This window comes from Sporosarcina quadrami (assembly GCF_014836615.1).
Taxonomy (GTDB): Bacteria; Bacillota; Bacilli; order Bacillales_A; family Planococcaceae; genus Sporosarcina; species Sporosarcina quadrami.
Genome location: NZ_JACSQN010000001.1, coordinates 1 through 57,671, shown reverse-complemented (window position 1 = coordinate 57,671; position 57,671 = coordinate 1). Strand labels below are relative to the sequence as shown.

At 40.5% G+C, this 57,671-nt stretch carries 54 protein-coding genes, 1 tRNA gene, 1 pseudogene and 1 other annotated feature; of the genes and pseudogenes, 8 read left to right on the top strand and 48 right to left on the bottom strand.

The features are described from left to right. Positions 1-27: 27 nt before the first annotated feature. The 4 genes from H9649_RS00280 to H9649_RS00265 are packed head-to-tail and all read right to left on the bottom strand — an operon-like array spanning position 28 to position 3,768. Positions 28-762, bottom strand: coding sequence for an urease accessory protein UreH domain-containing protein (locus H9649_RS00280; protein ID WP_191692646.1), 735 nt, complete (start codon positions 760-762; stop codon positions 28-30). A gap of 22 nt (positions 763-784) precedes the next feature. Beyond that, positions 785-1,705: a F510_1955 family glycosylhydrolase gene (locus H9649_RS00275; protein ID WP_225229589.1), complete on the bottom strand. Its 921-nt coding sequence runs from the start codon at positions 1,703-1,705 to the stop codon at positions 785-787. 13 nt (positions 1,706-1,718) lie between these two features. After that, entirely contained in the window at positions 1,719-2,396 is a 678-nt protein-coding gene (locus H9649_RS00270) for a response regulator transcription factor (protein ID WP_191692645.1), read from the bottom strand. 16 nt (positions 2,397-2,412) lie between these two features. Next, positions 2,413-3,768: a HAMP domain-containing sensor histidine kinase gene (locus H9649_RS00265; protein WP_191692644.1), complete on the bottom strand. Its 1,356-nt coding sequence runs from the start codon at positions 3,766-3,768 to the stop codon at positions 2,413-2,415. 194 nt (positions 3,769-3,962) lie between these two features. On the opposite strand from H9649_RS00265, the gene resA reads away from it, so the two are divergent. After that, entirely contained in the window at positions 3,963-4,499 is a 537-nt protein-coding gene (gene resA / locus H9649_RS00260) for a thiol-disulfide oxidoreductase ResA (RefSeq protein WP_191692643.1), read from the top strand. Positions 4,500-4,738: 239 nt separating this feature from the next. Here the strand turns inward: resA and H9649_RS00255 are convergent, their stop codons facing one another. From H9649_RS00255 to H9649_RS00230, 6 genes are read right to left on the bottom strand one after another with little or no spacing between them, the layout of a single operon-like run. Beyond that, positions 4,739-4,945: a hypothetical protein gene (locus tag H9649_RS00255; RefSeq protein WP_191692642.1), complete on the bottom strand. Its 207-nt coding sequence runs from the start codon at positions 4,943-4,945 to the stop codon at positions 4,739-4,741. Between the two features lie 2 nt (positions 4,946-4,947). Beyond that, positions 4,948-6,420 carry an NCS1 family transporter gene (locus H9649_RS00250; protein WP_191692641.1) on the bottom strand — a complete coding sequence of 491 codons (1,473 nt, stop codon included), beginning with the start codon at positions 6,418-6,420 and terminating at the stop codon, positions 4,948-4,950. 53 nt (positions 6,421-6,473) lie between these two features. Next, on the bottom strand, positions 6,474-7,736 hold the full coding sequence (gene preA, locus H9649_RS00245) for an NAD-dependent dihydropyrimidine dehydrogenase subunit PreA (protein WP_191692640.1): 1,263 nt from the start codon (positions 7,734-7,736) through the stop codon (positions 6,474-6,476). Between the two features lie 15 nt (positions 7,737-7,751). Beyond that, on the bottom strand, positions 7,752-9,095 hold the full coding sequence (locus H9649_RS00240) for an NAD(P)-dependent oxidoreductase (protein ID WP_191692639.1): 1,344 nt from the start codon (positions 9,093-9,095) through the stop codon (positions 7,752-7,754). Positions 9,096-9,123: 28 nt separating this feature from the next. Continuing rightward, positions 9,124-10,533, bottom strand: coding sequence for a dihydropyrimidinase (gene hydA, locus H9649_RS00235; RefSeq protein WP_191692638.1), 1,410 nt, complete (start codon positions 10,531-10,533; stop codon positions 9,124-9,126). 56 nt (positions 10,534-10,589) lie between these two features. Continuing rightward, a complete protein-coding gene (locus H9649_RS00230; RefSeq protein WP_191692637.1) occupies positions 10,590-11,828 on the bottom strand; it encodes a Zn-dependent hydrolase in 1,239 nt (412 codons plus the stop codon). A gap of 152 nt (positions 11,829-11,980) precedes the next feature. Between H9649_RS00230 and H9649_RS00225 the strand changes: the two genes are divergently transcribed. The 4 genes from H9649_RS00225 to H9649_RS00210 all read left to right on the top strand — a co-directional run bounded on the left by H9649_RS00225 (position 11,981) and on the right by H9649_RS00210 (position 17,751). Then, positions 11,981-13,150 (top strand): PucR family transcriptional regulator, encoded by a 1,170-nt coding sequence (locus H9649_RS00225; protein ID WP_191692636.1) that lies wholly within the window; start codon positions 11,981-11,983, stop codon positions 13,148-13,150. A gap of 24 nt (positions 13,151-13,174) precedes the next feature. Further along, the gene (locus H9649_RS00220; protein WP_191692635.1) at positions 13,175-14,722 is read left to right on the top strand and encodes a PucR family transcriptional regulator; all 1,548 of its coding nucleotides are present in this window, start codon (positions 13,175-13,177) and stop codon (positions 14,720-14,722) included. 127 nt (positions 14,723-14,849) lie between these two features. After that, positions 14,850-16,211: an aspartate aminotransferase family protein gene (locus tag H9649_RS00215; RefSeq protein WP_191692634.1), complete on the top strand. Its 1,362-nt coding sequence runs from the start codon at positions 14,850-14,852 to the stop codon at positions 16,209-16,211. A 19-nt stretch (positions 16,212-16,230) separates the two neighbouring features. Further along, a complete protein-coding gene (locus tag H9649_RS00210) occupies positions 16,231-17,751 on the top strand; it encodes a CoA-acylating methylmalonate-semialdehyde dehydrogenase (RefSeq protein ID WP_191692633.1) in 1,521 nt (506 codons plus the stop codon). A gap of 18 nt (positions 17,752-17,769) precedes the next feature. On the opposite strand, the gene H9649_RS00205 is transcribed toward H9649_RS00210, so the two are convergent. From H9649_RS00205 to H9649_RS00095, 23 genes and pseudogenes are all read right to left on the bottom strand, one after another. Continuing rightward, positions 17,770-18,198 carry a hypothetical protein gene (locus H9649_RS00205; protein ID WP_191692632.1) on the bottom strand — a complete coding sequence of 143 codons (429 nt, stop codon included), beginning with the start codon at positions 18,196-18,198 and terminating at the stop codon, positions 17,770-17,772. A 98-nt stretch (positions 18,199-18,296) separates the two neighbouring features. Continuing rightward, complete coding sequence (locus tag H9649_RS00200; protein WP_191692631.1) at positions 18,297-19,382, bottom strand: AAA family ATPase; 1,086 nt, start codon at positions 19,380-19,382, stop codon at positions 18,297-18,299. Beyond that, on the bottom strand, positions 19,379-20,149 hold the full coding sequence (locus tag H9649_RS00195) for a DUF6414 family protein (protein ID WP_191692630.1): 771 nt from the start codon (positions 20,147-20,149) through the stop codon (positions 19,379-19,381). The genes H9649_RS00200 and H9649_RS00195 overlap by 4 nt, the downstream gene beginning before the upstream one ends. Positions 20,150-20,308: 159 nt before the next feature. Then, positions 20,309-20,904, bottom strand: a pseudogene (locus tag H9649_RS00190) (DUF3885 domain-containing protein). Positions 20,905-21,135: 231 nt separating this feature from the next. After that, entirely contained in the window at positions 21,136-21,459 is a 324-nt protein-coding gene (locus H9649_RS00185; protein WP_191692629.1) for a helix-turn-helix domain-containing protein, read from the bottom strand. A gap of 1 nt (position 21,460) precedes the next feature. Then, entirely contained in the window at positions 21,461-21,946 is a 486-nt protein-coding gene (locus H9649_RS00180) for a hypothetical protein (RefSeq protein ID WP_191692628.1), read from the bottom strand. A gap of 131 nt (positions 21,947-22,077) precedes the next feature. Further along, on the bottom strand, positions 22,078-22,392 hold the full coding sequence (locus H9649_RS00175; RefSeq protein WP_191692627.1) for a vWA domain-containing protein: 315 nt from the start codon (positions 22,390-22,392) through the stop codon (positions 22,078-22,080). Positions 22,393-22,449: 57 nt separating this feature from the next. Then, on the bottom strand, positions 22,450-22,860 hold the full coding sequence (locus H9649_RS00170) for a hypothetical protein (protein ID WP_191692626.1): 411 nt from the start codon (positions 22,858-22,860) through the stop codon (positions 22,450-22,452). Between the two features lie 327 nt (positions 22,861-23,187). Next, complete coding sequence (locus H9649_RS00165) at positions 23,188-25,671, bottom strand: SIR2 family protein (protein WP_191692625.1); 2,484 nt, start codon at positions 25,669-25,671, stop codon at positions 23,188-23,190. A gap of 194 nt (positions 25,672-25,865) precedes the next feature. Next, positions 25,866-26,990: an IS4 family transposase gene (locus tag H9649_RS00160; protein ID WP_191692624.1), complete on the bottom strand. Its 1,125-nt coding sequence runs from the start codon at positions 26,988-26,990 to the stop codon at positions 25,866-25,868. A gap of 806 nt (positions 26,991-27,796) precedes the next feature. Beyond that, positions 27,797-28,111 (bottom strand): hypothetical protein, encoded by a 315-nt coding sequence (locus H9649_RS00155; RefSeq protein WP_191692623.1) that lies wholly within the window; start codon positions 28,109-28,111, stop codon positions 27,797-27,799. Positions 28,112-28,507: 396 nt separating this feature from the next. After that, positions 28,508-28,954: a hypothetical protein gene (locus tag H9649_RS00150; RefSeq protein WP_191692622.1), complete on the bottom strand. Its 447-nt coding sequence runs from the start codon at positions 28,952-28,954 to the stop codon at positions 28,508-28,510. A 495-nt stretch (positions 28,955-29,449) separates the two neighbouring features. Continuing rightward, positions 29,450-29,523, bottom strand: a tRNA-Arg gene (locus H9649_RS00145). A gap of 72 nt (positions 29,524-29,595) precedes the next feature. Beyond that, positions 29,596-30,096 carry a metallophosphoesterase gene (locus H9649_RS00140; protein ID WP_191692621.1) on the bottom strand — a complete coding sequence of 167 codons (501 nt, stop codon included), beginning with the start codon at positions 30,094-30,096 and terminating at the stop codon, positions 29,596-29,598. Beyond that, the gene (locus tag H9649_RS00135) at positions 30,093-30,707 is read right to left on the bottom strand and encodes an XTP/dITP diphosphatase (RefSeq protein ID WP_191692620.1); all 615 of its coding nucleotides are present in this window, start codon (positions 30,705-30,707) and stop codon (positions 30,093-30,095) included. The genes H9649_RS00140 and H9649_RS00135 overlap by 4 nt, the downstream gene beginning before the upstream one ends. After that, positions 30,704-31,462 (bottom strand): ribonuclease PH, encoded by a 759-nt coding sequence (gene rph / locus H9649_RS00130; RefSeq protein WP_191692619.1) that lies wholly within the window; start codon positions 31,460-31,462, stop codon positions 30,704-30,706. The genes H9649_RS00135 and rph overlap by 4 nt, the downstream gene beginning before the upstream one ends. Before the next feature lie 75 nt (positions 31,463-31,537). Continuing rightward, positions 31,538-32,362 (bottom strand): glutamate racemase, encoded by an 825-nt coding sequence (racE, locus tag H9649_RS00125; RefSeq protein WP_191692618.1) that lies wholly within the window; start codon positions 32,360-32,362, stop codon positions 31,538-31,540. Further along, positions 32,359-32,766 (bottom strand): MarR family winged helix-turn-helix transcriptional regulator, encoded by a 408-nt coding sequence (locus H9649_RS00120; protein WP_191692961.1) that lies wholly within the window; start codon positions 32,764-32,766, stop codon positions 32,359-32,361. The genes racE and H9649_RS00120 overlap by 4 nt, the downstream gene beginning before the upstream one ends. A 219-nt stretch (positions 32,767-32,985) precedes the next feature. Further along, entirely contained in the window at positions 32,986-33,198 is a 213-nt protein-coding gene (locus H9649_RS00115; protein WP_191692960.1) for a helix-turn-helix domain-containing protein, read from the bottom strand. Between the two features lie 87 nt (positions 33,199-33,285). After that, on the bottom strand, positions 33,286-33,729 hold the full coding sequence (locus H9649_RS00110) for an acyl-CoA thioesterase (RefSeq protein WP_191692617.1): 444 nt from the start codon (positions 33,727-33,729) through the stop codon (positions 33,286-33,288). Between the two features lie 141 nt (positions 33,730-33,870). Next, positions 33,871-34,668, bottom strand: coding sequence for a succinate dehydrogenase iron-sulfur subunit (gene sdhB, locus H9649_RS00105; RefSeq protein WP_191692616.1), 798 nt, complete (start codon positions 34,666-34,668; stop codon positions 33,871-33,873). Between the two features lie 5 nt (positions 34,669-34,673). Next, positions 34,674-36,425 (bottom strand): succinate dehydrogenase flavoprotein subunit, encoded by a 1,752-nt coding sequence (sdhA, locus tag H9649_RS00100; RefSeq protein WP_191692615.1) that lies wholly within the window; start codon positions 36,423-36,425, stop codon positions 34,674-34,676. A gap of 54 nt (positions 36,426-36,479) precedes the next feature. Further along, positions 36,480-37,088, bottom strand: coding sequence for a succinate dehydrogenase cytochrome b558 subunit (locus tag H9649_RS00095; protein WP_191692614.1), 609 nt, complete (start codon positions 37,086-37,088; stop codon positions 36,480-36,482). Positions 37,089-37,308: 220 nt separating this feature from the next. Between H9649_RS00095 and H9649_RS00090 the strand changes: the two genes are divergently transcribed. Continuing rightward, on the top strand, positions 37,309-37,728 hold the full coding sequence (locus H9649_RS00090; protein WP_318241630.1) for a DUF2507 domain-containing protein: 420 nt from the start codon (positions 37,309-37,311) through the stop codon (positions 37,726-37,728). Between the two features lie 42 nt (positions 37,729-37,770). On the opposite strand, the gene uvrC is transcribed toward H9649_RS00090, so the two are convergent. From uvrC to zapA, 12 genes are all read right to left on the bottom strand, one after another. After that, entirely contained in the window at positions 37,771-39,576 is a 1,806-nt protein-coding gene (gene uvrC, locus H9649_RS00085; protein ID WP_191692612.1) for an excinuclease ABC subunit UvrC, read from the bottom strand. 58 nt (positions 39,577-39,634) lie between these two features. Further along, a complete protein-coding gene (gene trxA, locus H9649_RS00080) occupies positions 39,635-39,949 on the bottom strand; it encodes a thioredoxin (protein WP_191692611.1) in 315 nt (104 codons plus the stop codon). Between the two features lie 609 nt (positions 39,950-40,558). Continuing rightward, positions 40,559-41,533 (bottom strand): electron transfer flavoprotein subunit alpha/FixB family protein, encoded by a 975-nt coding sequence (locus tag H9649_RS00075; RefSeq protein ID WP_191692610.1) that lies wholly within the window; start codon positions 41,531-41,533, stop codon positions 40,559-40,561. A gap of 33 nt (positions 41,534-41,566) precedes the next feature. Further along, entirely contained in the window at positions 41,567-42,340 is a 774-nt protein-coding gene (locus tag H9649_RS00070; protein ID WP_191692609.1) for an electron transfer flavoprotein subunit beta/FixA family protein, read from the bottom strand. A gap of 22 nt (positions 42,341-42,362) precedes the next feature. Beyond that, entirely contained in the window at positions 42,363-43,136 is a 774-nt protein-coding gene (locus H9649_RS00065) for an enoyl-CoA hydratase (RefSeq protein WP_191692608.1), read from the bottom strand. A gap of 76 nt (positions 43,137-43,212) precedes the next feature. Then, the gene (locus H9649_RS00060; RefSeq protein ID WP_191692607.1) at positions 43,213-43,794 is read right to left on the bottom strand and encodes a TetR/AcrR family transcriptional regulator; all 582 of its coding nucleotides are present in this window, start codon (positions 43,792-43,794) and stop codon (positions 43,213-43,215) included. Positions 43,795-43,881: 87 nt separating this feature from the next. Continuing rightward, positions 43,882-45,579, bottom strand: a complete 1,698-nt coding sequence (locus H9649_RS00055; protein ID WP_191692606.1) for a long-chain-fatty-acid--CoA ligase — start codon at positions 45,577-45,579, stop codon at positions 43,882-43,884. A gap of 227 nt (positions 45,580-45,806) precedes the next feature. Then, positions 45,807-46,220: a DUF350 domain-containing protein gene (locus H9649_RS00050; protein WP_191692605.1), complete on the bottom strand. Its 414-nt coding sequence runs from the start codon at positions 46,218-46,220 to the stop codon at positions 45,807-45,809. A gap of 76 nt (positions 46,221-46,296) precedes the next feature. Beyond that, positions 46,297-48,651: an endonuclease MutS2 gene (locus tag H9649_RS00045; protein ID WP_191692604.1), complete on the bottom strand. Its 2,355-nt coding sequence runs from the start codon at positions 48,649-48,651 to the stop codon at positions 46,297-46,299. Positions 48,652-48,667: 16 nt separating this feature from the next. Continuing rightward, complete coding sequence (gene polX, locus H9649_RS00040; protein ID WP_191692603.1) at positions 48,668-50,374, bottom strand: DNA polymerase/3'-5' exonuclease PolX; 1,707 nt, start codon at positions 50,372-50,374, stop codon at positions 48,668-48,670. Between the two features lie 90 nt (positions 50,375-50,464). After that, on the bottom strand, positions 50,465-51,004 hold the full coding sequence (locus H9649_RS00035; protein WP_191692602.1) for a CvpA family protein: 540 nt from the start codon (positions 51,002-51,004) through the stop codon (positions 50,465-50,467). 9 nt (positions 51,005-51,013) lie between these two features. Then, entirely contained in the window at positions 51,014-51,274 is a 261-nt protein-coding gene (gene zapA / locus H9649_RS00030; protein WP_191692601.1) for a cell division protein ZapA, read from the bottom strand. Positions 51,275-51,446: 172 nt separating this feature from the next. Here zapA and rnhC point away from each other — a divergent pair, with 172 nt between their 5' ends. Continuing rightward, a complete protein-coding gene (rnhC, locus tag H9649_RS00025; protein ID WP_191692600.1) occupies positions 51,447-52,388 on the top strand; it encodes a ribonuclease HIII in 942 nt (313 codons plus the stop codon). Between the two features lie 57 nt (positions 52,389-52,445). Here the strand turns inward: rnhC and pheT are convergent, their stop codons facing one another. From pheT to H9649_RS00010, 3 genes are all read right to left on the bottom strand, one after another. After that, positions 52,446-54,854 (bottom strand): phenylalanine--tRNA ligase subunit beta, encoded by a 2,409-nt coding sequence (gene pheT / locus H9649_RS00020; protein WP_191692599.1) that lies wholly within the window; start codon positions 54,852-54,854, stop codon positions 52,446-52,448. Positions 54,855-54,866: 12 nt separating this feature from the next. Further along, positions 54,867-55,904 (bottom strand): phenylalanine--tRNA ligase subunit alpha, encoded by a 1,038-nt coding sequence (pheS, locus tag H9649_RS00015; protein ID WP_191692598.1) that lies wholly within the window; start codon positions 55,902-55,904, stop codon positions 54,867-54,869. Between the two features lie 40 nt (positions 55,905-55,944). After that, positions 55,945-56,176, bottom strand: a binding site (T-box leader). A gap of 56 nt (positions 56,177-56,232) precedes the next feature. Beyond that, entirely contained in the window at positions 56,233-56,997 is a 765-nt protein-coding gene (locus H9649_RS00010) for a TrmH family RNA methyltransferase (protein ID WP_191692597.1), read from the bottom strand. Positions 56,998-57,090: 93 nt separating this feature from the next. On the opposite strand from H9649_RS00010, the gene sspI reads away from it, so the two are divergent. Further along, positions 57,091-57,300, top strand: coding sequence for a small acid-soluble spore protein SspI (gene sspI / locus H9649_RS00005; protein WP_191692596.1), 210 nt, complete (start codon positions 57,091-57,093; stop codon positions 57,298-57,300). The last annotated feature ends 371 nt before the right edge of the window (positions 57,301-57,671 follow it).

Sequence of the window (57,671 nt, the reverse complement as noted above, 5' to 3'; positions counted from 1 at the left end):
TTAATGAACTTCTAATCCTCCAAAACACTATATACCCCAAAAAGCTATTGTATCTGCAATACCTATAATGATAAGTACTACGCCAGCCACACGTTGCACGATCCTACCGACTTTCATACTTGTTTTCATAATGATCCTTTTAGCATCAAATAGCCAAATGAAAGCAAACAGAGTAATGAGCGGCAACGAGGTCACAATCCCGAAAACTGCCGGCAAAACAAAACCATATGAAGTGGAAACTACCAGTGGCATCAGCCATAAAAAAAACAGGACAAACATCGTTGGGCAGAAGGCTATAGAAAAACTAGCCCCCAACATGAAAGAACCTGATTTTCCATTCCTAAGTTTCAAAGGAATGTAATCGGTGAGCTTTGTTAGAAAGTGCAACTTAGCAATACCTAGCATTACAAGTCCGGTTATAATAATAAGGGGGCCAATCATTTGTCGGAAAATCGGGAAAAAACTTGTCATAGCTAACTCGAATGAATCACCTACTATCCAAACAAGGAACCCAATTAAACTAAATACAAACACTTTGCCGAAAATGAAGGCAAAGATTTCGCTCATATTATTTTTCATTTGAATTGCTCGATTTCCATACAGCGTAATTGCACTTATATTCCCTGTAAGCTGGCATGGGGCTACTGCACCGATTAAACCTAAGAGCATTGCAACAATAAGCGGATATTGTTGAAACGAATTGATTAGAATGGTCACTGGTTCAGTTATTAATTGGCTGACCTTAGACATCCACCCATACATGTACAATGCACCTTCCGTTTCACTATTTTTTTAACGTTCCTTTTTCAGCTAACATACTCCAATTTGCGCCTTCATCTTTCGTCAAATAAATATCATTGGTATGCGTTGCAATAACAATCTCTTTTTCATTATCAGGATTGACTGCTATAAAACTAATAGGACTCATTTGCTTATGTGGTAGTCGTATTTCCTTTTCTTGGCCGTCATCAAAATTAAAAGATTTTAGTTCAACATTTTCATTGGCATAACTTGAATACATTCCTCCGTTTTCAGTCATGAATACATATAGAACTGCTTTCGAATCATTCAAGAGTTCAAAGTTTTCACCCGAATCATTCGAAAGGAATATTCCATCTTTACTACCTATAGCAAGCATCTCTTTTTTAGATGGGTGAGCAGATAAATTAGATACAAAATCAGAATTAAAGCCATTCATCGGTACAGTATTCCAACTAATTCCTTCATCTAATGTATAATGTAGACCTCCCGATAACTCGTTAGTCGGTGTCTCATTTAATACATAAATTACGTTCGACTCATACCCCGCTGCCAAGTAGTGAAAATCAATTTCACCGTAGAATGCTAATTTTTCAAAACTTCCTCCACGGTCAGTACTCATTATTAGTCCAAGTGGATTTTTTAAATCCGATCCTTCTTCAGGATGTCCGCTTGAATAAAAACCTTTACGGACCGCTTGAAATCCCATGTAATCATGCTTTTCACTATTTGCTTCTTTCCATTGATCATTCCCATATTCGTATAAACCATCATGAGTTGACAAAGCAATCTTTGGCCCACCATTTATGTAGCCTAAACCATGTATATGTTCAAATTTGTTGTTCTTTACAGCTTCAAAAGAATACGATGTGCTTTCTTTACTGCAAGCTACCATCAATGCAACAATTGAAATGAGTCCAGCTACTATCTTAAATTTCTTCATCATTATAAACCTCCATTCAGTTCCATTTATATCCAATTCCCCAAACTGTCTTAATGAATTCTTCTGTAGGAAATTGCGCTGTTTTCAGTTTATCTCTTAAGTTTCGTATGTGAGAATCTATAGTTCGCATATCCGTGTAGGTGTCATAATCCCATGCAGCTTCTAGCAATTCTTCTCTAGTAAAAGTCTTTTTAGGACGGGTCATCAACGCCTCAATTATATAGAATTCCTTTAACGTAAGCTGCGCCAACTCCTCTTTAAATTGTAATGAATAGGTTTCTCTATCCAGCGTGAAATCACCTTGCACTATCACACTCAATTCTTTCTCCACATTCGGTAATCGTCGCAAAACTGCATTAATCCTTGCAACTAGCTCACGCTCGTCAAAAGGTTTGGTTAAATAATCGTCAGCTCCTATTTCTAACCCCTTTACCAAATCAAATTTATCGGATCTAGCTGTCAACATAATGACTGGAACTTCAGAGAACTTTCGTAGTTTCTCACAAACTTCCCACCCATCCATACCGGGCATCATGATGTCTAATAGAACCAGATCTACTTGTTCCTTAGTCAAGATTTCCAGTGCCTTTATCCCACTCTTCGCTTTTATACATTTAAATTCTTGAGGAATTAAAAACAATTCAATAAGATTGAGCATTCTTTCCTCGTCATCGACTAGTAAAATCGTACGCATTAAAACTCCACCCTCGCTATATCTTCACAATAAATGTACTTCCTTTTCCTACGTCACTAAGTACTTCGATACTTCCGCCGTGCGCATCAATTAATTCCTTTACGACAGCGAGACCAATTCCCGACCCTCCATATGCGCGTGATCGGGATTTCTCTACTCGGTATAGCTTTTCAAAGATCAACTCAATATCCTCCTTTGATATGCCAATACCTTCATCTGTAATCTTAATAACTGTTGTTTCTTCTTTCTTAAATGCTTCCAAAGTGACAGTTGAATGTTCATTTGAATATTTTAATGCATTATCTAATAGATTCAATATCACTTGTTCTAAGCGTAATGAATCGGCGTAGATTTGTAATTCACTATCATAGGTAAAGTCTAGTCGAATATTTTTTAAATTGAACGAAGGCTTTACGAGTTGGAAAATATTCTCTAAAAATGGACGCGCAGAATAGTTCTCTTTAGTTACCGTGTACGTATTTTCATCCAATTTGGCTAAGTCTAATAAATTTTTCACAAGTTCTTTCATTCGATTGGACTCTTCTATTATTATTTCAAGATAATGTGTACGTTCCTGTTCATTAAGACCTTGTCGCATCGCAACTTTTGAATAGCCAATTAGATATGTTAGTGGCGTACTCAACTCATGAGCAATAGATGCTAAAAATTCATTTCGTTCTGCTTTCAGTCTTTCCAAATCATCTGCAAGCTTCTGAATGGAACCGGATAATTCGCCAAGCTCATCCTTCCCAATGAACGGAAGACTTACATCGAAATCTCCTTTACTCAATTTTTCAGTAGCTTCTTTCATCCGAATTAAAGGCCGTGTAAGGAACTTTGAAAGTATTGCGTAGATGAGAAATATAACAACAACACTTGTAATACCAGCCATACCAAAATGCATGTTCAATTTTGCAACCAATTGTTCAACTGCTTTTGTGCTTTGAAACATAATTACATAGCCTGCTTGTTGTGCATTAACTTTATATGGGTGAATACTGATGATATAAGGGGAATCCTTCCAATCAGAAACAACTATTTCATCCTTTAAAGTCTTTTCTATTCTTGGTACGTATTTTGTTAGCTCATTAATATTCTCGACAGAACTTTCGATAATGTCACCTTGGGGATCAGTTATAAGTACTTCTCGTTCCCCGTCCGTCTCCATTAAAACGATATGCTTCATTGTTGTATCAGAATAATATTCGGTTAAAACATCCCGATGATTAGATCCGGTCGCTATCAACCTCGAGAATTCTTCGTCAATTCTAGAGTGAATAATATTTTGGTGAAGATATAGCATCAATGTAGTTTCCATAATTAATACAGAAATAAAAAAATAGGACGTTAACTTAGTGGAAATTCTGTTCACAATACTTTGTCCTCCCTTACGTTTTTAGTATAAAGAAAAGATGTGAAAAAATTATGCACAACAGTGTCTTACCGTTATCCAATGATGACAGCTTTGTGAATGCATAATTTTTTGATATTCATTTAGTATAGTTGAGCTTCATAAGCATGTCCTAAATATTTTAACAATAAAGCAATGGGAGGTAAGGATAAAAATTGAACAACAAAAAAAGGAAGCGATTAATTATCAGGTCAATTGTGTTACTCGCGTTAGCAGGTGCTATTGTTTTTACAATATATAGCGGATTGACAAGAGAGACACAAAACATCCTGAAAGTAGGTGATGATGCACCAGATTTCAAGTTAACCGATTTAAATGGAAATAGTCATCAACTTTCTGATTATAAGGGGCAAGGTGTATTTTTAAACTTTTGGGGGACATGGTGTGCTCCATGTAAAAAAGAGATGCCGGCAATGGGAAGACAATATGAGGTTTATAAAAATCAAGGAGTTCAAATCTTAGCTGTCAACATTTCCGAGTCCGATTTAAAAGTTCGAAGCTTCGCTGACCAATACGGAATGGTTTTTCCTACGTTAATTGATAAAACGAAAAGTGTCATGCAAGCTTATAATGTGAAACCACTGCCTACCACTTTACTCATTGATCCTGAAGGGAAAATCGCGAAAATCATTACGGGTGAAATGAGTGAAAAAGACATTCAAGAATATATGGAAAGCATTAAACCGAATTAATTTGAACCAAATCGGCACTTTAATGGGTGCAGAAATACTTTTTGCCACTATACACTATACAAATTCAAACTAATTGAAGTCGGGAGTTATACCATAACATTATTATTACAAAACAAATTAGTCCGACGCATAGACGGTTTCTTTATAGTACGTGATTACCAAACAAAAAAGCGAAAACTCTATTCTAATAAGAAACAGAATAGAGTTTTCCTATCTTCCTATTAAATTGATGTATCTTCCTAAAACATCGATTGTTCGAGAAGCTTTGCTGCAAAATATTTGCGAGCTTCGGCTGTTAAAATCTGCAAACTAACTACTTCTTCAAGCCGTTTAAATTCGACAAACATCCCACTTAGATTCTCATTCACAGAATGGACTTGAAAACCTTTGTCTAAATAGGCATCCACTTGTTTCATTTCGTCCAGACTCAATAGATACTCAGACATAGTCAAACCCCACTTTCCAATATACCCCTTTTTACTTCAATCTCCTGTTCAACGATATCGTCCCAATCATGACCTACAGTTATACCTAAATACTCGGCATCACTTGGATTCACAAGCTCGGCTTGCGGGTACTTTTTAAACCACCAATATTTCGCCAAACCATAATAAACAATGGCTCCCGCGAAAAATCCGACTAATGCAGAATATGTCGGGAACATATTTGCTAAAGCTCCACCAATTATCCAAGCGATTAGCCCAGCTAAGTTAAAGCCGTTCATATACTTATATTGACCGTCTAGCTCGTAGAGATCTTTTACATTCACCCTACGCTTACGAATTAAGTAATAATCCGCAAAGAGGATTCCAACAATTGCCGTTAAAATGCCTCCTATAATTAGTAGCGCACTCACTAAGACACCGAACAAACTCCACGGTTGCGCTAGTATCCCGATAATTCCCGCAATAATAACAGCTGCCCAGAACGGCACTTTCGGCCCGCCGATGTTCGAGAAAATCGTTGCTGCAGGAACTACGTTCGCAGATGTGTTTGTTGACCATTGCGCCAACACAATCATAAGCAATAAAATTCCTAGCACAATTCCACTGGCACTTTCTTGCAATGCATTGATCGGATCAGCAGAAGCGACCGCCATATATGCAACTGCACCGATTGTTACGATAAATGTATTTGTAATCGGCATGACGATTAACGAGCCGACTAACTGTGTTTTATTGCGCTTGAACCAATTGCGTTCGTTTTTTGGCGCTTTAAAAAATCGGGATAGTGTCGGCATATCAGCAGCTAACGTTGCCCAGAAACCCATATTCGCCATCATGACGACCATGAATGCTGTAAAAGCTGCGATACCTGTCGTCGGAGACTCTACCCACGTCCAAACATCTTTCCCTTGAGAAGTCGCATTTCCAGCAAGTGCAATGTACATCCAAATCGCTATTAAAATAATAACAGGCGCTGCAAAATCCGCAAAACGCTCAATGGATTTAATGCCAAGAGATGTATTAAATAACTGTAATGCTGCAAAAATGATGAAACAAATAAACCAATTATTAAAGCCGAATAATAAATTCAAAATCCCATTAATGGCCATTGCACCAAAATAAGTGTTAAGTCCAAACCAACAAGCTGCTGTCACTCCTCGCACGAGCGATGGTATATGCGTGCCGAATGTTCCAAAAGGTGCACGCATATAAACCGGGAAGGATAGACCGTGCTCGACACCGATATCGCCTATCAACGTCATAAGTATACCGATTAAAATGGAGCCTAGTAATGTAGCTAAAATGACCATCGGCAATGATAAACTCATAATAGCTGCGCCGCCAATTGCAAAGGCGGCTAAGACGATCGCCATACCAATCCAAATTACCGCAAAACCAAATGTTCCAACGCTTCTTTTTTGATGTGTAACTGGAAGTAAATCTGGTGACTTTAAATAATTCCCACCATTCGCCATACATGTCTCTCCCCTATTGTAGATTTCCAGTGTATGCACATACATTTACCTTGTTAACGTGAAAAATTGCTAATAAGTGATTGTCTTTCGTTCCATGTCATTGGTGGAATCGTCGACCTTCTTTCAACCATTGAAATCGCACCGTCTACTGGACACACGATTGCGCATAAATTACAGCCAACGCAATCCACTTCACGCACTTTCAGCATCGGTCGACCACTCTCTGTGTACATGTCAATACATTGATGTGACGTATCTTCACACGCAATATGGCACTTATTACAGTTAATACAAACATCGTTATTAATCTCAGCAACAATGTTATAGTTTAAATCCAAGTCACCCCAGTTAGAGTAACGTTGAACTGATTGACCGACTAAATCCATGACAGAAGCAATCCCTTTGTCATCCAAATAATTATTAAGACCATCAATCATGTCTTCGACAATGCTAAATCCGTGATGCATTGCCGCTGTACAAACTTGCACACCTGTCGCACCCATGAGCATGAACTCCGCAGCGTCTTGCCAATTTGAAATGCCACCGATTCCTGAAATCGGTACATTTACGAAACGATTTCGTGCACATTCAGCGACCATGTTTAGCGCAATCGGTTTGACCGCCGGACCACAATAGCCACCATGCGCCCCTTTTCCACCAACATGAGGCACAGTGTTCCAAGAGTCCAGATCGACACCTGCTAAACTATTAATCGTATTGATCATACTGATCGCATCTGCCCCGCCACGTACTGCCGCTTCCGCTGTCATCGTTATATCCGTAATGTTCGGTGTAAGCTTGACGATGACTGGTGTACGTGCAACTTCTTTCACCCAGTGCGTTTGTCGTTCCACCAATTCAGGCACTTGACCGGAGGCAGACCCCATTCCTCGTTCCGCCATTCCGTGCGGACAACCAAAATTCAGCTCTAGCCCATCCACTCCGACAGCTTCAACTTTTTTCACAATCTCGTGCCACTTTTCCTGCTTTGGCTCTACCATTAAAGAAGCGATAATTGCATGATTAGGAAACCGTTTCTTCGTTTCAAGAATTTCTTGTAAATTAACTTCTAATGGTCGATCCGTAATGAGCTCAATATTATTAAAGCCCGCTACTCGCTGGCCGTTAAAACTAACAGCGGCAAAGCGCGAAGAAACATTCAAAATCGGTTCGCCCAGCGTCTTCCAAACAGCCCCGCCCCATCCTGCTTCAAAGGCGCGTTGCACTTGATAGCCTGAATTAGTCGGTGGTGCTGACGCTAACCAAAATGGATTCGGTGATTTGATCCCCGCTAAATCAATTCGTAAGTCTGCCATTTTACATCCCCCTTCCTATGCAATCTCGCTCGGTTTTCTTAAACGTTCATGAATCATGTATGCAGCATCTTTCCCTTGCTGTGCAGCAGTTACTACCATCGCTTCGCCCTGTCCATTGCCGAACACAACATCCCCACAGGCAAACACTTTATCATTCGATGTTTGCATTGTCGTTTCGTCAATGTCCACAACTCCGTCTGTATGCTGTAAGCCAAATGCTTCAACGAGCGAGACAAAGCGCGTTTGACCAATTGCTTTAATAACTGCATCTACTTCCAGTACGAACTCAGATCCTTCGATAACTTCAGGTCGTTGTCTTCCATCCGCACCTGCCTCTCCAAGTCTCATCTTGACGCATTCTAGTCCGATCACTTTTCCAAACTCATTACCAATAATCTGTTTTGGTGCTGTTAACCACTTGAATCCTACGCCATCTTGCTTGGCAAATTCATATTCATATTGGTAAGCAGTCATTTCTTTTTCGGTTCTTCTGTACAGAATATCAACTTCCGATGCACCTAGACGGACAGCACATGTTGCTCCATCAATCGCTGTATTACCAGCTCCAATAACCGCAACACGCTTACCAATTAACTCTTCTGTCAACACACCCATTTTTGTATCTTTTACGAACTTGATTGCATCATGAACGCCATCTAATTCTTCCCCAATAATACCAAGATTAGGTACTGCTCCCATACCGACCGCTAAAATAACGCTGTCATATTGCGCTAAAATTTCATCTGCAGAAATATCCACACCTACTCTTGTGTTCGTTTTAATCTCCACTCCGAGTTTTACAACTTGATCGACTTCCCATTCCACTACATCATTCGGTAATCTGAACGACACAATGCCGTAAGCGTTCAAACCACCCGCTTTTGCTTCAGCTTCAAAAATCGTAACGCTATAGCCTAAGCGACTCAGTTCACGCGCTGCTGAAAGACCCGCTGGACCCGAACCAACAATCGCCACCTTTTGCCCATTTGCTTCACCTTGTTTGAATAGCTGAACGCCCGAGTCGATCGCCCAATCTGTCGCATATCGTTGTAATTGCCCTATTTTAATAGGTTTCGTCGATGCATTTAACACACATGCTCCTTCACACAACACTTCCGTCGGGCAGACGCGCGCACAGCTCGCACCTATCGGATTGGCTTCCATAATCGTCATAGCGGAACCTTTCATATTATTGGAAGCAATTTTCTTAATGAAATTCGGAACTTGGATACTTGTTGGACACGCCGTAATACAAGGTGCGTCATAACAATACAAACAGCGATTCGCTTCATCCATTGCTTCATTTTTCGTCATCCTAGCTGTCATTTCTACGAAATTACGTTCGAGTTGCGAACTCATTAGACATTCCCCCTCATCAATTGATTACTTAAGCGTTTATCGTTTCTGCAGTTTTCGGCTTCACCTTTAAAGCTCGCTTAATGTATTTGCCACTGCCTACTACTCCAACAAATTGTTTGTTTTTTATGACGTATTCGCCGCGCACAAGCACACTAATCGGCTCACCTGTCACTTCCCAGCCTTCATAGGCGTTGTAGTCGACATTCATGTGGTGGGTTTCGGCTGAGATCTCACGTTTTACTGTCGGATCAAAAATAACGATATCCGCATCTGAACCAACTGCAATCGTTCCTTTTTGTGGATATAAACCAAAAATTTTAGCGGCACTCGTCGAAATCATATCGACGAAGTCATGTATGGAAATTCGCCCTTTTGCAACTCCTTCAGAGTATAAAATGCTGAAACGATCTTCGATAAACGGTCCTCCATTCGGAATCTTAGAGAAGTCATGTAACCCTAATTGCTTTTTCCCGTTAAAACTAAATGAACATTGGTCAGAACCAATCGTTTGAAGTTGTTTTGCTTTTAACGCATTCCATAAATGCTCTTGATGATATTTCGGACGCAGTGGTGGCGACCAAACATATTTCGCTCCTTCAAAGCCCGGTTGCGCTAACGCTGACTGATCAAGCGTCAAGTAAGGTGGGCACGTTTCCCCGTAAACGTCATAGCCTTTTTCACGCGCTGAAATAATTTCATCGAGCGCTTCTTTGCACGTCACATGCACTACATACAGCTTGGCACCTGCGATATGTGCCAGTTCAATGGCCCGTTTCGTCGCTTCGCCTTCTAATTCCGCTGGACGTGTCAATGCATGGTATATCGGCGCAGTTTGACCGGCTTGCTTCGCCTCTTCCACTAACTCATCGATGACTGAGCCGTTCTCGCAGTGCACCATAACTACTGCGTTCATGTCTTTTGCAATTTTAAAGGCTTTAAACAGCGTACGATCCGTCGCTTGAAATTCTTTTGCATAAGCCATGAACACTTTGACAGATGTAATTCCTTCCCGTTCTAGCAATAGCGGCAACTCGGTTTCTGTTTCAGGCGTCAAATCGCTGATCATCAAATGAAAACCATAATCGATTGCCGATTTGCCTTTTGCTTTTTCATGCCACTTGTCAACTGCGGTCGTTAGCTTTTCTTCTCCTGCAGATAAACAAAAATCTAAAATAGTTGTCGTTCCACCAAAAGCAGCCGCAATTGTACCTGATTCCCAATCGTCGTCTGTCACTGTATTGTTAAACGGCATATCCAAATGCGTATGCGGGTCAATTCCTCCAGGCATGACGTATTGACCAGTTGCATCTACAATTTCCGCTCCATCAGCTGCTAAGTTTTTTCCGATTTGTACAATTTTACCGTTTTCAATTAAAATATCCGCCTCATACATGTCTGTCGCTGTCGTTATTAGTCCACCAGTAATTAGTTTTTTCATACGATCCTCACCTTTCCAGTAGTGAATATAAGCTTTACGTACAGTAGGCTTATTTGTCAGTGCACATTTTCTGCAAGACTTAGCTTCTTTTGAAGTGACAACACCGATGCGACTAACACGTCAGACCCTTTCGCACAATCTTCATATGTCGTTTCTTCCTCTTCGCAATGACTTTTCCCGTTAATACTCGGAACAAAAATCATTGCTGATGGGATGAAACCCGCGATAAACTGCGCATCGTGCCCAGCACCGCTGTACATCCGATTAGACGTATACCCTAAGTTCTGGCATGATTTCTCCACTTCATCACAAATAGCTGCATCAAAAACTACAGTATCCCTGCCCCATAGCTTAACCGGTCGAATATGACACCCGTTTTCCTCAGAAGGTAAGCCCGTCAATAGCTTTTCCACTTCACGCATAATCGTTGGATTTTGATGACGTGAATCGATTGTGAACACCACTTTGTTCGGAATGACGGTATGAATATTAGGAGCAACGTTCATACGACCAAATGTAAAAACAAGTTCATCGTCAATTTCACCTAATTGCTCGTGTAATGAAGAAATGATACGAGATGCCACTATCATAGGATCTTTTCGCATCTTCATCGGCGTTGTGCCGGCGTGATTCGACTCACCAGTCACTGTTATTTCATAGCACACCATGCCTAATACACCTTCAACGACTCCTATATCACGTTGAGTAGCTTCTAACACAGGTCCTTGTTCGATATGAAGTTCAATATATGCAAGCGCTTCCATTAATCGATTTGCTTGCTGCCCTTCATATCCACTTGCCTGTAATGCTTCTTGGAAAGTAATGCCATTCTTATCTGTAGATTGTAGCATTTTTTCCTTTGTAAATTTTGAAGCGAGAACACCAGAACTCATCATCGCAGGATCGAAGCGTGCACCTTCTTCATTTGTAAAATTAACAAGCATTAATGGAATTTCAAGCTCAATTTCGTTTTCTTGCAGCGTTCGAATTGCCTCGATTGCAGTTAAAATCCCTAAGACTCCGTCAAACCTACCTCCCTTTTCAACTGAATCAAGATGAGAGCCTATAACAATCGGGGGACACTCTTTTTTTCCTGGTAGAGTCGCATAAATATTGGCCATGTCATCGACCTGAATAGTCATACCTAGCTCTTTGCATACTTCACAAAAATAGTCTCTCGCTAATACATCCTCGTCTGAAAGTGATAAACGAGTTACACCTCCATTTGCTGTTGCACCAAATTGACTAAACCGTTCAATTAACTCCTGTAATCGACTTCGATTACTTTTCAACATATGCAAGTCCTCTCTTCCATAGTTATTAAGAAGTGTGTGTTTATGAGAATTATAAAATATATATTATTCAGAAGATATAGATATAAAACTAAAAACTTATGTGCAAGTGCACAAGTTTATGGTACGGTGTTCATATACAAGGAGGGCATGTTATGGGAACGATAGGAAAAATTGTTGAAAGCGCTCTTTTCCCGATGTTGACATTAGTCGCCGGAAAAAGCGGTATGTACCGAAAAGTGACAGGTATTAACATAGTAGAATCTAGTGATTTAACGATGTTTTGTCGCGCTAATGAATTAGTCGTTACGACAGGCATTAATTTCCAGCACCAAAACACACGTTTAGAAGAACTTGTTAAACAAGCTTATACTAGAAAAATTGCCGGGTTTATTGTGAATACCGGGCCGTATATTCCTGCTATTCCTCAATCCGTTATCTCATTTGCCGAGGAGCATGAATTCCCTATTTTTCAAATGGATTGGGATCGCCGTATAGCGGATCTCTTAAAAACGACATTTCAATTCATTGCGACTTACGAGCAAGAACAAGCGACAGAAGACCAAGTCCTTTACAACTTACTGTTTCACTACGACAAACATGTCGATTCCACGAGATTGAATTTAACGCAACTAGGATTTCCACAAGGCACAGAGTTGGCCATCATTACTTGTACCACTACAGATGCACAAAGTAGCATTGATCAGTACGAGGTCCTCATTCAATTCGCACTTCAAAATAGATATAAACAAATTTTAAGATTGAAGCATAAAAATCATCTCATCTATTTAATTAGCCGATCACAAATTACAACTGTAAATAGCCCTTTCTCAAAAACAGTTGAAGACATTTACGATAAAATCATACAGAAAAACGGCAGTCTAAATATCATCATTGGTAAAGGAAGTTTTTATGAAGACTATGAAAACATCCATAAAAGCTATAAAGAATCCCTAACTGTCATTCAGCTGGCCCAGTTGCACAATAACCGATTCTTGTACAAATACAAAGAAATAGGCGCGTATAAGATTATTATGGGCGTGCAAAACCGGACACTTATCGAATCCTATAGTCAAGATATCCTCGGACAACTTTACCGTTATGATGATTTGCATAATACCGATTATGTCGCTTTTTTACGGATTTTTCTCGAAGAAAATGGCAGTACGAGTAAAATTAGTGAAAGATTATACATTCATCGCAACACTGTGTTATATAAAATTAAAAAAATAGAACAACTATTAGATATGGACATGAATAACCTGTTCACAAAGACCAATTTATATATGGCCTTTCTAATAGAAGATGTGTTGGTTCATCAATAATGATGCGTAGTAGGAGGAAGCAGTATGAATGAGTTTTCACTCACTGTAGCCGATGTACTCACGAAAAAATTATTCAGTAGCGCGAAGCTTCATGCGGGAGCAAAAGGGCAAGATAATGTCATTAAATGGGTGCATATTGTTGAGAATATGGATGCTGCCAAACTATTAAAAGGTAATGAATTGATTCTAACGACAGGTATTCATTTAAAAAATAGGCTAGAAGACTTTCATTACTTTATTCATCAATTAATCGACTCAAAATCAGCCGGTCTTTGTATTGAACTTGGTACTTCTATTCAAAAAATTCCTGATTGCATACAAAAGCTGGCGACAGATAACCAGTTCCCTCTCATTGTCTTTGAAGAAGAGGTAGCGTTCGTCGAAATCACACAAGAAATACACAGCATCCTCATTAATCAGCAATATGGTTTAGTAAAAAACTTAGAAAACTATGCACAGCAAATTAATAAATACACATTAACCGCCAACAATTATGAGCAAATTTTAATGCATCTTTACAAACATCTTGGCTTACAAGTCATTTTTACATTCAACAGTCAAAAGCCGGTATTTATACCTAATATTCATCAGGATAAGTTTACAAAACTGCAACACGATGCAAGTCCTGAGTATGTTGAAAAGCATGTACTTCGTTGTGAAGTGAACATTTTTAATCAGTATTATGGCGACGTTTGTTTGTTTTCTCCGAAGCGGGTCGTTGATGAATATGATGCACTAATTTTAGACCGTACCGTTATTGCACTTTCACAATTTTTGTTGAGAGTTTTGTATATTGAGGAAAAGCAAGCGATGGAAGATCGTGAGTTTTTAGAGCAATGGTTGAATGGTCAGACAAATGAGGAAGAATTGACGTACTTCCTAGAAGATCATCATGCAAATAGTTCGACGAGTAATTGGTTGGTTATGATCCATCAATTCCACAGAAGTACTGACAGTGATTTAACGTACTATAAACTTTTTGCGCGCAATGTATTAGAGAAGCTGGAATTTTATCCGTTAATTATCGAAAAGCACCAGCAACTCATTTTTATTGTTGCGGATGTAAGTACGCACGAAACATATAAGCAACGAATCGAACAAGCTATCAAACAAATGCAGCAAGATCAGCAAAAACACAAAAATGATGGCAAAGTTTTAGTCGCTGTCGGCAAATATGTCACTCATTTTCAAGCTGTCAATACGAGCTTTCTAACAGCCAAAGACACTTTACACCTTCGATGGAAAGCCCCACAGCTATCGTACTTCTATGAAGATTTACATCTTCACCACATCATTTTGCAGTTACAAAAGAACCCCACAATTATCGACATGATGACTGAGTATATACAACCAGTTTTAGACTACGACCGCAAACATAGCAGTCAGTTAGTCGAAACGTTAAAAGTATATTTACAAGCCAATGGACAAAAAAAAGAGACCGCTGACAAGTTGTTCATCGTTAGACAAACACTGTACCATCGGTTGGACAAAATTGAACAATTACTCGGTAAGGAATTCATGCAAACCGAAAAGCGACTAGCACTTGAGTTAATGCTGTTCACTTACAAATAACCATTCTCTCACTCACCTTATGTGAAGAGCGATACTCAATCCATTTGTCATTGTGTATATTGCTATTTTTCATTATACACAGAATAATATAATTATAGATGGATGACATAAGGAGTGATGATGGTAGATGACGAATGTAACGAGTGAAAATTGGCAAGTAAAAGATGAACAATATGTATGGCATTCGATGAAGCCCTACAACCCGAACGCCACGTCAATTATTCAGAAGTCCAAAGGGGCATGGATCACAGATATTGACGGGAAACGTTATTTAGATGCTATGTCTGGTTTATGGTGTGTGAATGTCGGTTACGGGAGAGAGGAAATCGCCAAAGTCGCGTATGAGCAATTACTGGAAAACGCCTATACACCTCTCTCTGTCGGGCACATTCCTGCCATTCAACTTAGTGAAAAGATCAGCGAATTATTAGGTGACGATTATGTTGTCTTTTATTCGAATAGCGGTTCAGAGGCGAACGAAGCTGCGTTTAAAATCGCCCGTCAGTATCACCAGCAAAAAGGAGATACGACTCGCACGAAATTCATTGCCCGTTATCGTGCCTACCACGGCAGTACGATGGGTGCATTAGCGGCAACAGGGCAAGCACAGCGCAAATATAAATACGAACCGTTAGCACCTGGCTTCCTGCATGTTGCCCCACCTGATGCATATCGTGCAAACGAAGATCATATTACGGACCCTACTTCCCTCCCGTCTGTTCAGGCGATTGACAATGTCATGACGTGGGAAATGTCCGAGACGATTGCTGGCGTTATACTCGAGCCCATTATTACAGGTGGCGGTGTCATTATGCCACATGAAGACTATTTACGCGGAGTGAAAGAGATTTGTGAAAAGCATGGTGCCTTACTCATTGTGGATGAAGTAATTTGTGGCTTCGGACGAACAGGAAAAGCGTTCGGTTTCCAAAACTATGGCATACAGCCGGATATTGTCACAATGGCAAAAGGGTTAACAAGCGCTTATATGCCGCTCTCCGCTACAGCTGTGCGTCGAGAGATTTATGAGGCCTTTACAGGAAGCGAAGAGTATGACTTTTTCCGCCACGTTAATACATTCGGCGGTTCACCAGCAGCATGTGCAGTTGCACTCAAAAACATTGAGATTATGGAAAAAGAGAACTTATTTGATCGTTCTGAAGAAATGGGCGCAATTATCCATGCGGAACTCAAAGAGCGCTTAAAGGACCATCCATATGTCGGCAACATTAGAGGAAAAGGCTTACTCGTCGGCATTGAACTTGTGAGCGATAAACAAAGCAAAGTGCCACTTGAAGTGACTGCCGTCAATAAAGTGATTGCATTATGCAAAGAACAAGGGTTAATTATCGGCAAAAACGGTGTTACAGTCGCAGGTTGCAACAATGTGCTCACACTCGCTCCACCACTTATTATTTCGTTAGCAGAAAAAGACTTCATTGTTGAGAAACTGACACACGCTTTATATGAACTATTACCTAAAGCGTAATACGAGGAGGGATAATTGAATGGTAACGAATACAGACGTAAAAGAGCTAGGACACTTTATAAAAGGTGAAATCGTTGCAGGCTCGAGCGGGAAATTTTCGGATGTTTTTAATCCAAGTTCAGGAGCAGTCATCGCACGTGTTCCTATCGCAACAAAAGAAGAAGTACAAAATGCTATTGAAACTGCAAAAGCAGCCTTCCCAGCATGGCGTGACTTGTCTGTTGGCAAACGCGCAGAAATCGTCATGAAGTTTAGGCAATTAATGACTGCACGTATTGATGAACTTATAGACATCATTTGTTTGGAAAGCGGCAAAACAGTCGACGATGCCAAAGGTGAAATTACTCGAGGTCTAGAATCCGTCGATTTAGCGATTAATGCCCCTCATCTATTAAAAGGTGAGTACTCTGTCAATGTGGGTGGGAATATTAATGCGTATTCCGCAAAAGTGCCACTCGGCGTTGTTGCAGCGATTTCCCCATTCAACTTTCCAGTGATGGTGCCACTTGCCATGACAAGTATGGCAGTCGCAGTCGGCAACTCCGTCATTTTAAAGCCGTCCGAACGTGTACCTTGCTCCGCATTATTTTTCTCGGAACTGTGGAAAGAAGCGGGCTTGCCAGATGGTGTGTGGACAGTCATTAACGGCGACAAGGATGCGGTCAATGAACTATTAGAAAACCCTACTGTTGAAGCAATTTCCTTTGTCGGATCCACACCTGTTGCCGATTATATATTTGCAACCGGCTCAAAATACGGCAAGCGAGTCACGGCACTAGGTGGCGGTAAAAACAATATGATCGTCATGCCGGATGCAGATCTGGAGCAAGTCGCAAACGCATTTCTAGGCGCTGCATATGGTGCCGCTTCCCAGCGTTGCATGGCCATTTCCACAGTCATTCCCGTCGGAGAAGAAACAGCGAACAACCTTGTTAAAGTTCTAGCTGATAAAATCTCGAAACTAAAAGTCGGACCCTACACAGATCCAGACGTTGACTTTGGACCCGTTATTACAAAGCAATCAAAGGATGCAATCATCGGCTTCATCGACCGCAGCCTAGAAGAAGGCGCGACACTCGTATGCGATGGTCGCAACCCTGATGTCGCTAAAATTTCTAATGGCTTCTATTTAGGACCTACACTATTAGACAATGTCAAACCTGGTATGGAGGTTTATGAGCAAGAAGTATTCGGCCCTGCTCGTAACGTCGTCCGAGTAGACACGTTAGAGGAAGCAATCGAATTGGTCAACGCACATGAGCTCGGCAATGGTGTCACGATTTTCACGAATAACGGGGCCGCCGCCCGCAAGTTTACAACGGAAATTGACGTTGGCATGGTCGGCGTCAACGTGCCCATTCCAATACCTGTCGGTTATCATAACTTCGCTGGCTGGAAACGCTCCAGGTTTGGTGAGGGGCATATGTTTGGTCCTGATCATGTCCGATTCTTTACTAAGACGAAAACTGTTTCTGAGAAGTGGTTTGAGGAGAATAGTGAGTCGGTGTCGACGTTTGCTTTTCCTAGTAATGAGGATTGATGGTGGATGTGGAATATACTATTGAAGATAAATTGATAACTGATTCACTTGAAATTGAAAAGCACTACAAACGTTATATACACAACGTTTGTAGTGCTTTTTTATTTCTATACGATTACGTCCCAGGAGGATGTTTGTAAGAGCGTTTTCCCCCTTATATAGCAAGGTTCTTACTATTTTACGCATATAATATGAGTATAAGTTAAATATCCAATTATATGTAAAATTGATAGTAACACTGTGCCTGTTAACTATCTTTTTTATCCACTCTTTCAACCACTCAATCTCCTCTAAAGATAAGCTCTGCTCTTCTTCGATTTCCTTTTCAATTACATGATGCCAATTCGCTTCTTCCCATTCCAAGTGAGCTTCCCACTCATTTACAACTTTCGCTGCCTTTTCTATTTCCAACTGCCGCCTTGTTTTAAAAGTTATAATTTTTGTCATAGCTACCACCCCATTGCTTAAGTGTGTATCACAGTAAATTTATTCCATCAATATACACTTTTCAATTTTACGTCATTAGCTCCTATCTTCATTAAAATCTAGAGTTTATTGATAAGAGGATACGACATCGTTTGTATCATAATCTTCCTAATTTCCCTCGCATTATTCAATGATTTAATTTTATTTTTGAGTTTGATTTTTAGCTCAAGCTTTTCAATTTCTCTTTGATCATCTTTATTGAATTTAGCAATTTCCTCTTCATAAACACTATCTATAATTGCTTCTTTAGCATCAGTAGAGAGCTCTTCAAATTTAATAAAATTATCAAAACGCGAGTAAATAGGTGCACCCAGATTTTCCTTTATCTCTTTTTCACTTTGATAATTTGAAGTACAAAAAATAATTGTGTTTTCTAAATTCAACTCATAGAACTTATCCGTATACACTCCCTCATCAAATAATTGATAAAATGCACTATAAAACATTGGGTGAGCTTTATCAAACTCATCTAACAAAATGATATTGCTTTCTCTATCTAATAAATCTTTGGCAAAGGAATTACTTTTATCACCAAAGATATAATTCATAAAGTTTTCATTATGAAACATTGATAGCTGTTTTCGAAACAATTTTTTCTTTGAATTAACGACTTTACTTACAAATTTGGCAGTCTCTGTTTTCCCCACACTGGTAGGGCCGTATAGCATAACTACTGTTGGTTTGTGTACACCTTTGTTTGTCACACTATATAACGAAGCTAAAAGTTCATTTTTAACATTAGATTGTCCGTAAATAATATTATCGAAATCCTTTTTTATAGCTCTTAAATGCCCCAAATTTAATTTAGGGTACTTATAGTCGACTACGGAAATTTCTAGTTCAGTCTGTGAAGCTTGAAGTTGGTGCAAGATTTTCGCTGGTGGGTTATGTAGCAATACCTCTTCATACCCAAATTTTTTAGCGAATAATAAACTATAGATTAAAAAACCTTCAATGAAAAAGTCTGCGACACCTGAATACTCGTCCGAATATATAGCTAATGTGTAACAATCCTTATAAGTATCTGGAAGTAAAGTATCTTTTGGGTCTAGTGATCTCACTAAATTCGAAAGTGTTATAACATTTTCAGTAGGGATCCTTTTATCAAATTCTCTTTTAGGACCATTAATTATTTTAAATTTCAATTACTCTTCACCTCCACGCCAGCAAGAATTACATCATATACTTTTAAGTAGCTGCTATCTTGACCAGGGCCATCATCATTTCCCAATACTTCACTCGCTGAAAGACGAGCAGTTTGCCCATCAACGTCCATTTCACTTTCAACACTTAGATCTATCTCTTTTGCTTCCCCTACTTCTATCCCATAATAATGAAGCTTCATTTTAGGCAAATCCATCAAGCTATATGCATTCTTAAATGTATTAATATTAAACCTTAAAATGACTTTAATATCTCCTTTATATGCCAATAGTTCATAATACCCTTTGGCGTTTTCTAATATCTCATCGAAGTTATGAATATCGAAGTCTTGCATTTCTACCATAAGAGGAGAATCTTCTTTGATGATTTTCATATATGGAGTGATCATTTTTATAAATGCAAATGAATTTTTAATAGGACGAATATGAAAATCCTCAAATATATGTAGTTTTTGTTCTTCTTTTAATTTTCTACTCAGTTTATGGAAATCAGCTAGAATAGTATTTGAAATAGTTTTAGTGACGAGTGAATCACTAGTGCTTGCGGTATCTACGCTTGATTTCACACTAAAAGCTGCCTTAATTGCCGTAAAGAAATTAGTACCCGCTCCTACTTCCGCTGAAGCTTCTATTTTACCTCCAAAATGAATCGTTCCGTGTTTTTCATCAACTGAAATGAGCTCGCCTCCATATTCTATTTGTAAAATATCTGTAGCAGATCCCTCATCAAAATAAATCACCTTTTGCACATCTATTCCCCCTGCCATTTCTACCATATTAAGGATGATAATCTTAAATTGTTCTAATTCCCAACTTGGTTACTGGATCTAATCAAAATAAGAAATAACTATATTGACACTAGCTAGGCTTAAAGCCACCACCCCGTAACTTTTAAGTAGCAAGTTAACTCAACCAAAGTCAAAAGACCCTATGATTTTCTTTCGATCATAATCCAAAATCCACTCATTATACACTTCATACAAAAACCGTATACTTTCCTTGTCCGAAGCTAGGATGTCACACCCACAATCATCATACAAATGATAAATAAGTCCTTTTGTTAGATTAAGAAAATAAATCTCGTAACCACTTTGTTGGTCATTTTTCAAAATCCTCGAAGGATGTATATAGTCTTCGTGGCAAATTGCACGCAACAAAGCTTGGTACCGAATATCTCGCTTTTGACAACGTAGTGAAAACCGATGCATACTCATATGTTCCTCTTCGTCAAAAGCATCCGGAATCATTCCATGTTGAAGCGTATATAACAGCTCTTTCTGCTTCACATACTTCCGATATACGTTCAATGGTTTCTGTTGTAGATACCCGTTATTGGGTGGACTAGTCACTTCTGTAACCAACAGAATTTCATCCTCCGTGTCGAATACTTCGTCAAATAATCAATCGACCGGTGAAATGCCTGCTTCAAATCATCTGGATGTCCATAAGGTATGACTGGATTTGCAATTTCAAATCGGATACCATTTTCGCTGGCATAGAACAATGCAGGAGCCAAAGTTATTCCCTTAAAATGATGGGCTAAAAAAGATTCTGTACTTGTTATGTGATTCCCCCCTTCCCTTGGTTTGAAGCTTATGATCCTTGTCCATTGCTACCACCATCTTGCTTAGTACATTCTATTTTAGAGGTTTCAAATAGAATAATCAAAAAAACGCCCCAGAAGTTGGTATTAGCTTCTGAGGCGACATGTTTTAATTCACTTATATGTCCTTGATCAAATCGTTACGGCTTGCTCGTCAATACCAAGCTGAATCATGGCCTCTGCAACATCTCTCACGCTAAGGCTAAGTGCATGAAAAATTTTATTGTATGTTTCTGTTGATAAATTATCAAAACCACCTTCTGCCCGGGATATAGTTTTTTGTCCAACTTTCGCTAAATCAGCAAGTTCTCTTTGCGAGAAACCAAGTGTAATCCGACGTGAGAAGATAATTTTTGCGTAAACCGGTGATAGGCCATCTAAATTTCGCTTCAAGTCGGAATGACCTTCTTTTAACATCGAGGTAGTCATAGCTAAAAGGTCTTTTGTCCGTTTCATTTCAATCCGTCCCTTCCAAATAAAATTCAGGATTAAGTTGTACTCTTTTATACATTTGATAGGTTAGATCTCTCATTTCATTCGTTTCATCAACAGTTGGGTTCCATGTTTTTTTGAAATACTTCACAAAGATATAATTGGATTCTCCTTTATACTGGAATGGAAAAAATAAAAATCGTAAATGCTCATTTTGATTCATCGCGTAGCGAAGTTCATAAATTGGTATGACTTTTAAAGGTTTTACCAACTCGTATCTTTTTGTTCTCGAATGACCATTGAGTATAATCGTAATTTCCGTCATCGTATTAATGAGATTTTCTAAAGGTTGCACACTCAACAAATTAAACGCACTATGTAAAAACATTAAGTGAAGCTTTGCTTCCTCAGTGTACTGAGATTCTTTGGATAATTGAGAAAGGAACTCCCCTACTACATCTTGATTATTCTCATCTAACAACGTGATAATGTTATGTTTATCTATTTTCATAATATGCTCATTATATCACATATGACACCAATTTTCTAATAAATGACGTCATATATAACTCCTCCTTGCCTACTCAGATTTCAAAAGCAGTAAAAAATACCTTCATCATCAAAGTCTTTAACTTGGACAACCTAATCGGAAAACTGTTTCACCGTATCCGTTCTACTACCAATTACAAGGGATAGCACATTAAACTGTTTCTTTTTTTTCTTCTGATTAAAAGCTTCTAAAATAGAATCCTTTAACCTGTCTTCACCGTCCGTAACAAACACGACATCAGCTTGTTTAAAACGACTTTCGTTTATGACTTTCATTGCCTTATCCAGGGGAAGTGCAAAGTTCGTACCGCCACCTAAGAATGTTTGTGCGAACCTAACCATATCGGCCCCTTTAATTTTGCCTTTTTCATATTGAAAGATCTGTGTACGTGTAGAAAACAAGATCAAACAAAAATCCCTTCTCTGTCTTCTCGCAATCGACATCAGGGCTAACGTAAAGCCTTTTTATTGTGTATCAAGTTTGCTCATGCTGCCTGACTGGTCCAGACAAAGTACAATTGGACCTTTCCCTAATACTTCTTGCCCTTTTTGCTCATATTGCATCGTTTGTCCTTCAATATACCGAAGTAGGAAGTCGTTCTTGGTTGTTGCATGCGTGTATAATCCTAGTTCCATCGGCAATAACCGTTCAATTTCGTTGCCTAGGGTGACTCCGCTTCTTTCCATAGCCTCATTATGTTTGGACTTCTGCTTTTTACGGGCAATCTGTTTGAAGCTGCCTGCCCACTCAGCAATTACTTTCATCTTCTTATCAGACACAATTTTCTCTGCCAATGCAATCTGGTCTCGAAGGGGCACCTTCTTTAGTTCTTTATCCCCATTACCAGCACCTGTGCCACCAAGCAACGATTTCATATAATTTCAAATACCAGGTTCTAAAACAATTCAGAATTGAATTAGAACCTGGTACCCTTCACTATTTACAAGTTTATCAGCTCATGATGCATGAGCATCTGCTTTAATAGCTGAAGCTACGATGATTTGGAGATGTGCTTTGCTTAGTAAAGAGGGAAAAGCTGCCGAGAAGTCGAACTTCTGAGGCAGCTCAGTTTAATTCCCTATTTTTCTTTGACTTCATTGGCACAGATTTCTTATTCAAAAAAAAATATATAGTTTAATACTATACAACATGTAATCATTTTTTCACATCTAATGAACACCTAAAAACTTATTTAACCTATTTTATCTTTTTAATAATGCACCATGATAAAATATTTTATTTTTTAATTCTTTTAAAGCATTAACTCTTCTTTTAGTAATATTTACTGGTTCTTTAACGATTTTATTTTCATTTATATATGTTTCTGTTATTTCAATAAAATATTCAATAGATTTTATCATTTTATTTTTATTATCATTTGAAATGTTATCTTTATGTCGCTCATAATAATCGTTATATTTTGAAACTCTTTTAAAGACTAAATGTGGTTGACATTTATCATTCATAATAACTTTTACTAATAACTCATGTGCTTTCTCAAATCTTTTATAACTGTCTTGTTCATCTTCTAAATCCGTTTCAAGTAAATACCTTGCGAATTGAGTATCTATTTGGAAAGTATCAAATGTATATTTTTTTTCTCGCCCAATTTTATACGCTTGGTTTAAATTAGCATGCGCTCTCTCAAAATCTTGAGCTTCCAAGCAAGCTATTCCATATTGTAACCAGAAAAACTCGTTTTTCTTGTAAAAAGATACATTTCTTATATTGTAATAAAATTCAACAATCTCGTTAAAATCTATGATTCCCTTATCTCTATTTATAAGTAAATTTAAATTAGAAAAGGAAACTATAGCTTCTCTCACCGCTCTAATTTTAGATTGATCAGGTAAATCGTTTATATTTTCGTTAATAATATTTAATAAGTCTAATAAGTTTTCTTGACCAAAATTATTAACTATATATTTCGCTAAAACCGTTGATTGCATATGAATTTCATTATTAGCGGGTCTGATAAATTGATTTAATGATTCATCATTGTAAAATGAAATCGGTAAGGATTTAGATTTTAAAAGTGTTTGGAAATCATTCAATGACAAATCAATAGCAAACACTTTAAAAATACAAGCTATCAATACCAAGTCTTCCATCAATCTCGATTTTGATATATCCTGATAAATATCTCTTATCTCTTTTTCAATTACTGGAGATTTTATTAATTCTAATAATATATCACTAAATTGTGAATTCCATTTTTTTTGGATGATATTCCTTTTATCTCTCATCGAAGAATTGCTAAAATCCAGGAAATAGTCCGATGACTCCAGCAGATTTATCACTTTATCTATATCATCCTTATTTATGAAATCAACATAAAACTCCTTGACATCATGCTCCGATAAACCAGCAATTCTAATCAAACTATCTCTTCTTGTATCATGTATAAACGATCTAGCTGTAACAATTAAATGAACATTATCAGATAGTAAAATGCTTTTCAATTTTGATAAAATGTCAAGATATTGATTATAATTTTCTAAAATGATATAGACAGGACCTTTTTTTAATCCAATTTCTTTTATTTCTTTATGTAAATTTCTATTTGTAGATTTATACAAATAAACATTACCAATTTCAGTGAGTTTATTACTTAAAGATGTTATCAAAGAGGTTTTCCCACTGGACATACCTGAAATTACACATATACATTTAGTTTTATTTTTTAATTCTTCTAAGATATTATCTGCTTCTTTTCTATTAATTAAATAACTATTATTATTTCGATTAAAATAGGCTATTTTTTCATTAATAAAACCCATTTTTAATAAGTCGCGAATATCATTAGAATTCAATTCTATATAATTTCCTTCTTTTACTTCTTTAAAACAAGAAAAATTTACAGATTTATTTTTTCTGGTATGTGTTAATGATATTTTTGCTATTTCTTCAGCAAAAGCATCTATACCAATATTATATACCTCTCCAAATTTTTCTTTGTAATAATTAAACGTAATATCATTAAAATCATGGTCTGAAGGTAAAACATTATCAATAAAAATTATCTTATCTTTAAAATTCTCACTATTATATATTACTTCTTGTAAATCAATATCATATTCAAAAGATACACCTACAAATATAACTGTTGATGCGGCATCCAAATCAGATTTAAATATATCAAACCAACCTGTCTTGCAATCTTTAAAACTTTCAACTAAATAGCTAGTTTTAGATAGTTTAAACTCACTCATTAAGGTTTTGGGAGTTAATTCATTAATAAATCCATTAATATGCAATATCACATCTTTACCCGAATATTCTTTAGCTGTTTTACTTAAAGTTATAGGTATTCTCTTTCTCCCTTTCATAGAAGAAGCTTTCTCGAATACATCATCATAATTAGTTGTATAAACCCTTTGCCATGGTACTTTAGCAATCATCGCTTGACTAGCTTCTCCAGATACATTTTTACAAATATATAGTTGTTCTAATTTGTCTATTAAACTTTCTTTTCCTAGCTTATCAATATACAAGTTAGATATTAGACCTAAATCTTTTGAAGGTTTAACTATGTTTAATTCTTTAGATAAATAATCTTCACTTAATGTACCCGCAAATGGGATGTCCGTATTTGAAACATTTTTCATTCCAGAGGAAAATCCTGCACCAGTAAATATTATAGCGTCACCATCTAAAGCATGTTTTATTGCCTTTTCTAAATCCATTCCCTCACCTCTTTTTCTACATTATACCATTATTTATTTATATTTCATCACTATCGTCGCATAAATAAATTCGAAACATTCAGTTTACATTTTTCTGTCCGCAAGGAAAAAAACGAAGACAGCTGAACAGAGACAGTCAACATCCATTTTTTTACTATACCTATTGCTACTGTGACAGAAAGGGGTTGCTATCGTTACGGCGCATTTTTATCTTCAATCTTTCGAATCCAAACATGTGCAGACTTCCATAAAGAAGCCTTTAGAAAGCGGCTGATCTGCAAGTAGGTTCGCTTACTTTTTGTCCGTAACTGTGCCAACACATTCAAGCAGTAGACGATCATCGCCAGATACACCTGATTGTTCACGCCTTGCTGACTCTGTGCGTAGAATTTCTTGATGTTCAAATGTTGTTTCATCCATTTGAAAAACAGTTCAATGGCCCAGCGAGACTTGTACAGTTCTGCGATTTCATCTGCAGATAAATCGAAACGGTTCGTGACCAGATTCAGTTGGTTGCCTTTAGAATCAAGCACTTTCAAAAGCTGAAATACATTCTCCGAACGGTTTTGTGTGGTGCCGATGACGACCATTTCATCCGACAATACGACGGTGTCTTCCGGCAGGTTGAAGTGTTCAAGTTTCCGTACGACTGCGTTTTTCCGCAGACGAGAGACGAAGAAATAGCCCTCATCCGTCATGCGGTCGAACCGTTCGTAATCTAAATAGCCGCGGTCGAACACATACAAGCATTCCTTGTCATCGACCAGTATTTCTAGCTGCCCACGATCGTGCTCCTTGGCGTTTGTCAAAACTGCCTGGTCAGGATAAGAACAACCATTTTCCAAGAACACAAGCCGCAGATGAAGCTTAATGCCAGACTTCGTTTTTCGGAATTCTGCCCAGCGGTGATTATTCAAATTTAAGGGCAATGTGCTAGAATCAATGATTTTCAGCGGAGTCGTCTGTTTGCGTCGCGTTTTAAAATCCGTCGCTTCATGGATCTGAGACACCAGATCGAGAAAAATGGCTTGAAAGAATTCGGTCGGCACTTGTCGAAGACGCCTGCCCAGCTGTGAGAAGCTGATGGAATCCAAGTTCGTGGCTTCCTGAAGTTCTTCGGAAAATACACTATCACTGACGGCGCGTAAACTTTCCGTTTCATGAAGCTGCGCGTACAAGAGTAAGTTCATAAACGAAGCCATATGCAGCTTCTTTGTATAGTGATCGAGACAATGAAGCTGAACCTGTTCCGCGAATAATTCATTGGAAATGGGTTCTGCCCATTGCTCAAATGCTGTTTTTCGTGTAATCTTATCCATGAGATTGTCCTTTATTTTGGATTTGGATGGATTACTGCCTCCAACCCATTGTAAAGGATTTTTTTATGGAAAAGAGTAATTAAAGAGTATTCAGAATCTATTACTCTGCATCAATATTTTATTGCGACACTAGTGATATTTCATTGAAAAAATCTTTAAATCTAAATAAGATTACAATCGGGAACAAAGGGTCATCCGTTGTTCCCCAAAAACAACTCACCTACCTTTTCTTGAAACTGTCCAACCTAATATATAAATCGTACAACCTCTACTCTTAACTCCTCAAACAAACATTTTAACCGTTTAATATACGGGTTTGGTTTTTCATTAATTAAAGATTAACAAATGATTTCACTAGTCTTATCTCATTATAGAGTCTGTATCCAACCGTGCCCGATATTTATTAATTGCCTCCCCCATTATGCCAACTCTCATTAGAGTGCTGTACATAGGAGTTTAGAGCGTATAGTTATAATTTCGAGTACCATATTCTAAAACAATTCAGATTTTAATTAGAACCCTTCACTAGCATCGCCTGAAAGATCATTTTGTGTACAGAATCTGAGAAGTGCTGCATCGTCATCCCGTTTCTGAAATGAGGTAATTCTCCTTCAGCATCGTACCGTGTACAGCTTTTTGAGCGAGATAACGCTTCCCCAAAAAAAAAATTTGGTAAAGGGATCTAGCGCTAGCGGAAGATGTGTTCTTTTATTCTTTACGTTCTTATAGTTCTTAGTAGTTGTTACTTGATTGTTAAGCGTATGTTGATGAAAGTGCAGCTGCTTTGTTAGGGAGTTGCCGTTTTGCTAGTAGAAGTCCCATTTGACAATGGTTATGAGACGGTTTTGCCTTGTTGACTTATTTGTTAGGTAACCGAACTTTTCGAACCGTTTGATGGCCGTCCGGATATTTTGCACACTGACTTTTTTGCCGCATAATATTTCGAGTGACGCGAGAGACGTGATGAATTGTCTTGGTTTTGAGATATACATCTTTCCTTCCCACTCCCATTCCTTCTCTTCGAAGTTCGCCAGCAGCAATAACGTAATGAGCACCACTTTCTGTTCTGGTGTCGAGTCCGTCCACACTGGTTTGCTACGTAACGCCCGATGTAATTTCATCCAACCTGTATCCTTACCAATTCCCTGCTTTCTTTTTTTGTAATGAACAGCCTTGTAATACTCTATATAGAAGGGGATTTGCAGAAAGTGTACACATGATAAAAATAAATTTCGTCCAATTTTTTTAGGCAGACGGAAAAAACCCAACCTATTTGCAGGTTGGATTTTTCATTTGCGTAGCTTATTCAGACGTCGCTTCGTAAAATCAATCTCAACCGATGATTAAAACAGGCACCTATTCAGTAAACCCAATACAATTGCATAATTTTTTTAGCGGGACATGCCGTACTCCATTTGGATAGAGCATATTGTATTCAAGTTAGTTGAATTATCTTGAATTTTCCTTGCACAGGTTCCGACAATTTTAGCGATTAGTGTCGAAAGGTCTATATACCATTATTGGCTCGCATATAAATTTGCACCTTTAATCTTGTAATCTCGAACTTTGTTTATATACTCTTTATCAATATATCCTTCAAAAACATAGTCTCCATAAGGAGTCAGTCCAAACGAGGGAATACTCATTAATTCTCTTAAAATTTCATTGTTATTGTCATCATATAAATACAGGTAGAAATAGCCTCCAATATATTTGTCCCCACTATTAGAAATTGTTAGCTTATATTTATCTTCGTTTTCTTTTATTCTTGGCTTACCAAACTCCACGCTTCTAATAGCAAGTTCCATCGCTTCTGCACTCTCTATCTTCAGCCGTTCTGCTACTACTTTTTCTATTTCCTTTTCGTGCTTGTAAGATTGGTATTCAGTAAAAAGTAAATTCCCTAAAAAGACAGCTATAGCGCCAATAATTACTATACCAACATATTTTAACGAATTCTTCATTTACTTTTATCTCCTTTAGTAAGTATGATTCCAATCCAAAGTTGTTAATTTCACTAATCGATGAATTTTATTTTCTTTCAATAAAATACATCTCTTGTAATGAAGTGTTATTGGAAATGGTTTGCTTATTAGTTTCACTAAGTCCATTGTATCATAAACTTAAGAATCATTTTTTATATCTTTATGGTGTTCTTGTAGTTTATCACTGCACTAAATCCATGCTGATAAGAAAGGTTAATAGAGTGTGTTGACAACAGATCCAATGGCTCGTTAAATCTTTGCTTGTAAATGTGAAGTCCACATCAAATAATCCCATCTTTTTCTTCATAATAAAAAATCCTCCATTCAGTTGAATTGGAAGATAATTTCGTGTCTTATTATACGTAAATTGTTAGGGTACAAAAAAGGGATTCTGCACCAGTGACCGAAGCCCTGACCGAATCCTTAGTTTCTCACAAGTCCAATCGTATCAATGGTTTGTGACTGATTTAATTACGTCCCAGGAGGGATTCGAACCCCCGACCGATGCCTTAGAAGGGCATTGCTCTATCCAGCTGAGCTACTGAGACATGTTCGATTTGCAATTTAGTTATCGCAAACGACAAATCTTATTATAGGCACGGGACGGAAATAAGTCAACACTATTTTTGAAAGTTTTTTAGTTCAATTTCGTCGATCGTTTCAAACGCAAGATTTTTGAATGTAATTCGGATCGTTTCATCCCATTCTATTTCTGCAAATGTTGCTTCGTTCCCTCCGCGTGGCAATAATGTGCTGCCCGGATTGAGGAATAGGATGCCGTCTTTCATTTCCGCTCCGTATAGATGCGAATGGCCGAACAGGACGATGTCTGCTTGCTGTTCTTGGGCTGCATAATATAACGGCATTAATGTCCTTTTGCAATCGTGTTCGTGGCCGTGGACAACGAGGACGCGCTTATTACCGACTTCTACGACGAGCGAGCGCGGAAATCGCTGATCCATATCACAATTCCCTCTTACGATATGCATACCCTTTAAAAGTGGATCATCGACAGTTAGTTCACTATCGCCACAATGGAAAATTGCATCCGCATGTAACGCAGAAACGGTTTTCACCGTTTCCTTATTACGATGCGAGTCACTCATGACAATGATTTTCATTTCGGCTCACCAAATGATTCCATCAGTTGTGGAAGATGCTCTTTCAGTTGCGCTAAAGCTGCCCCCCGATGAGAGATTTCCCCTTTTTCATCCGCGGATAGTTCTGCCATCGCGCAGCCTTTTGCGGGTGTGTAGAAAATAGGGTCATATCCGAACCCATTCGTTCCTTTTCTTTCATGAAGGATCGAACCTTCACAGCTTCCAGAGAACGTTACTGTTTCCATATCAGGACCTGCAACAGCAAGTACACATCGAAAACGCGCAGTACGATTCTCTTCAGAAACGTCTGTAAGCCCATTGAGCACTTTGTCTATATTGGCTTCATCATTCTTCTCCAAGCCCGCATAACGAGCGGAATAGACGCCAGGAGCGCCATCCAACGCATCGACTTCAAGTCCACTATCATCTGCGATGACCATTACGCCTAGAAGCTTCGCTACTTCTTCCGCCTTCAGTATGGCGTTTTCTTCAAATGTAGTACCTGTCTCTTCTACATCGATCGTTTCTTCCAAGTCGTTCAATGTCATTACACTGACGCCCAGAGGATTGAATAGCGCTTCAAAATCTTTCGCTTTTCCTTTATTATTCGTTGCGATTAATAGTTGCTTCATAATAGATCGCCTTCCTGTACATCAATTTGTGAAGTGATTGGTCCTAATACATCTTTTTGGATGTCAATCAAACGATGAATTCCAACTTCAGCTAATTCAACCAGGTCATTCATTTCCTGTCTAGTGAATGTCGCTTCTTCTCCAGTACCTTGTAATTCGACAAATTCTCCTGCCCCCGTCATGACGACGTTCATGTCTACTGCCGCACTGGAGTCTTCTGGATAATCAAGATCCAAAATCAAAATGCCTTCTTCTGTCTTACCAACACTAATCGCTGCCAAATAATCTTTAATCGGAAATTTTTTCAGTCCCTTTTCTTCCGTCACTTTGGCAACAGCGATACACATTGCGACGAATGCTCCTGTAATGGACGCTGTGCGCGTTCCGCCGTCCGCCTGGATGACGTCGCAGTCAATCCATACCGTCCGCTCACCAAGTGCTCCAAGGTCTATAACAGCACGCAGAGCGCGTCCAATTAGACGTTGAATTTCCATTGTTCTACCACCGACTTTACCTTTAGACGACTCACGTTGTGTACGTTGGCCAGTCGCACGCGGTAGCATAGAGTATTCAGCTGTGACCCACCCTTGTCCACTTCCGCGTAAAAATGGTGGGACACGTTCTTCTATCGATGCTGTACAGATTACTTTCGTGTTTCCAACAGAAATAAGTACGGAACCTTCCGGGTGAATCAAATAATCTGTTTCAATTGTGACTGGTCTTCCTGTATTTTCAGTTCTACCATCATGTCTCATATTAAATACCTCCACTTTTTCAATGTTGCTCCATCTTATCATAGACAATTTCATCATAGCAAAAACCCGGATACCTTAGAAAGGATCCGGGTTTCCTAAAACGATATGTCTGACGTCTGGTTGATCGATTTCTAGCCAATCTTGTGCAATCGAAGCGAATACGTCCAACTCACCTGTCGTATAGAACAGCGGTGCTTCTCTCTTTTTGAAAGGAGTAAACAGCGCCAGTTCTTCTAAAGTTCGTTGTACGTCCAGTACGGTTTCATTGGCGGATGAAACGATATTTATACCAACAGGTAATTCCTGTTGGATAGCATCATGCAATAATGGATAGTGCGTACAGCCGAGAATGGCGGTGTCAAACTCCATATGTGCTATAGGTTCTAAAGACGATTTGATGATTGGTCGAATATCGACATTTTTATACTGTCCACTTTCAACAAGCGGGACAAAAAGAGGACATGCCAGAGAGATTGTACGGGCGTTAGGTGATAATGCAGAAATCGCATACTCATACGCACCACTTTTGACAGTGCCTATCGTTCCTAAAACGACAATCTTCCCTGTCGTCGATACACGTAACGCCGCCCTTGCACCAGGTGCAATGACACCGATAACAGGAAACGGAAATAGTCCGCGCAAGTCATCTAGCGCAACAGCCGTTGCAGTATTGCACGCGACGACTAACATCTTTATATCCATCGCACATAAGGCGTGAGCCATCTCCATTGTAAAGCTTCTCACTTCTTCGACGGAGCGAGGGCCATACGGACATCGCGCATCGTCTCCAATATAGATAATCTTTTCAGTAGGCAAAAGCGCAAGCATTTCCTTTACGACTGTTAACCCACCAACACCGGAATCGATTACACCAATTGGTGAATCGTTCGCGACGCTCACTCTTTAATCATCTCTTCATGCAATTTTGTCAATAAATTCGAGAACTCCGTAATTTCATCCTCAGTAAAATCGACGAGAACAGAATTCAAATATTTACGACGTTTATCGATAACTTCTTCAATAATTCTTCCACCCTCTTCAAGCAGATGGATACGGACAACACGTCGATCGTGTTCATCACGGACACGCTTGACGAGCTGATTGTTTTCCATGCGATCGACAAGATCCGTCGTCGTACTGAACGCTAAATACATTTTATTGGATAAATCGCCAATTGTCATATCGCCATGTTCAAATAACCATTGTAACGCAACGAATTGCGGAGGTGTTATTGAATAATTACCTAACAGTTTACGACCTTGCTGTTTGATGATCCCAGATATATATCTAAGTTCTTTTTCCATCCGTGCGATGTTTTCGACACCGTCCAGACTAATTCCATTGTATTCCGTCACATATACCAGCTCCCTGAAAACGAATACTGTCTACTTATTGTCACCTTTTTCATGACATAACGCAACTTTTTTAAGTAATTTACATGTATATATCGTTTTCGGCAAGTTTTTCTTCCTGATGATATGTGCCGGCAACGGATTGACCATTCATTTTCTAGGTATTATACCCTAATTCAGGTCCAGTTCGCCTAATCGCAACAATTCGACAATCGCTTGTGCCCTTCCGGAAACTCCTAATTTCTGAATTGTATTCGAAATATGATTCCGGACGGTTTTTTCGCTAATGCCGAGCCGCCCTGCGATTTCCTTCGTCGTATGGTCATTCACTAAAAGATCGAATATTTCCCGCTCTCTTGCCGTTAGTAAAGAACGGTTTTTCATTTCTCCAGTCAAGACGCGCCCCCTCCTATCCACGTTCACTTTACAATATGTGAAAAAGAGATAGGCTGTGCCGGCTCGAACACTGTTTTAAAAAGAAAATCCTGTTTTTTCTTCTTCTTTCCAAGGAACCGCTTTTCCAGTCTTACGGTCAATTTGAACAATGGACCCTCTTCCTGTAAAAACAACCTCACCTTTTGCATTTTTCGCCATGTAATGTAGGTCTACTGAGCTATTGCCGATTTTGGCAGCTTTCACATAAACGGACAGTTTTTCATCAAAAAACACTTGTTTCATATAATCGCATTGTAAATCTGCAACGACTGGTATTGTAGTACCTTTCGGATCTAACCAGTCGATCATATGACCAGCGGTTTTCAAATATTCGATACGTGCATATTCAAAATACGTAAATGTAACAGTATTGTTCAAATGCCCATACATATCCGTTTCAGAAAAACGAACTGATACCGGTACTGAAAAAGTAAAGTCTTCCATCCATTGTTCCATGTCTTCAATATACGAAATTCTCATTTTACACACCCCTTTTCAAAATGAATGAACATTCATTCTTTTATTATAGCAAAGATTTGCTAAATGTTCATCTCAAAAATCATATCAAAAAGCCCCGCTACACAATTTAACTTGTGAGCAGGGCTTTCACTGATAATGAAATCAGTCAACCATATGGTCACTTCCGAAGAAGTTTTTGAACATTTGAACTGTAGTATCACGATTAAGTGCTGCGATAGAAGTTGTCAAAGGAATTCCTTTTGGACAAGCAACAACACAGTTTTGCGAGTTACCACATTCACCTAGACCGCCGTCAGACATAATTGTTGCTAGACGCTCGTCTTTGTTCATGGAACCCGTTGGATGTGCATTGAACAGACGGACTTGCGACAACAATGCAGGACCGATGAAGTTTGTTTTGTCATTCACGTTCGGACAAGCTTCAAGGCAGACACCGCAAGTCATACATTTAGATAACTCGTACGTCCATTGACGTTTACGCTCAGGCATACGAGGTCCTTCACCTAAGTCATACGTACCGTCAATCGGAATCCAAGCTTTAATACGCTTCAAGGAATCGAACATGAATTCGCGGTCGACAACTAGGTCACGTACAACCGGGAAAGTTCTCATCGGCTCAAGTTTGATCGGCTGTGTCAACTGGTCAACTAGTGCAGTACAAGATTGGCGTGGACGCCCGTTAATGACCATTGAACATGCTCCACAAACTTCTTCCAGACAGTTCATGTCCCAGTTGACTGGTGTTGTTTTCTTACCTTCAGCGTTCACCGGATTACGACGGATTTCCATCAATGCGGAAATGACGTTCATATTCGGACGGTAAGGTATTTCAAATTTCTCGAAATAAGGTGCAGATTCAGGTGTATCTTGTCGTTGAATCTCAAATTTCACGGTTTTACTTGCAACTTGCTGTTCCTGAACAGCTGTTTGCTGAGTCATTTGTGTCAATCTCCTTTCGCAGAATAGTCACGTTTACGTGGCGGAACCAAAGATACATCCACTTCTTCATAAGAAAGGATCGGTGCAGATTTCCCATCGAATTCTGCAATCGTCGTTTTCAAGAAGTTTTCGTCATCACGTTCCGGGAAGTCCGGCTTGTAATGCGCACCACGGCTTTCATTACGGTTAAGAGCTCCTAATGTGATTACTCGTGCTAAATACAGCATATTCTTCAATTGGCGTGTGAAAGTTGCGCCCTGATTCGACCATTGTTGTGTATCAGTGATATTAATATTTTCATAACGCTCAAGAAGTTCGACGATTTTGTCGTCAGTCGCTTGAAGTCTATCGTTGTAACGGACAACTGTAACGTTCTCTGTCATGATTTCTCCAAGTTCTCTATGAAGCATGTACGCATTTTCTGTTCCGTCCATCTTCAATGTTGCATCCCATTTCGCTTGTTCATCTTTAATGGCTGCATCGAATAGAGATGATGGAAGTTCATCAGCAGTACGTTTTACGCCGCGCATATACTTGACCGCTTCCGGTCCAGCAAGCATACCACCGTAGATTGCCGATAGAAGTGAGTTCGCACCAAGACGGTTCGCACCGTGCTGGGAGTAATCACATTCACCTGCAGCAAATAATCCAGGAATACTTGTATGCTGATTATAGTCAACCCAAAGTCCGCCCATTGAATAATGGACAGCCGGGAAGATTTTCATCGGCAATTTACGTGGATCATCCCCTGTGAATTTCTCGTAGATTTCAATGATACCGCCAAGCTTGATGTCAAGCTCATGCGGATCTTTGTGTGATAGATCCAAATACACCATGTTCTCGCCGTTGATGCCCAATTTCTGATTCACACAGACATCAAAAATCTCACGCGTTGCAACGTCACGAGGCACTAGGTTACCGTATGCAGGATACTTCTCTTCAAGGAAGTACCACGGCTTACCATCTTTATATGTCCAGATACGTCCGCCTTCACCACGCGCAGATTCACTCATGAGACGAAGTTTATCGTCCCCAGGAATTGCTGTTGGGTGGATTTGGATGAACTCTCCGTTTGCATATTTAGCACCTTGCTGATAGACGATAGATGCCGCTGAACCTGTATTGATAACAGAGTTCGTCGACTTACCAAAGATGATTCCAGGGCCGCCTGTAGCCATAATGACTGCGTCACCAGGGAATGCTTTAATTTCCATCGATTTCATGTTTTGCGCTTTAATACCACGGCAAACTCCTTCATCATCCATAATGATACCAAGGAATTCCCAGTGTTCGTATTTCTGAACAAGACCAGCCACTTCGTGACGTCGAACTTGCTCGTCCAAAGCATATAGAAGCTGTTGACCAGTTGTCGCACCAGCATATGCAGTACGGTGATGTAACGTACCACCAAAACGGCGGAAGTCAAGAAGACCTTCAGGAGTACGGTTGAATGTTACACCCATACGGTCCAATAAACTGATGATTCCCGGCGCAGCGTCTGTCATACCTTTAACAGGTGGCTGGTTAGCAAGGAAGTCTCCACCATATACAGTATCATCAAGGTGGATGGCAGGTGAATCACCTTCACCTTTCGTATTTACTGCACCGTTAATGCCACCTTGGGCACAAACGGAGTGGGAGCGTTTAACCGGAACGAGCGAGAATAAGTCAACTGCGACTCCATCTTCCGCAGCTTTGATGGTTGCCATCAAGCCGGCAAGCCCGCCGCCTACGACGATCAATCTGCCTTTTGCCATTATATTTCACTCCTCAAATTTTACATGTTCTATTACAAACTTACGTAGCTTGTTTTAGACAAACGCAAGCAGTGCTTGAATTCCAATGACGGAAAGCACTAAGAAAACCCCAATAGTAATGTATGACACGATTTTTTGTGAACGTGGTGATTGTGCGATGCCCCATGTTACAGCGAATGACCAAAGGCCGTTTGCTAAGTGGAATGTCGCAGCAAGAACACCAACGATGTAGAATACAAGCATGAATGGACTTGATAATATACCAGCCATCATGTCGTAGTTCACTTCAGTGCCTAATGCTTTTTGAATTCTAGTTTCCCAGATGTGCCAAGCGATAAAGATCACAAGGAGTACACCTGTAATACGTTGCAACATGAACATCCAGTTACGGAATGTGCCATAACGTTGAACGTTGTTTTTCGCAGTGAAAGCTATGTAGACACCATAAAACGCATGGAACATTAATGGAATATAGATGATGAACCATTCCAAGAACAGCACGAATGGCAAGTTCCCCATGAAGTTGGATGCGTTATTGAATGCTTCTTCACCGCGAGTTGCAAAATGGTTAATAACCAAGTGTTGAGCTACAAATAACCCAACCGGAATGACTCCGAGCAATGAGTGCAGTCGGCGCAAGTAAAAATCTGATTCTCTCGACAAGTCTTTTACCCTCCCTTATTAAGTGGGATATACCCGTTAAAGTACATCATATGAACTACATATGAGGACATTGACGGTATGCCCCTTCGTGGTACAATAAGTTTAACATGTTCATTGTACTCCTCACTTTTAAGGAGGTCAAGGAGATGTGAACATTTCTTGTCCGCCACAAAAGTACCCTAAACAATCTGATTCTTCCTTCGAAAGGACTGCATAATTGTTGACTATAGAAATAGAGACTAAACCTACACAACTAGGATACGAGATTTTAAAAGACCATGTATTACCTTCCATTCTCGGTAAACATGAAGATGACATCCTGTACTGGGCAGGAAAGAGCGTCGCACGAAAGTTCCCTGTATTTTCAATAGATGAAATCCCCACTTTCTTTGAAGAAGCTGGCTGGGGTCCTCTTACATATGAAGATGCGCGCGCTCCAAAAGATGAATCGTGGCTAACACTTCGGCAATCCGATCGCACGTTGCTTGAAAAAAGATCATATCAACTGGAAGCGGGCTTTATCGCCCAACAATTCCAGAAATTAAATGGTTTTCTCACTGAATGCTACGGTGAAAAACTACTAAAAGACGATCAAATCCGCTTTATTGTAAAATGGGATCCGAAAACAAAAATGCAATAATACGAATCTAAAGGACTTCAACGTTCCCCGTTGGAGTCCTTTTCATTTCCCATCTTCAATCTCTTCAGGTTCAATTTCCTCTTGGAAATAACCCATAATCGATTCAGCTACTTTTGTAGGCATACCCGCTTCAATCAATTGATCCGTCGACGCTTCTTTAATTTTCTTCATCGAACCGAAATGTTTCAATAGTTGCTTCTTACGTTTAGGTCCTATACCCGGTAACCCATCAAGCGCAGAAGTTAATGAATTCGTATCTCTGCGTTGCCTATGGAACGTAATAACAAATCTGTGTACTTCGTCTTGAATCCGTTGCAACAAATAAAACGCTTCACTCGTACGTTTTAATGGTACCGTTTCAACTGGATTACCATATAATAATTGGGCTGTCTGGTGTTTATCATCTTTCGCCAACCCTGCAATTGGTATCGATAATCCGAGTTCATCTTCAATTACTTCACGGGCAATTTCCATTTGACCTTTACCGCCGTCAATAATTATTAAATCTGGTAAGGGCAGATCATCTTTCAACACTCTCGTATAACGCCTTCTGATCACTTCACGCATAGCACCGTAATCATCATGAGCCGCAGCAGTTTTTGTTTTGTATTTTCGGTAATCTTTACGATTCGGCTTGCCATCGATGAATGAAACCATTGCCGATACAGGATCTACCCCACCTGTATGCGAGTTGTCAAAAGCTTCAATTCGCAATGGCGGAGAAATGTTCATCGCCTCGCCCAAATCTTCGCACGCACCGATTGTTCGTTGTTCTTGCCGTTCAATCAGCTGGAATTTCTGGCTTAAGGAAATGACTGCATTTTTCATCGAAAGCTTTACAAGATCCTTTTTCTTCCCACGTTGTGGCACGAGGACATTCACTTTCAAAAGCTCCTGAACAATTTCTTCATTAATACCTTCAGGCAACAAAATCTCTTTCGGCAATAAATGTCCTGATTTTCCGTAAAACTGACCGATGAATGTCAACATCTCTTCTTCAGCACTCTGGTATAACGGAAAGATGGAAACGTCTCTTTCAATCAGTTTCCCTTGTCGGACAAAAAAGACTTGGACACACATCCAACCCTTTTCGACAGCATAGCCGAAAACATCCCGATCTGTGAAGTCATTCATCATCATCGTCTGCTTTTCCATGACCGCTTCAATATTAGCAATCTGTTCACGGTATTCTTTCGCCCGTTCAAACTCCAGATTTTCAGCAGCAACAGACATCTTTTCGGTCAATTCTTTTTTCACATGCTTATATCCGCCATTTAGGAAACGGCTAATATCGTCAATCATCTCTTTATACGTTTCCGTCTTCACTTCATGCACACAAGGGGCAAGACATTGTCCCATATGATAATAAAGACATACACGATCAGGAAGCTGATAGCACTTCCTATAAGGATAGAGCCTGTCGAGTAACTTTTTCGTTTCATGGGCAGCAGTCGCGTTCGGATAAGGACCAAAATATTTTCCTTTATCCTTTTTCAATTGTCGTGTGACAATCAGTTTAGGGTGCCGTTCTGCCGTTAATTTTAAATACGGATACGTCTTGTCATCCTTTAACATGATATTGAACTTTGGGTCGTATTGTTTAATCAAGTTCAGTTCCAATATGAGTGCTTCAATATCTGAACCGGTTACAATATATTCGAAATCCTCAATTTCACCGACAAGACGCTGTGTTTTAGCGTCATGTGATCCAGTAAAATAACTGCGAACCCGATTTTTCAGGATTTTCGCTTTGCCGACATAGATGATTGTCCCTTGGCGATCTTTCATCAAATAGCAACCAGGCAAATCAGGCAGCAAGGATAATTTATGTTGGATGAGTTCTTTCATTTTTTCCACCTACCAAAAAACCGGGTTCCTCTAAAGGTTCCCGGTTTCATGTAATGAATCACGCGTGTTTTTCGATCAATTCAGCAAGCTGTTCTTTCGGTTGGAAACCGACAACTTTGTCTACGATCTCGCCGTCTTTGAAAAGAACGAGTGTAGGGATTGACATGATGCCGTATTCACCAGCTGTCGATTGGTTTTCGTCGACATCCACTTTAACGATTTTCGCTTTTCCTGCGAGGTCGCCGTCTAGTTCTTCTAGTACTGGAGCGATCATTTTACAAGGTCCGCACCATGTAGCCCAGAAGTCTACGAGTACGAGTCCGTCTTTTGTTTGGTCTTTGAAGTCTTGGTCAGTCGCATGAATAATTGCCATTGTGTGTTGCCTCCTTTTAGTAGATCCAACTATGAGTAAATTATAACACGGTAGGATTGATGCCGGCTAAACATCTGCTTATGTGTGCTAATCGGCACGATGATTTCCGTTCCGTGCGGCGCTTTCCGGGGCGTGCGGTAAGCCTCCTCGGTCGCTGCGCTCCACTGCGGGGTCTTACCTGTCACGCGCATCCCCAGGAGTCGCCGCCCTGCACTTCAATCATCTAAGATTCTATTCTCTAATGAATGTTGTCTTAATTAATATTACAACGTGTAAGAATTTTATCTTTACCCGCGCCAGGAATTATCTATTCAACAAAGAGTTTATTTGATTGTAGCGGAGAGCGGCGACTCCAGAGGGATCAGCGAGAGCCGTGACGAAGAACGGCTTTTGCGAGACAAAGCTTTAGCTTTTCGAGCACCCATGCCTTAATTTCTGAAAGTCACAGAAACACGGCAAATCGAACACTACGTTGTTCAATCGGAAAGCGTCCGCTCGCAGCGAAAATCAACTTTCCAGATTTTATTTCATTGAAAAAAGACTGCAGGCAAACTCTCTATTCTCTAGAGTTTGACAACAGTCTCAACAAAATAACCTTAAACGACTAAATTAGTTGGATTGTACTTTTTTAATTTCTTCGATCATCATCGGGATTACTTCGAACAGGTCTCCAACGATGCCGTAGTCCGCTACTTTGAAAATGTTAGCTTCTGGGTCTTTGTTAATTGCAACGATTACTTTTGAGTTGGACATACCAGCCATGTGCTGGATAGCGCCGGAGATTCCTGCTGCGATATATAAGTCAGGAGTTACAACTTTACCCGTTTGTCCGATTTGTAATGAATAATCGCAGTAATCCGCGTCACACGCTCCACGTGAAGCACCGACTGCGCCGCCAAGCAGTTTTGCTAATTCTTCAAGTGGTGCAAAACCATCCGAACTCTTCACGCCACGTCCACCAGCAACAACGACTTTCGCTTCGGACAAGTCGACGCCGTCTGTGGACTTGCGGACAACGTCTTTGATGACGGAGCGCAAGTTTGTGATGTCCACCGAAATGGATGACACATCACCAGTACGGCTGTCATCTTTATCGAGTGGCGCTATGTTGTTTGGACGGATTGAGATGAATAGAAGTCCTTCTTTGTTTTTCACCTTTTCGAATGCTTTACCGGAGTAGATCGGACGGATGAATACTGCGTCGTCCCCTTCCCCTTCAATTGCAGTAACGTCTGACACTAAACCTGTTGCCAGTTTACTAGCGATTTTAGGAGACAGGTCTTTCCCTAGAGCTGTATGTCCGAAGACGATTGCTTCAGGTTTTTCCTGCTCATAGGCAGCCATGAAAGCTTGCCCGTAACCGTCGGATGTATAGTGTTTCAAATGCGGATGTTCTACTGTAATGACGCGGTCCGCACCGTGTTTGATCATTTCTTCACCTAAGGATTGCACTGCATCTCCAAAAAGGACGCCAACGATTTCTCCACCGCCGGATACAGTTTTTGCTGCCGCGATCGCTTCGAAAGAAACGTTACGTAATGCTCCTTCACGAGCTTCACCAAGTACTAATACTTTTTTAGACATATAGAGTCCCTCCCATTACATTATTGATTGCTATTAGAGTACTTTCGCTTCTTTGTTCAACAAATCGACGAGTTCTTTCACTTGAGCAGGGATGTCACCTTCAAGTACTCGACCTGCTGCTTTTTGTGGTGGCATGTAGATTTCGATTGTTTCAGTTTTCGCTTCCACATCGTCTTCTTCAAGATCTAAATCATCCAATTCCAACTCTTCAAGCGGTTTCTTTTTCGCTTTCATAATGCCAGGTAAAGAAGGATAACGAGGTTCATTCAACCCTTGTTGTGCAGTAACTAGCAACGGCAAGGATGTCTCGATTGTTTCAGAATCCCCTTCAACGTCTCGAATGATTTTGACAGACGTTCCGTCAATTTCAAGATTAGTGATTGTTGTTACGTAGTTAATGCCTAATAGTTCAGCTACACGTGGTCCAACTTGGCCAGACCCGCCATCGATTGCAACGTTACCTGCAAGAATGAGGTCCGCTTCTTTATCTTTTAAGTATTCAGCAATGATCTTTGCCGCTGAAAATTCGTCCATTTCGTCTAGATCATCTTCAGTATTTATAAGGACTGCTTTGTCAGCACCCATAGCTAGCGCTGTACGAAGTTGCTTTTCCGCTTCTTCTCCGCCAATTGTAACGACAGTCACTTCGCCACCGTTAGCATCGCGCACTTGGATTGCTTCTTCTATCGCATACTCGTCATATGGGTTGATGATGAATTCCGCTCCATCTTCAACGATCTTTCCGTTGGATACAGTAATTCTCTCTTCTGTGTCAAATGTCCGTTTTACTAATGCATAAATATTCATAATTCAGACCTCCTCAGCGTATTTACTTGCCTTTGAATTGTGGTTCTCTTTTTTCAATAAATGCTTGGATACCCTCTTTTGCATCTTCAGAAACGAATACTTCACCGAAGGAGTCAGCTTCAGCCTTCACGCCAGCGTAGAAAGAATCGTCTTTTGAAAATTGAAGCATTTGGAGAGCAGCCTTCATTGCGACAGGACTTTTCTTAGCAATTTTCTTTGCAATCTCCATTGTCTTCGGTAGTAGTTCTTCATCGGAAAATGATTGGTTTGCCAGTCCTAGACGTACTGCTTCTACACCCGTTATAGGCTCACTTGTGAGCAACATTTCTGCAGCTTTTGCGACGCCTACATATCGCGGTAAACGCTGGGTACCTGCAAATCCAGGGATTAGACCTAGTTGCAATTCCGGCAATCCGAGTTTTGCACGTTCAGTGACAAATCGGATATGACATGCCATCGCAAGTTCAAGGCCACCTCCTAATGCAGCACCATGGATGGCTGCAATGACTGGTTTACTGAAGTTTTCAAGTCGCTCAAATACATCTTGCCCTGAAGAAGAGAGTTTTGTAAACGCTTCCCCGGATGATACGGTTGTAAATTCCTTGATATCCGCTCCAGCGGAAAAGAATTTCCCATCTCCATGAAGAACAATGACTCTTACATCATTATCGTTTTCCACACTATCAAGCAATTGACCAACTTCTTTAATTAGGCCGCTCGATAAAGCATTGGCAGGCGGTCTATTAATGACAGCGGTTGCAATACCTTCGTCAATGGCGATTGTTAAGAACTCCATTTCATCCCATCCTTTCCAAACTATTAAGTTCAGTATAACTAGATTGAAGAACGGACAAAAAATTCATCCATTTCATTCAACCTATCATACCTTTTAAAATTAGTCGATGGACTTCCGGTGCCAATTTCATTAAATCATACTTCTGATCATTCATTACCCATGAAGTGATTGTTTCGTCAATTGTACCAAATACCATTTGGCGGGCGAGTCTGATGTCGATATCACGATCGAATTCGCCTTGCTCAATCCCCTCTTTTAAAATCGAATCAAGCAACATCAAATATTCTTTGAGTACTTCGTTTATCTGTGAACGCAATTCTTTATTGGATTGGCGCAATTCCAACTGGGTAACGATGGCGAGGTGACGGTCATTGTAAAGGAGCGAGAAGTGATTATCAATGAGCTTAGATAGCTTTTCAGTTGCTGTGATCTCTTTCTCGATAATCTCTTTCACGTTCTCGGCAAAGATGCCCATCTTCTCTCTGAAAACAGATATGAGGATGTCTTCTTTATTTTTAAAATAAAGATAGATTGTGCCATCTGCAACTCCCGCTTCTTTAGCAATTTTTGAAACTTGAGCTTGATGGTAGCCGTTTTCAGCAATGACGATAACGGCTGCATCTACTATCTGTTTATATTTAGGTTTGTCCCGTTTCATTATTCTCACCACCAAAAAAGAAATATGAATGATTGTTCATTCATATTTCCATAATAAACTTTTATGTGGTTGTCGTCAAGTTTAACATTATGACGTTTGCAATTCCTGCTCCATCTTTTTCTTCTCTTCTTCGACAAGTGTGCGTCGTAGTATTTTTCCTACGGCTGTCTTTGGAAGCTCTTTTCGGAAATCATATTTTCTCGGAACTTTAAATGAAGCGAGGTTTTCTCGGCAATATTTATCCAACTCTTCTTCTGTTACTTGTTTACCCTCTTTAAGAACTATATACGCTTTAACAGTTTCACCCCGATATGGATCGGGCACTCCGGCTACGACACATTCAAGTATTGCAGGATGTTCGTAAAGTACTTCTTCGATTTCACGCGGATAAATATTGAAACCACTCGCAATGATCATATCTTTTTTACGATCAACGACATAGAAATGACCTTCATCGTCCATATATCCCAGATCACCTGTTAATAGCCAACCCTCACGGAATGTCTCACGTGTATCATCTGGTCTATTCCAATATCCTTTCATCACTTGAGGCCCACTGATTGCAATCTCCCCAACTTCTCCGTTCGGTAAAGGTTCTAATGAGTCCGGCCCAACAATTCGAGCGTCAGTATCTGGCCAAGGAACACCGATCGACCCTTTCACTCGTCGTTTTTCCCATACAAAGTTTGCAATGGCAACAGGTGAAGTTTCCGTTAAACCATATCCTTCAACAAGCTTTCCGCCTGTCACACGCTCAAATTCTTCTTGCATTTCGACAGGCAATGCAGCAGATCCACTGATGCATGCTTTAATGGACGATAAGTCATATTTAGCCAAGTCCGGATGGTTCAATAAGCCGATATAGATCGTCGGTGCTCCTGGAAACAGTGTAGGTTTTTGCTTGTCAATCGCTTTCAACGCAGTTTCGAAGTCGAATTTCGGTAATAGAACCATCTTGTTACCGAGCATAACGGACAGTAAGAGTACAGTTGTCATGCCGTATACATGGAAAAACGGTAAAATCCCCATGACTGTTTCTTCTCCATCTTCACACTTATACAGCCAGGCATTACACATTTGCACATTGCTGATCAGATTGGCATGTGTCAACATGACGCCTTTGGGCGGTCCGGTCGTTCCTCCTGTGTATTGAAGTAATGCGATATCTTCTTCGTAGTTAAAATGATATGATACCGGATCAGGCTTCGCCACTTTCATAATTTCAGTGTAAAGATGGTTCATGCCTCTATGTTCCACTTTTACAATAATACCATATTCTTTTTTCTGAATGAATGGATAAACAAGATTTTTAGGAAATGGCAAATAATCTTTTATGCCTGTAATAATGACATGTTCCAACTTCGTATCTTTTAATACATTTGATATTCTGCTATATAGAATATCTAGTGAAATAATGACTTTCGCGCCTGAATCAGACATTTGATACGCTAATTCCCTTTCTGTATACAACGGGTTCGTTTGCACAACAATGGCACCGATATAGAGAATACCATAATAGGCAATCGCACTTTGCGGACAGTTCGGAAGCATAATCGCCACCCGATCACCTTTTTCAACACCGAGCGATTTAAGATAATTCGCAAACTTTAATGCAGATTCATGAAATTCGGCATATGAAATGTTCTTGCCCATAAAGTGCATCGCAGTCTTTCCAGGAAATTTCTCACTCGAATTCGTCAAAAATTGTTGTAATGGAATCCGATCATATTCGATTGTTTTTGGTATCTCTGCCGGATACAAATCCAACCACGGTTTTTCGTTCATTGTATAACCTCCCCTTCTCACTATAATTCTTTGAAAATTCCTTCTTCACTTATTATATCGATAAATGAATCCGCTTTCAAATAGAATATTAAATTAATCCACAAAAAATGCCTTGACTGGCAAATTTCAGTCAAGGCGAGTTCGTGAACAACCAATATGCTCCTACAATAATGAACAGGATACATATAACAATAAGTATTTTCGATAATTTCTCCATTTCGATTCTCCTAAGCTATACTTGCCCCGATTACGAACGACAAACCGACGGAAATCGTCAGGGAAATGAATCCGACAGAGCGATTATCCTCTTCGATCTCTTTGTCAATTTTGAACTGGGGCGTAAGGAATTCGAACAACATGTACGCAACGACAAGCAAGACGAATCCATATAGTCCCCATCCGATCATCTGTGGTAGCGTATTATGCTGCTCTATGGAATAGCGGAAAATGTTAGCGACACCAAAGATTTTTCCGCCTGTTGCCATTGCTACCGCCACATTCCCTTTCCGTATCTCTTCCCAGTTCTTATATTTCGTAACAATTTCAAACAATACCATCGAGACGATGAGGCACAGGACTACAACACTGAAATATCCTGCAGTTTCTACTAAGGGATGGCTCCAAAATCCTGTTGACGTCATCTATTCGGCTCCTTTATGAATCATTATTCCATACCTATACGTATTCAAGCGGTAAAAGTTTCAATGTTATCGTTGGTTATTTTAGTTCCACTACTGTAACACCATACCCGCCTTCTCCTGCTTCTCCGTATCGATAACTTTTGACGCGAGGATGCCTTTTCAGATATGTCTGTACGCCTTGTCTTAACGCACCTGTACCTTTTCCGTGAATAATAGAGACTTGATGGTAATTGGATAGTAAGGCATCATCCAAATACTTTTCCGTCCGGTGTAATGCATCTTCGTATCGTTCACCACGCAAGTCAAGTTCCAGTTTCACGTGTGAATCACGACCTCTGACCGATGCCGAAACGACCGTATCCTTCATTTTTTCAGGTTTTGTGAATTCCAAAACCGATTCATCTAACCGCATTTTCAGGATACCAATCTGAACAACCCACTCTTTTGAAGAAACTTTTTCAATCAGCGTCCCCTTTTGACCATAGGTGACCACTTTCACTTCGTCCCCGACTTCAAGTGGACGTGCTGCTGCTTTGGCAACGACTTTCTTTTTCTTTTCCTTCGGAGATGCTGCTTCCATCTTTTTTCGTGCTTCAATCAATTCATGCTCTTTTACATTCGCACCCGCATGCATACGTAATGCACGCAAATCCGAAATGACAGCTTCTGATTCAACTCTGGCAGAGTCCACAATTTTCTTCGCTTTTTCCTTCGCATTTTCTACGAGTTTCTCTTTCATTTGCTCAAAGTCAGCTAATTTCGCTTCCAGTTCACGTTTCAACTTTTCCGTTTCGAGCAATACAGCATGTGTCTGTTCGGCATCCTTTTCGGATTGAACGCGACTCGATTCTAATGATGCGATCATCGAATCGACTTCTCCGCGGTCAGTTCCTGTGAACTTTTTCGCGCGGTTAATGACGTGATCATGCAAACCGAGACGTTTTGAGATTTCAAAAGCATTACTCCGACCAGGTACACCGATAAGTAAGCGGTATGTCGGACTTAACGTATCAATGTCGAACTCCACACTCGCGTTAGCAACACCTGGACGGTTATAGCCATAAGCTTTCAATTCAGGGTAATGGGTTGTTGCCATGACTCTTGCACCTGTACCATGTACTTCATCCAAAATGGCAATTGCAAGTGCTGCCCCTTCTTGCGGGTCTGTTCCCGAACCAAGTTCATCAAAAATAAGTAGAGATTTAGAATCAAATTTCTTTAAGATATCGACAATGTTCACCATATGAGATGAGAATGTACTTAGACTCTGTTCAATCGATTGTTCATCACCAATATCTGCATAGACCGATTCAAATACTGCAATTTCAGAGCCGTCGAGTGCTGGAATCGGCAAACCCGCTTGCGCCATTAATGTGCACAGTCCAACCGTTTTCAATGTAACGGTCTTACCTCCAGTATTCGGTCCTGTAATAACAATTGAAGTAATCTCTTTCCCAAATTCAATCGTATTCGCAACCGCTTCTTCAATTGACAATAACGGGTGTCTCGCTTTTGCTAATCGTATATACCCATTGTTATTCACTTCGGGTTTTGTGCATTTATGTGCTGTACCGTACTTGGATTTTGCAAGAATTATATCGATTTCGGAAAGAATATCGACTAATACGAACAGTTCATGTGCGATTTCCTGTACTTTTACAGACAACTCGAGCAAAATCTTATCGATTTCCTCTTTTTCTTTCATCTTCAAGTTACGAATTTCGTTGTTTGCCTGGACGACTGCATCTGGTTCGATGAACAATGTTTGACCAGAAGAAGACATATCATGGATGACTCCGCCGAAGTGGGAACGATATTCTGCTTTGACTGGGATAACAAATCGGTCATTGCGGATTGTAACAATCGCATCTGATAGCATCTTAGTAGCATTTCTGCCGCGTGTGTAACCTTCAAGCTTCTCGCGTACACGCCCTTCTTGCATACGGAGGTTTTGTCTAATTGAACGTAACGTACCTGACGCACTGTCCATCACATGCCCGTTGTCATCGATGGAGGCACTAATTTCATGTTCAAGTGCCGTAAGTATCGGTAATCGTTCTTTTTTCGCTAAGAAATGCGGAATGTCAATATCTTCATCTGCATCGACTGCTTCGATGAATTGCCTTAAGACCCTACTTGCTCGGATTGTGTTGGCGATTTCCATCAGTTCGTATGCACTAAGGACTCCACCTATTTGTGCGCGTTTTGCATGTGGACGTATGTCGGTAATCCCGCCCATCGGCACATTCCCGCGAACCCGTAAAATGGCAAGTCCTTCATCCGTCTCTTCAAGCAATCGGACAACGTCATGGAAATCAGTGAGAGGCACGAGCTTTTCCATATGTGCTCGTCCTGCTGAAGACGTACAGTAAGTCGCGACGATTTCACGTATTTTATCAAATTCAAGTGTTTTTAAGACACGGTTTTCCAATGTCTTACACTCCCTTTCACTTCCGTATAATGTTACGGATAAATTGTTTAAGTGGCCATGTATTGATGACCGTCTCTTTTTTCAACCAAGCTTTTTGTGCATATTTCACACCGATATCCATCAGATCCAGCTGATCGATCGCATGTGCATCGGTGTTGATGGCAATTTTCACACCTGCCTCCTGCGCCATGACGAGATAATCTGTCATTAAGTCAAAGCGGTGCGGGCTGCCATTCAATTCAAGAATTTTATCATATTTCTTTGCCCACTCGATCAATTGCGGTACATCAGGGTTATAACCTTCGCGCTGACCAATAATGCGGCCAGTCGGGTGCGCGATCATCGTTACATATGGGTTTTTAAGTGCAGCATGCAACCGCTCCATAATTTGTTCTTGAGATTGGTTAAAATTCGAATGGATAGATGCGATGACAAAATCCAGTTCCTGCAATAGATCGTCCTCGAAATCGAGTGTCCCATCAGGAAGGATGTCCATTTCAGTACCGCAAAAGACTTCAATATCATCGAATTCCGCATTCACTTGACGAATTTCAGCAATCTGCTCTCTCAATCTCTCAGGCGTTAGCCCATTTGCGACCTTTAAATAGTGAGTATGATCAGTGATCACCATATGCGAATATCCTTTCGCCCGACATGCTTCCACCATTTCACGAATGGAGTAACCGCCGTCCGACCAAGTAGTATGCATATGGAAATCTCCACGGATATCTTCAATCTTTACTAGCCCATCAATCTCAGCTGCCTTTGTAATTTCTGTTCCATCTTTACGCAAGGAAGGTGGAATGAATGGCAAATCAAAAAATGCGAAGAATGCTTCTTCCGTGTCAAAATTTTTGACAGTGCCATCTTCTAATTCAACGCCATATTCACTAATTTTCATTCCTTTGGATTTTGCTAGTTGACGCATTTTCACGTTATGGTCTTTAGAACCCGTAAAATGATGCAAAGCTGTAGCAAATTGAGATGCCGTCACAAAACGAAAATCCGCATCGACGAGATCAGTCATATCGAGTACGATGGATAATTTCGCGTCACCACCTGCAACAACTTCTTCAACAGGAAGCATTTTTAACAGTTTTTCACGAACAGTTGTTGGCTCTTCCGTTACAATGATGAAGTCTACATCACTGCTCATCTCTTCCGCACGGCGGAAACTCCCTGCTACGGAAAAGCGCGTAATTTCAGGGATTGCTCTTAGTTCTTCTTCGATGGAAGTGACAATTGTCTGGATTTGCCATACAGGCAGTTTTCCTTTGCGTGTACCAAGCAATTCTAGCTCGTGAAGTATTTTCTCTTCAGTCTTTTTACCGAACCCTGGAAGTTTGCTCACTTTATTAGCTTCACACGCCTCACGCAATGATTCAACAGAGTCAATGTTAAGTGTTTCTCTAAGTTTCGCAATCCTTTTTCCGCCAAGACCAGGAATTTTCAATAAAGGAATTAAACCTTTCGGGACCTCTTCTTCAAGTTCTTTCAGTAAATCGGATTCGCCTTTTTCCATTAAATCGATAATGACAGCACCAGTTCCTTTACCAATTCCTTTTAATTCAAGGATGTCATCCATTTCGGAAAGACTGCGTTGATCCGTTTCAAGAACGCCAGCCGCTTTGCGGAAAGCGCCTGTTTTAAATGGGTTCTCTCCAAGCAACTCCATATACAAAGCAATCTTTTCGAACGTGCGAATGATCGTTTTTTTATTCACAATGCATCACTACTCCATTCTGAACAATCGTATTGTGTGAAAAAAGCTTCCCTCCAGGCAAGGGGGAAGCCGTAAAGTGTTTGAATAGTATTATTTAGTATAAATATACCACCAATTTTTGACCATTTCCGAGAATACTGGTGTATGATCAAACATTGCTTCCGTCAAAATTGAATTGCCGATTAAGTTCTGGATGAAATCTATCGGAAGCATTGCCAACAAATAGAGAACGAGGAATATGAGAATATAAAACTCGACAAATCCAAGAGCTGCGCCTCCAAAACGAGCGAGGAAGCCCAAAACCGGTAAATACTTCAGGAAGTCAAACATGGAAGCAATTAGTTGCAACGCAAATTTGACGACGAGGAAAATAAGGACGAATGCAAGCAATCGATAAAATGTCTGATCCAAATCGAGCGTTTCTACTGTCCATGCCAATTTCGATCCCGCCGTAACACCTGGGTACGGAATCCATAAAACAAACTTGTCAGCTAACGGTTTGTAATATATGTAGGAAATGATTAGTGCGATGATAAAGCCTGTCATATGTATCAGTTGTACTATGAGACCACGTCTAAATCCGGTGATCAGTCCTCCTAGTAGAAGGAATACGATAAGTAAATCAAGCATATTCTTCAGTCAACCCTTCAGCTTATTCAATTCTTCTTCTAATTGCTCAATACGTTCCCGTAATTTCAAATAATCATGCACACTATTCACTGCAGTGAGGACAGCAATCTTGGAGCTATCCAAATAAGGGTTGCGCGAACTGATTTCCCTCATTCTTTCATCAACCATCGAAGCGACAAGGCGAACATGACTGCTCGTTTCACTGCCGACAATTGTATATGTCTGTCCATAAATGTCAACCGCAAGGCGCGTCTTCTGCTCGTCTGCCAATGATGAAACCTCCCAAATGAAAACTATGTAACCAATCATACCATGAAACAGTTTTAGTTGAAAAGAGATGGCAATGGTTTCAAGCAATTGTATGGAAAAACAGTTCGTTTTTACATCACACACCATGAGTATTGTACAATATAAGAATCATATGCACGGGAGGATGAACAGTATGGGCCAAAGCGTCTTACAAATAGATGCGGCAACAATGACCAAGATTTCCGCTCACTACGCACAGTTCAAAGTCGTGCGTAATGCACCAGGCGTCGTGTTCGCCGCAAAATTGCCCGATACGGCAATAACAGCTTATAAATCAGGGAAAGTGCTTTTCCAAGGCGGCGGAGCTGAACGTGAAGCTTCTATATGGAACGGAACAGGTAATAGCGCATATAGTGCTAAGACGTTAACGAAATCCGCCGGGGAAGTATTGCCTGCTAAACTTGCCCAGTTATCCGTCCTCGGATCTGACGAAACCGGAACAGGCGACTTCTTCGGTCCAGTGACAGTTGCCGCTTGTTACGTACCCGCCCAGAAAATCGAACTAGTTCGGGAATTAGGAGTGAAAGACTCCAAGCAATTGACGGATGATTGGATGAGAACGATTGCGCCTGATTTGCAGGAGACACTTATCCACAGTGTCCTCACGTTGCCGAATGATAAATACAATGAAGTCCAGGCGAGCGGATGGTCACAAGGTAAAATCAAAGCACTGCTTCATAACCAGGCATTGAAACATGTGTTGCGCAAACTGGAAGATGATAAACCAGATTACATTTTGATCGACCAGTTTGCAGAACGCCGGATTTATTATAATCACATTAAAGACGAGCCCGAGATTGTCCGCGAGAACGTGCTCTTTTCAACGAAAGCGGAAGGGCTTCATGTTGCGGTCGCAGCCGCTTCCATCATTGCAAGGGTTGCGTTTCTGGAAGAGATGGATAAGCTCAGCAAACTGGCTGGCGTCACACTTCCTAAAGGTGCGGGGCCAAAAGTGGATGAAGCCGCAGCCAGGATATTATTGAAAAGCGGGGAAGATACGCTGAAATCGATGACGAAGTGGCATTTCGCCAATGCGCAGAAAGCGAAAAAGATTGCAGCGATGAAAAAAAGGTAACTTACTTTACTAACGTCAAAAGACCGTTTATGGACATACCCATAAACGGTCTTTCATTTATCCTCTTAATTGAGCATCTGCTTCAGTCAATGCATTCAGCACTTTATCATGCGCTTTTACGACTTCTTCGTCCGTCAATGTACGTTCCGGATCGAAATACGTCAATGAGAATGCTATTGATTTCTTACCATCCTCCACATTATCCCCTTCATATAAATCGAAGAGTTTCACGTCTTTCAACAATTTTCCGCCTGCTTGACGGATGATCGTTTCAAGCGTTCCTGCAGAAGTGTCAGTAGATACGACCAAAGCGATATCTCGAGACATCGATGGATAGCGAGGTACTGGTACATACAGAAGTTCATCTGTATTCGTGGAAAGCACTTTTTCAAGATTGATTTCCATCACATACGTTTCTTTCAAGTCCCGTTTCTTCTGTTCAGTCGGATGGATTTGACCGACCATGCCGATATTTTCTCCATTTAGGAGGATAGACGCTGTACGTCCAGGGTGCATCCCTTCAAGGCTAGCCTGTTCGAATGAAAGGCTTGCTGACATACCGAGACGATCCATCATGCCTTCGATGATCCCTTTAAGTACAAAGAAGTCTACTTTCTTTGTTTCGCCTTGCCATGCATTGTCTACCCACTTGCCAGTCAATACAGCAGCGACATGTTCCACTTCACGTGGCAGACCGTCTTCTTCAACTCCAAGGAAAACAGAACCTGTTTCATAAATGGAGACTGAATCGATACGGCGTGCAACGTTATACGTAGCCGCTTCCAGCATATGCGGGATAAGGCTCTGACGCAAAATTGCGCGATCCTCACTCATTGGCATTAGCAGTTCAGTGACAGGTGCCGTCTCAAGCGCATATGCTTGTGATTGCTCTTTTGATGTCAATGAATACGTAATTGCCTGAAGAAGACCTGCACCTTCAAGGAATTGACGGACAATACGACGCTTCGCCTGATAAGGTGTTAGTCCACCCGGTTTGGATTCTGTGACAGGCAATGTTTTTGGAATTTCGTCATAGCCGTGCATTCTGGCGATTTCCTCGATGATGTCTTCTTTAATACGCAAGTCTTGTCTGCGAGTCGGTGCATCGATGACAAGTTTGCCGTTGATAGCTTGCGTAGGAATACGAAGTCGCTCCAGAATCGTCAGCATTTCATCCATCGAAATCTTCATTCCAAGACGGTTATTTATATAATCCGGTGAAACAGTGATTTGTACAGGCGTCTTGTCGAGTTCATCGAAAACGACGGAACCGGCAAGCACTTCCCCTCCAGCAATTTCTGCCATCAGTTGCGCTGCGCGCTCTGCTGCTTCCTGTACGCGATTCGGATCTACGCCTTTTTCAAAGCGAGTACTTGCATCGCTTCGAAGTCCAACTTCTTTCGATGTCTGACGGACGGAAGATGGCGCGAAATAAGCGGATTCAATGACGACTGTCGTTGTGCCTTCATGAACTTCGGAATTCGCTCCACCCATGACGCCAGCAAGTGCAACGGGTTCTTCGCCATTTGTAATAACAAGGTTATGCGTATTCAATGTGCGATCTGCATCGTCCAGTGTTGTAATTCTTTCGCCTTCAATTGCATGACGGACAACGATTTCACCTGTTTTAAGGCGGTCGTAGTCGAACGCATGCAACGGCTGACCATATTCCATCAATACATAATTCGTAATGTCGACAACGTTATTATGCGGACGCACACCTGCAGCCATCAAATAATTTTGCAACCATAGCGGTGATTCACCGATTTTGACGTTTTTCACGACTTTCGCCACATACATTGGGTTATCTTTCGTCGCTTCTACTCGTAATTTCAGTACATCAGATGCTTTTTCATTTGATTCTTTATAATTGATAGAAGGCAATGCAATGCCTTGTGATAAAATTGCGGCAACTTCATATGCTACGCCTAACATACTTAAAGCGTCCGAGCGATTTGGTGTCAAATCGAGTTCAAGGATTGTGTCGTCAAGACCAAGCAACGGCAGTGCATCCGCTCCTACAAGTGCATCATTCGGCAACACATAAATGCCTTCTGCGTACGCTTTCGCAACATGCTTGCCTTCGATTCCAAGCTCTTGAAGCGAACAGATCATTCCGTTCGATTCTTCACCACGAAGTTTTGCTTTTTTAATTTTGAAATCGCCTGGCAGGATTGCGCCTGTGCGAGCTACGATGACTTTTTGTCCTGCAGCGATATTTGGTGCACCACAAATAATTTGTGTCACTTCATCCCCAACATCTACTTGACAAATATTTAATTTATCCGCTTCAGGATGCTTCACACACTCTTTTACATAACCTACTACGACATTTGTCATCCCGTGCGAACGGTCGATGATTGAATCGACTTCGATACCTGAACGAGTGATTTTTTCTGCAAGAACTTCGGGTTTGATCCCGTTTATATTGACGTACTCATTTAACCATTTCGTTGAAACTAACATACTTTCTCCTCCTTACGCTTCCGTCCGATGGAATTGTGATATGAAACGGGTATCATTTGTGTAGAAATGACGGATATCTTCCACACCATATTTCAGCATTGCAATACGCTCTGGCCCCATGCCGAATGCGAACCCTGTAACAGCAGTTGGATCATAGCCAGCCATTTGTAGGACGTTCGGGTGCACCATTCCAGCGCCTAAAATTTCAATCCAGCCTGTTTTCTTACACACATTACATCCGTCTCCGCCACATTTGAAGCACGAGATATCCATCTCAACAGACGGCTCAGTGAATGGGAAGAAGCTCGGGCGCAATCGGATTTCACGTTCCTCACCGAACATCTTTTTAGCGAACAGATCAAGTGTACCTTTGAGGTCACTCATGCGGATATTCTCTCCGACGACAAGACCTTCGATTTGAGTAAACTGGTGGGAGTGCGTCGCATCGTCATTATCACGGCGATACACTTTCCCAGGACAGATGATTTTGATCGCTTCTCCGCCTTTTGCTTCCATCGTACGCGCTTGAACAGGTGACGTATGAGTACGCAAAAGCACATCTTCAGAAATGTAGAATGAATCCTGCATATCACGTGCCGGGTGGCCTTTCGGTAAATTGAGCGCTTCGAAGTTATAATAATCCTTCTCCACTTCAGGACCTTCTGCGATTTCATACCCCATGCTTATGAAGAAGTCTTCAATCTCTTCAACGACACGTGTGAGTGGGTGATGATTGCCTGTTGGAGCCGGACGTCCCGGAAGCGTTACATCGATCGCTTCATTTGCCAATTGTGCATTAATCGCTTCTTCTTCAAGCAAAGCCATTCTTGCTTCCAATGATTCCGTAACGGATTCACGCACGACATTGACGAGCGCTCCCATTTTCGGACGTTCTTCTGCAGGCAGTTTGCCCATTCCTTTTAACAAATCCGTAATCGGACCTTTTTTGCCAAGATAAGCGACACGAACGTCATTCAATTCTTTTACTGACGTCGCTTCCTGGATTTTCACTAACGCTTCTTCTTTCAATTGCTGCAACTGTTTTTCCATCGTCATTCTCCTTTCAAAATAAAAAAACCCCGCCCCCTAAAAAAGGGACGAGGACGAGTTCGCGGTACCACCCTGATTATTATGCAACGAAACGCATAATCACTTCATTATGGATTAACGGCCCTCTACCGGCACGCCTTTACAGTTTTCACTGGTCCAAGCGGCAGCTCTCGGGGTGAACTTCAACAGTTTTCTGCTATCGGCGCTCGCAGTCAAGGCGCGGATTTCCTGTAAGTGAACATCTGTCTACTTTTCCCGGTCACAGCTTTTAAAATGTATATTCCATTTTATTATACTGTACTCTTTAGGAATCTTCAACATCGTGTTGTTATTGTCTGCCATACGCGTAAAGCAAAATACCTGTAGCGATCGCGACGTTCAAGGATTCAGCTTTACCGTACAGTGGAATTTTAACGATTTCATCCGCTTCTTTGAGGTATTCATCAGCGACACCACTTCCTTCATTGCCAACGATAAGCGCGAATGAATCAAGTGGATCTACGTTGTAATGCTCTGTCGCATTGTGCAGACCTGTACCAATGATTTTAATGTTTTCTTTTTTGATATTCGCAATCCATTCGCTGAGCTCACCTTTCACAACAGGTATATGGAAATGTGAGCCTTGAGCGGAGCGGACCGTTTTTGGATTGAATGGATCTGCTGAACCTTTGCCCAATATGACTGCATCCATCCCAGCAGCATCCGCCGTTCTGATCATCGTGCCGATATTGCCAGGATCTTGGACAGCGTCAATAAACAGATATTTTTTCCAAGATTGAGGTGCTTCGTCAGTGTACTGAGGCTGTCTGCAATGCGCAAAAATCCCTTGCGACTGCTCGGTTTCAATTAATTCTTTCGCGACAGCACGTGTCACTTCGATCAATTGTAGATTATCAGTAACCCACTTTTCAGGTATTTCAATATCTTCTCTGACAATCAAATGAATGACTGTGCCTTCCGATTTCAATGCTTCTTCAACGAGGTGGAATCCTTCTACAATAAATTCTTCTGATTTGTCACGATCTTTTTTAGATGTGACAAGCTTCTTCCAATGCTTAATGAGGCCATTTTGAGTAGATTCAATTCTTTTCATATAGTTAGTGTCATCCTTTTTCTTCTCAGTGTAACAAATGTCCGTATAGTTGGCGATGATTCTGTGCAAAATGATTGTAGGAGGATTGATATTATGAATTTTCAAATCCGTGACGCTATCACCGCAAACATGACAAACAACTCCGCGGATGATATACGGAATGTAGTGGAAGATGCGTTAAACCGTGGCGAAGAGCATCTTTTGCCTGGTCTCGGTGTGTTTTTTGAAAAGTTATGGGTCAATGCGGATGAGCAGGAAAAGTCTAAAATCACTGGAGAGCTTGCACAAGCATTTACTGGGTGATCATAAGGAAAAGGGTTCGATGGATGTGTTTTTTCCATCGGGCTTTTTTTGTGAGGTAAAGTGGGGCGTTGGGGACGTAGACCGCGTATCGAAACGTAAGCCGTTCGTATCGAAACGTAAAACGAGCGTATCGAAACGTAAAACGAGCGTATCGAAACGTAGACCGCGTAACGAAACGTAAGCCGCTCGTATCGAAACGTAACTCCTCCGTAACGAAACGTAAGCCGCTCGTATCGAAACGTAGACCGCGTAACGAAACGTAAACCACTCGTATCGAAACGTAACTCCGCCGCAACGAAACGTAAGCCGCTCGTATCGAAACGTAACTCCGCCGCAACGAAACGTAAGCCGCTCGTATCGAAACGTAGACC

Bases quoted from the DNA above. Each gene is read 5' to 3' on its own strand.
- H9649_RS00180 (WP_191692628.1), bottom strand. From the start codon at position 21,946: ATGAAAATAGATAAACATAACATTATCACGTTGTTAGATGAGAATAAT.
- H9649_RS00150 (WP_191692622.1), bottom strand. From the start codon at position 28,954: ATGAAGAATTCGTTAAAATATGTTGGTATAGTAATTATTGGCGCTATA.
- H9649_RS00070 (WP_191692609.1), bottom strand. From the start codon at position 42,340: ATGAATATTTATGCATTAGTAAAACGGACATTTGACACAGAAGAGAGA.
- H9649_RS00065 (WP_191692608.1), bottom strand. From the start codon at position 43,136: ATGGAGTTCTTAACAATCGCCATTGACGAAGGTATTGCAACCGCTGTC.
- sdhB (WP_191692616.1), bottom strand. From the start codon at position 34,668: ATGACTCAGCAAACAGCTGTTCAGGAACAGCAAGTTGCAAGTAAAACC.
- H9649_RS00215 (WP_191692634.1), top strand. From the start codon at position 14,850: ATGACGAATGTAACGAGTGAAAATTGGCAAGTAAAAGATGAACAATAT.
- H9649_RS00135 (WP_191692620.1), bottom strand. From the start codon at position 30,707: ATGAAGCAACTATTAATCGCAACGAATAATAAAGGAAAAGCGAAAGAT.
- H9649_RS00225 (WP_191692636.1), top strand. From the start codon at position 11,981: ATGGGAACGATAGGAAAAATTGTTGAAAGCGCTCTTTTCCCGATGTTG.
- H9649_RS00165 (WP_191692625.1), bottom strand. From the start codon at position 25,671: ATGGATTTAGAAAAGGCAATAAAACATGCTTTAGATGGTGACGCTATA.
- rnhC (WP_191692600.1), top strand. From the start codon at position 51,447: ATGGGCCAAAGCGTCTTACAAATAGATGCGGCAACAATGACCAAGATT.
- H9649_RS00205 (WP_191692632.1), bottom strand. From the start codon at position 18,198: ATGACAAAAATTATAACTTTTAAAACAAGGCGGCAGTTGGAAATAGAA.
- preA (WP_191692640.1), bottom strand. From the start codon at position 7,736: ATGGCAGACTTACGAATTGATTTAGCGGGGATCAAATCACCGAATCCA.
- H9649_RS00170 (WP_191692626.1), bottom strand. From the start codon at position 22,860: ATGAAATCGTTGCTTGGTGGCACAGGTGCTGGTAATGGGGATAAAGAA.
- H9649_RS00120 (WP_191692961.1), bottom strand. From the start codon at position 32,766: ATGGAAAAAGAACTTAGATATATATCTGGGATCATCAAACAGCAAGGT.
- H9649_RS00140 (WP_191692621.1), bottom strand. From the start codon at position 30,096: ATGAAAATCATTGTCATGAGTGACTCGCATCGTAATAAGGAAACGGTG.
- H9649_RS00050 (WP_191692605.1), bottom strand. From the start codon at position 46,220: ATGACGTCAACAGGATTTTGGAGCCATCCCTTAGTAGAAACTGCAGGA.
- pheS (WP_191692598.1), bottom strand. From the start codon at position 55,904: ATGGAAAAACAGTTGCAGCAATTGAAAGAAGAAGCGTTAGTGAAAATC.
- H9649_RS00210 (WP_191692633.1), top strand. From the start codon at position 16,231: ATGGTAACGAATACAGACGTAAAAGAGCTAGGACACTTTATAAAAGGT.
- H9649_RS00035 (WP_191692602.1), bottom strand. From the start codon at position 51,004: ATGCTTGATTTACTTATCGTATTCCTTCTACTAGGAGGACTGATCACC.
- sspI (WP_191692596.1), top strand. From the start codon at position 57,091: ATGAATTTTCAAATCCGTGACGCTATCACCGCAAACATGACAAACAAC.
- sdhA (WP_191692615.1), bottom strand. From the start codon at position 36,425: ATGGCAAAAGGCAGATTGATCGTCGTAGGCGGCGGGCTTGCCGGCTTG.
- H9649_RS00240 (WP_191692639.1), bottom strand. From the start codon at position 9,095: ATGAGTTCGCAACTCGAACGTAATTTCGTAGAAATGACAGCTAGGATG.
- H9649_RS00270 (WP_191692645.1), bottom strand. From the start codon at position 2,396: ATGCGTACGATTTTACTAGTCGATGACGAGGAAAGAATGCTCAATCTT.
- H9649_RS00250 (WP_191692641.1), bottom strand. From the start codon at position 6,420: ATGGCGAATGGTGGGAATTATTTAAAGTCACCAGATTTACTTCCAGTT.
- H9649_RS00185 (WP_191692629.1), bottom strand. From the start codon at position 21,459: ATGAAACGGACAAAAGACCTTTTAGCTATGACTACCTCGATGTTAAAA.
- H9649_RS00280 (WP_191692646.1), bottom strand. From the start codon at position 762: ATGTATGGGTGGATGTCTAAGGTCAGCCAATTAATAACTGAACCAGTG.
- hydA (WP_191692638.1), bottom strand. From the start codon at position 10,533: ATGAAAAAACTAATTACTGGTGGACTAATAACGACAGCGACAGACATG.
- H9649_RS00275 (WP_225229589.1), bottom strand. From the start codon at position 1,705: ATGATGAAGAAATTTAAGATAGTAGCTGGACTCATTTCAATTGTTGCA.
- H9649_RS00255 (WP_191692642.1), bottom strand. From the start codon at position 4,945: ATGTCTGAGTATCTATTGAGTCTGGACGAAATGAAACAAGTGGATGCC.
- H9649_RS00060 (WP_191692607.1), bottom strand. From the start codon at position 43,794: ATGAAACGGGACAAACCTAAATATAAACAGATAGTAGATGCAGCCGTT.
- H9649_RS00010 (WP_191692597.1), bottom strand. From the start codon at position 56,997: ATGAAAAGAATTGAATCTACTCAAAATGGCCTCATTAAGCATTGGAAG.
- rph (WP_191692619.1), bottom strand. From the start codon at position 31,462: ATGAGACATGATGGTAGAACTGAAAATACAGGAAGACCAGTCACAATT.
- H9649_RS00155 (WP_191692623.1), bottom strand. From the start codon at position 28,111: ATGAAATTACATCGGGCGTTACGTAGCAAACCAGTGTGGACGGACTCG.
- pheT (WP_191692599.1), bottom strand. From the start codon at position 54,854: ATGTTAGTTTCAACGAAATGGTTAAATGAGTACGTCAATATAAACGGG.
- trxA (WP_191692611.1), bottom strand. From the start codon at position 39,949: ATGGCAATTATTCATGCGACTGACCAAGACTTCAAAGACCAAACAAAA.
- H9649_RS00115 (WP_191692960.1), bottom strand. From the start codon at position 33,198: ATGAAAAACCGTTCTTTACTAACGGCAAGAGAGCGGGAAATATTCGAT.
- H9649_RS00220 (WP_191692635.1), top strand. From the start codon at position 13,175: ATGAATGAGTTTTCACTCACTGTAGCCGATGTACTCACGAAAAAATTA.
- H9649_RS00110 (WP_191692617.1), bottom strand. From the start codon at position 33,729: ATGAGAATTTCGTATATTGAAGACATGGAACAATGGATGGAAGACTTT.
- uvrC (WP_191692612.1), bottom strand. From the start codon at position 39,576: ATGAAAGAACTCATCCAACATAAATTATCCTTGCTGCCTGATTTGCCT.
- H9649_RS00230 (WP_191692637.1), bottom strand. From the start codon at position 11,828: ATGTTGAAAAGTAATCGAAGTCGATTACAGGAGTTAATTGAACGGTTT.
- H9649_RS00160 (WP_191692624.1), bottom strand. From the start codon at position 26,990: ATGGATAAGATTACACGAAAAACAGCATTTGAGCAATGGGCAGAACCC.
- H9649_RS00055 (WP_191692606.1), bottom strand. From the start codon at position 45,579: ATGAACGAAAAACCGTGGTTGGATTTGTATCCGGCAGAGATACCAAAA.
- H9649_RS00075 (WP_191692610.1), bottom strand. From the start codon at position 41,533: ATGTCTAAAAAAGTATTAGTACTTGGTGAAGCTCGTGAAGGAGCATTA.